Origin of the sequence: Corallococcus sp. CA047B (assembly GCF_003612065.1) — a bacterium.
GTDB lineage: Bacteria > Myxococcota > Myxococcia > Myxococcales > Myxococcaceae > Corallococcus > Corallococcus praedator.
The window spans coordinates 1-41753 of sequence record NZ_RAWD01000038.1; the positions used below are offsets into that span (position 1 = coordinate 1).

Sequence of the window (41753 nt, forward strand, 5' to 3'; positions counted from 1 at the left end):
TTAAGAGACAGGTCCCAGGAGGCCCGCTGATGGCCCGCCCCGCCGCGCCCGCCGTGAAGAACACCCTCTTCCAACGCCTGGGGGGCAAGGCCGCCCTCACGGCCGCCGTGCAGAAGCTCTACGCCCGGGTGATGACGGACGCCCTGCTCAAGCCCCTCTTCCGCCGCGCGGACGTCATCGCCCTGCAACGGCAGATGGTCGCGTACCTCACGCAGCACCTGGGAGGGCCCGCCCTCTATCGCGGCCCGTCGATGCGCGAGGTGCACGCGGAGCTGAACCTGCGCCCGCACCACTTCGAGCGCGTCGCCGAACACCTGGCCTCCGTGCTGGATGAACAGGACGTGTCCGGCCCCGTTGCCCGGGAGGTGCTGGCGGCGATGGGGACGCCGGAGGAGGCCCCCGCGCGCAAACCCGCCGGCAAGCGCGCTCCCGTGAAGGGCCGCCGGGCCGCCGTGGAAAAGCCCGCCCCCCGGCGTCGCGCGGCGTCACCCCTGTCAGGCGCGGTGGGCGAAGCCCTGCTCGACGCGGCCCGGGTCAACGTGCTCGTCCTGGATGAGCACCTGGAGGTCGTCTTCGTCAACGCGTCGTCCACGGAGGCCATCGAGCGAATCGACTCGACGGCGTCGCTCCACGATGGCGCGTCGGGGGCGGAAGGGGATGCGTTCCTGTCCCGCTTCGAGCAACAGCTCCGGCGCGAGGAGTCGCGGTTGCACACGCCTTCCGCCCTGCCGCACGAGGCTGTCTTCTCCGTGGGGGACGCCACGCTCAAGGCCCGCGTGGACGGCATCGTCGGCAAGGGCGGGGAGCTGACCGGCTACGTGGTGACGTGGGACGACATCACGGAGAAGCTGCGCGCGGACACGGAGATGGCGCGCCTCAGGGCCATGCTGGAGAACGCGCCCACCTGCGTGATGGTGGCCGACAAGGACCTGAAGATCGTCTACCTGAACCCCGCCTCCCGCCGGCTGTTGCAGCGGGTGGAGAAGCACCTGCCCGTCACCGCGGACCGGGTGCTCGGGGCGACCATCGACATCTTCCACAAGGACGCGACGTACCAGCGGAAGATCCTCTCCAACGACAAGAACCTGCCGGTGCGCGCGAACATCCCCATCGGGCCGGAGATCGCGGACCTGCTGGTGACGGCGGTGTACGACGGCCAGGGCCGCTACCTGGGCCCCATGGTGACGTGGGAGCTCATCACGGAGAAGCTGGCCGTGCAGCAGCGTGAGAAGGAATTGGATACCACCCTGCGCGGCGTCTTCCAGGAGGTGACGCAGCATTCGCAGACGCTCGCGGCGTCCTCGCAGGAACTGTCCAGCGTCAGCCAGCAGATGGTGAGCAACGCGCAGGAGACCGCGGCGCAGGCCACCCAGGTGTCCGCGGGCGCCGAACAGGTGAGCCGCAACGTGCAGAGCGTCGCGTCCGGCATGGAGGAGGTCAACGCGAACATCCGCGAGGTGGCGCGCAACGCGAGCACCGCCGCCAAGGTGGCGTCGTCCGCCGTCCTGCTGGCGGACAAGACGTCCATCATCGTCAGCAAGCTGGGCACCAGCAGCCTGGAGATTGGCAAGGTCATCAAGGTCATCACCTCCATCGCGCAGCAGACCAACCTGCTGGCGCTCAACGCGACCATCGAGGCGGCCCGCGCGGGCGAGGCGGGCCGGGGCTTCGCGGTGGTGGCCAACGAGGTGAAGGAACTGGCGCGCGAGACGGCCCGGGCCACCGAGGACATCGGGCAGAAGATTGGCGCCATCCAGGACGACACCGAGGAGGTGGTCAACGCCATCCTGGAGATTGGCGCCACCATCGGCCGCATCAATGAATTGCAGACGTCCATCGCGTCGTCGGTGGAGGAGCAGACGGCCACGGCGGGCGAAATCCTGCGCAACGTGGGCGAAGCGGCCAAGGGCAGCCAGCAGATCTCCGAGAACATGGCCGCCGTCGCGGAGGCCGCGCGCAGCACCACCGAGGGCGCGGGCAGCACGCAGCGTTCGGCGGTGGAGCTGGCCCACATGGCGCAGTCGCTGCAACGGCTGGTCGTGCAGGTGGACACCACCGACAAGACCCAGCGTTCGAAGTAGCGCACCACTCGGACCCGGGGAACCAGGCGCGTGAGGACCGGACTGAAACGATGGTGGGAGCTGGGACGCGTCGCGCGGGCCTCCACGCGGCTGCGTCGCGGCGATTGGCCCCAGGGCACGGAAGCCGCGCGGCGGGAGCTGGCGGAGCGGCTGCTCGGGCTGCGCGGGCTGCCGCAGAAGGTGGGGCAGGTGCTCACGCTCTCGGAGCTGGGGTCGGAGACGCCCGGCTTCGGATCGCTCGCGGAGGCCCCCTCCCCGCTCGCGCCAGAGGCCGCGCTGGCGGAAGTCTCCCGCCGGCTGGGCCAACCGTGGCGACAGGTGTTCCGGTCGCTCGACGGCGCGGGCATCGCGGCATCGCTGGGTCAGGTGCACCGGGGGGTGTTGCACGACGGGCGCGCGGTGGCGGTGAAGCTGCGGCACCCGGGCATCGCGGACGCGGTGCGCGACGACCTGCGCGCGCTGGGCTGGCTGGCGGCGCCGCTGGGTGGCTGGCGCGGGAAGCTGGACCTGTCCGCCTACCGGCGCGAGCTGGCGCGGATGCTCCAGCAGGAGCTGGACTACCACCACGAGGCCCGCGCGCTTCAGGAGGCGGGCGCGCGCATGGCGGACGTGCCGGGGGTGGTGGTCCCCGTGCCCGTGGACGCGCTCACCCGCGAGGACCTGCTGGTGATGACCTGGGTGGACGGGGAGCCCATCGCGGAGGCCCGGCGCTGGAGCGAGGCGGACCGGCGCGCGCTGTCCACCACGCTGGTGCGCCTGTTCCTCCAGGGCCTCTTCACCTGGGGCGCGCTGCACGCGGATCCGCATCCGGGCAACTACCGAGTCTCCCGGGGGCCGGATGGCACGCCCACGCTGGGGGTGCTCGACTTCGGCTGCGTGAAGCCGCTGCCTCCCGAAATGCCCCTGGGGCTGGGACGGCTCATCGCGCTGCTGCGGCTCCCTGGGGCCGAAGCGGATCCGCGGCGGGTCCTGGCCTCGTGGGTGACGCTGGGCTTCACGCCGGAGTTGCTGGAGCCCATGGCGGACGTGCTGCCCGCCGTCAGCCGCGTGTTGCTGGAGCCCTTCCTCCAGGACGGCCCGTTCCACGTCGCGCGCTGGCACCTGGGCGCGCGGCTCACCGAAGCGCTGGGGCCGCACCGCTGGAACTTCCGGGCCGCGGGGCCCGCGTCACTGCTCTTCGTGCTGCGGGCGTTCCACGGGCTGATGCGCCACCTGGACGTGCTGGAGGCCCCCATCGCGTGGGGACCGCTGCTGGACGAAGCGCGCGCGCCACGGTTGCCACCGCCGCCGCTCCCGCCCGAGGCGCACGTGGAAGGCACCGCGCGATACCTGCGCGTTCGCGTGATGGAAGGGGCCCGCACGCGCGTGGCGCTGACCTTCCGCGCGGACGTGACGGCGCACCTGGAGGACCTGTTGCCGGAGGGCCTGCGGCCAAGGCTGGAGGCGCGGGGCCTGGACCCGGTGGCCATCGCGGCGGCGGCGGTGGCGGCGGGACTGCGGCCGTCGGAATTGTTCCACCTGGACGAGGGCGAGCGTCACGTCCGGGTGTGGCTGGAATGAACCGGAGCGAAGGAGGCGGCGGATGGTGACCATTGGCATGAACTACGAAGTGCGCGAGGGCAAGGCGGAGGCCTTCGAGCGGAAGTTCGCCCTCGTCCTGGAGGCGATGCGCACGCTGCCCACGCATGCGCATACGGAGCTGTTCCGGAGCGTGGGAGCCCCCGGTCGCTACCTCATCGTCTCCGAATGGCACAGCCGCGAGGGCTTCGACGCCTTCATCGCGTCCGAGGCCTTCCACCGGGTGACGGACTGGGGCGCCAGCGCGATCCTCGCGAGCCGGCCCCGGCATGAGGTGTACGGCGGCGACACGGCCCCCAGCGTCCCGACGGGCCGCTGCCCGGTCGCGCACGCGGCCCGGTGAAACGACCGCTCATGAGCGCCATCCGGGTCCTGGTGGTGGACGACGCGGCGGTGGTGCGGCGACAGGTGTCGTTGCTGCTGGGAAGCGACCCCGCCCTGGAGGTCGTCGCCACCGCGGCCAACGGACGCATCGCGCTGGCGAAGGTGGAGCAGTTCCAACCGGACGTGGTGCTGCTGGACCTGGAGATGCCAGAGCTGGACGGACTGGAGACGCTGAAGCTCCTGCGGCAGCGCTCCCCGGAGCTGGCGGTGGTGATGTTCAGCGCGCTCACCGAACGCGCCGGCGTGCTCACACTGGAGGCACTGGCGCTGGGGGCTCGCGACTACGTGACGAAGCCCACGTCCTCCGGCGGGATGAACGTCACCGTGGAGGCGGTGCGCGACGAGCTGGTGCGCAAGCTCAAGGCCATCAACGTGCGCAACACCTGCGTCCCGTCGGGGCCGGCGCTCATGCCCAGGCCGCATCCGCCCCGGCCGCAGGGCCCGGCGCGGGTGGAGATCATCGTCATCGGCGCGTCCACCGGAGGCCCCGGCGCGCTGGTGCGCGTGGTGTCCGCGCTGCCCGCGGACCTGTCGGTGCCGGTGCTCATCGTGCAGCACATGCCGCCCCTGTTCACCCGGCTGCTCGCGGAGCGGCTGGAGGGCGTCAGCAAGCTGCGCGTGCGCGAGGCCGTGTCCGGCGACCTGGTGAGGCCCGGGTCGGTGTGGGTCGCGCCGGGGGACTTCCACCTGGCCCTCTCCTCGGATGCCACCGGCGTGCGGATCCTCACGCACCAGGGGCCGCCGGAGAATGCCTGCCGTCCGGCGGTGGACGTGCTCTTCCGCTCGGCGGTGGAGGTGTATGGCCCGGGTGTGCTCGCGGTGGTGCTCACGGGCATGGGACAGGACGGGCTGCGCGGCTGCCGTCTCGTGGATGAGGCGGGCGGACAGGTGGTGGTCCAGGACCAGGCCACCTGTGTCATCGGAGGGATGCCCGGCGCGGTGGAGCAGGCAGGGCTGGCGGACGGGGTGGTCGCGCTGGACGAAGTGGCCGCGGAGCTGGTGCGGCGCGTGGAAGCGCGCGGACGGAGGCTTTGAACATGCCCCTGCTTCACGACGACTTCGCCTGGCTGCGGCAGCGCGTGCTGCGGCTGTCCGGGCTGGTGCTGGAGCACGACACGCATGCGCTGGTGGAGACGCGGCTCGCCTCGCTCGTGCGCGAGGAGCGCGTGGCGGACATCACCGCCCTGGTGGCCCGGCTGCGCGCCAAGCCGGAGAACACCCCGCTCCATCAGCGCCTGGCCGAAGCCCTGGCCAACCACGAGACGGCCTTCTTCCGGGACGCGTCCGTCTTCGAGGCCCTGCGCACCACGGTGCTCCCCGCCCTGATGGCGCGGCGAGGCCGGACGCGCACGTTGCGCATCTGGTGCGCGGCGTGCGCCTACGGACAGGAGCCCTACAGCGTGGCGATGACGCTGGCGGAGACGGGGCTGCTGATCACCGGCTGGACGGTGCGCATCCTGGCCACCGACTTCTCCACCCGCGCCCTGGTGCGCGCCAGCGAGGCCCGCTACGACGCGCAGGAGATCCACCGGGGCCTGACGCCCCAGCTGCGCCAGCGCTACTTCCGCCAGGAGCGCGACGGGTGGCGGCTGAACGAACGGGTGCGCAAGCCGGTGGAGTTCCGTCCGCTCAACCTGATGGAGGACTTCCACCCGGAGGCCCCGGTGGACCTCATCTTCCTGCGCAACGTGATGATCTACTGGGACGCGCCCACCCGGCGCGCGGTGCTGGCCCGCGTGCGGCGGATGCTGCACGCGGATGGCTACTTGGTGCTGGGCGCCGCGGAGGCCGCCCCCCTGGCGGAGGACGGCTTCTCGCGGAACCTCATCGGACAGACGAGCTGGTATCGCCCCGCGCCCCTGCCCGGCACGACCGCGTCGGTGGAGGACGCGTCGCGCGCGCACCCGCGCCCCGGCGCTACACCTTGAGGCGGATGGCCCCGGGCAGGATGGTCATGGTGCAGGGCAGGCGGCCCGGCGTCTCGCCATCCACGTCGAGGAACACGTCGCCCGTCTCCGACTCGGCGTGGAGGGTGCGGCACTGGAAGCGCCGCGTGCCCTTCCAGGTGACGTGGTCGCCGTTGTAGACGCCCTTGGACTTGAGGACGAAGTCGCTCAGCTTGTAGTTGGACCAGAGCGTGATGTCGAAGAGGCCGTCGTGCGTGAGCGCGTCGGGGGCGACGAACATGCCGCTGCCGAAATAGCGGCCGTTGGCCACGGCCACGGTGGTGACGCTCACCGTCTCCGGCGGCTTGTCATCCAGTGTCAGGCGCACCTGTCGCTCGGTGTACTTCACCAGGCCCTTCACGGTGCCCCACATGAAGCTCATGTGGCCGCCCAGCGCCTTGCTGCCGGCGTTCACCTCGCGCGCCACCACCGCGCTCACGCCGAACGAGGCGATGTTGGCGAAGAAGCGCGTGGCGGGCTGGCCGTCGTTGTCGATGAAGTCCAGCCGGCCCACGTCGAAGGGCTCCGTCTTCTCCGTGCGCAGCCGCTCCAGCGCGGACGTCAGCTCCAGGTCCCACCCGAACGTGCGGCGGAAGTCGCCACCGGTGCCCCGGGGCACCAGGCCCAGCGCCGCCCGCGGGTTGATGACCTTCCCGTCGCGGAAGAAGCCGTTGGTGACCTCGTTGAGGGTGCCGTCGCCACCGACCGCGACGATGCACTCATAGCCGTCGTCGATGGCCTGCCGCGCCAGCCGCGCCGCATCCATGCCGCCGCTGGTGAAGCCGTGCCCGAACTCGCCGAGCACCCGGCCCACCTGCGCGGAGATCTCCACCCATCGCTTCCCCGTCTGCCCGTTGGCGCTGCGCGGGTTGACCACGAGGAACGTCTTCATTCAGTACCTTCTCCCTGCGAGACGCGCTTGTTTACGCGGTTGTGCGCCGGGGCTCCACTCCATGACCCACCGGAGTGCCCCCCGGCCAGGGTGTTTGTCACCCCGGCCGTGCCATGCTGGGCTTTTCCCCTCCCATCTTCCTCCCGGAACCCCGAGTGAAAGCCCCCTCCGCCACCGAGAAGCTCGGCCCGCACCGCGATGCCATGCAAGCCCTGGACTGGGCCCTGCCGGCGCTCCGGGCGGACCTGGACGCGGCGGGAAGGCAGCCCTTCCGGGAGACGGGGGCCCAGGAGGACTTCCTCCACCGGCATGACGCGCCCGCCCACGAGTCCCAGGGGCCGGAGCGGACGGCGCGCTTCGAACAGGCCCTGGCGAGGGTGCGCCAACTGGCGGACGCGGCGGAGGCGCTGACGTTTTCCCGGATGCTGGAGGTCCAGGAAACGCTGTTGGGGGTGCGTACAACCTTTCGCACCGGGGACGCCTTCGCGCACGGGGGTGCGCACCGGTATGCGCAGGTACCGGGCCTGGAGGCGACCTTCGTCGCGAAGGTGGAGGCGGAGGCGCGGGAAGAACGCCATCCAGTGGCGCACGCCACCCGGTTGTACCTGGACCTGTGTTTCTTCCACCCGTTCCCGGACGGGAACGCGAGGGCGGCGCGGCTGTGGCTGGAATACATGCTGCGGCGGGGCGGGCTGCCCACCCCACCGCTGGCGCCCGTCGTGCTGTTTCCCAAGCCTCCGGGAGACGCCGCCCGCTACATGCGCTTCGCGAGGCTGGTCGCCCGGAGCATCGCGGGGCCGGAGGCTCCGTGTCGCAACGAGGTGAAGCCATGAGCAAGACGGCCCAATTCTCCTGGCAGCTCATCCGCGACAGCATGGACGGCTATGAGTCGGAGCGGCTGGCCAAGGTGCTGCGCGCGTACCTGGAGCCCCGGGTTCCACCGGGGACGCGCAAGCTCACGGACGAGCAGCGCAAGGACATGGCGAAGCACATCCAACACCTGCTCAACGAGAACCTGCCGGCCTGGTACACGGAGACGGGAGCGTACCTGGGCAACGAGAGCATGGGGGGCTACTGCTGGTGTCACAGCTTCTTCAACCAGCGCCCCACGCCGAACATGCGCGTCCAGGACAACATCCAGCTCATGCTCAACGCCCTGGAGCAGCGGCGCGACTGGCTGTTCAAGCTGGATGCGGTGTATCAGTCCCTTCGGGAGGGGTTGCCCTCGGAGCCCGGGGACGACGACATCCGGGTGCTGGCCCTGGCGGATGGCATGGTGGAGGTGCTTCAAATCACCATGGACGCCACGGGCTGTGAGGAGTCCTGGTATGTCTTCGCGGACCGGGCGCTGGGGTGGATGTTCGACGCCCTGGCCCTGCGCCCGGGCTATCAGGCGGGCAAGCTGATGAACAAGCTGTTTGCCTTTGAGTCCTGGCACTCACCGCCCGAAGAGGAACTGCGGGAGTCGGCGGAGAAGGTGGCGATGGCGGTCGTGGAGGACGAGGGCCGCCGGGCTCACAGGAAGTGACGTGTCGCAACCTGCTGGAATCAGCAGGGTCCTACAATTGGCATCATGTCAACTCACCGGATAATCCGCCCGCGAAAGTGGGCCTCACGGTTCTGCAGTGGCTTCCGACGGCGCAGCCGAAGTTAACCGGCCAATCCACCCGCTTTTCCCTTCGGGCCCTCGTTGGGTGCTCGTTGCCAGTTAACCGGCCAATCCGCCCGGGCTCCGCCTCCGGGCTACAGGTCGCCGACGTCCTCGCGGATCCGCTTCAGCCGCTTCACCAGTTGCTCCGCGCGGCGGCGGGCTTCGGGCTCTTCCCCTGCTCGCTTCTGGACCCACCGGATGATGGCCCCCAGCGCCTGGTCCGGGTTGAGCTTCGCCGGCTCCGTGCTACGCAAGGCGAGCCGGTAGCGCGTCTCCAGCTTGGTAATTGCGGCGTGGTACTCCTCGCCGACGGTCTCCATCGTGATTTCGGTGTAGCGCAGGGTCACCCGGTAGTCCCGGTGGCCCAGCAGCTTCATCACCCCCATGAGGCTCATCCCGCCGCTCATCAGCGACGTCGCGTACGTGTGCCGCAGCCGGTGGGACGTCATCCCGTTGCGAATCTCCAGCCCATTGGCCGCCGCCTCCAGGGCCACGTTGAAATGGCTCGCCCGGGTTTTGAGCCCACGCAAGCCCGGTCTCATGCCTACAAACCGGGCTTCTTCAACAGCCTGCTAGTACTACTCGGTCACATCCGTGTGAGCCCACGAGGAGGCGCCTGAGCATTGACCGGGCGCAGGCACAGGGGGCAGTGGCCGATGCGGCGAAGGAGCAGGAGTTGGAACTGCCGCCTCATTTGGGGCAGCGTCCACCGCGTCCTGCTCCGGGGGGAAAAGCGCCCGGTGGAGGGCGAGGAAACCATGGGCCACCATGCAGAGCGTGGCGTGGTCGCCGCGTGGATTGCCCCATGAGGGGCATTCATCAGAACTCGTAACCGCTGATGGTCATGCTCGCGCTCGCGCTGTCGCCATAAGCGCCGATCTTCTCTCCCGATGCGAACCGGATTCCCCCCTGGAACGAGGTCGAGCACGGCACGGTCGCATACGTCCCGTTCAACAGCGTGCAGGCGGGGAGGACGGCTCGGGTTTCATACATCTGCGAGTTGTTGACCGTTCCGAACCGCACGGTGGTCGGGACACCGCTGGAGATGAGGACGATGTCGGTGACGATGAAGGTCTTGCCCACGGGCACGGTATAGATTGGCCAGATGTTGTTGTACGAGTTGGTGGCGGAGCCGGAGAAGAACTTGACGGAGTTTCCCCGGCCCGTGGACTCCGTCACCGCGCCCGCAGGCCCCTGCGGACCCTGGGCACCGGTATCCCCCTTGAGACCCTGGGCACCGGTATCCCCCTTGGGTCCTGCCGGGCCCTGGGCACCGGTGTCTCCCTTGGGGCCCTGAAGGCCCTGCGGTCCCGCAGGCCCGGCTACGCCCGCCATGCCAGCGGGTCCCTGGGCACCGGCCGCGCCCGGAGGCCCCGCGGCACCCGCGACGCCCGGCTCACCCTTCGGCCCCATCGGTCCAATTGCCCCAGTTGCACCAGGAAGGCCATCCGCACCTGGTACTCCAGCCTGCCCAGGAGGCCCATGGGGCCCTACGTCGCCCTTTGGCCCCGGTGGCCCGCCCGTACCAATGTTGACACCGAATCGGTCAGATCCGTATGCATCCGGGGATTGTGCTGTCACCGTCAGAATGTAGGTGCCCGGCAGGATCGCAACCGGCGCGGGGAGGTACGCCACAATAGTTGATGAGCTGTGGCTGATGATGATGAGTCCCCGGCCAGCCAGGCCGACTGCCGGTGCCTCGCTGCCGAAGTCCTGGCCGAAGATGGTGATCTGCATCTGGTCGAGATCGACCGATACACTTGTGACAAGGAGCGGAGCCTGGGCGCTGCTTGTTCGGGGAACGGCTGCGATCGCCATGGCCACGCACAGCATCACCAGTCGAATCTTCTGCATTTGAACCTCAGGGTTAAACGTGAACGCGCGTGGGACTTGGGAAGGCCCTCTCCCACCGCCATTCATGCCCACGCAGCAGGAAGCGCTCCTCACCAGGAGAGGGCGCAAGACTCTAGACGTAGTGGCCTGCGCCGCGCTCCTGAGTCACCGCCGCGCCGGGGAAGTCCCTGGGGACTCTCCGCGTCCTTTCCCTTCAGGGCTACCCGATGGGGTGAGTTTGCACTCCCCTCGCGATTGAGCACCGCGCGGGCCGGGCGCCCGGCCCACGACTGCCGAAGGCACTGCCTCTTCCCACCGTGGCGGCCCCCGACGCCGGCCCAAGCTCCCCTGCCCTCCTCCTACCCCTGGGCCTCTTCTGAGACGCCTGCGGGTGGATTGTCCGGTTAACGGTCAACTCACCGGATGATCCGCCCGCGAAAGTGCGCCCTGCGGTTCTCCCGTCCAGCGTGCGAGCAGCGCGAAGAGTCAGCGCGCGGAGGGCGCCGACGGGATGGGCTCGAGCGTCCCCATCACCTGGAGGCGCGTCGCCCTTCCGGCGTTTCGCGCAGGACCATCTGAAGCGCCATTGAGTGCAGGGGCTACCTCCGAAGGCATTAGACTCGTGGCACCCCAAGGTGGGGTTTGGTCCCCTCGCAGAAGGAGTTCCCATGAACGTGCTGAGAAAGCGCCTGCTGATCGTAATCGCTACCTTCGCCCTGGCTCCTGCGGCGGCTATCGCGCTGCCGTCCCAGTGCTCCGACATCTGTATCGACACGACGCACTGCGGCCCAAGCAGCGGCATCGGCCCGGTTGCATCCAGTTTGGGCCATGCGGGCTCTTGCGAGCAGCCAGTCCACGCGTCCTTCGCATCCTCCGCTTCCACGCAGACCTGCACCGAAGAGCAGAGGGAGGTGGAGCAGTCCACGACCGCGGCCGTGAGATGCTCAGGCTTCGTGTCCTGGTGGCTCTGCACCAAGAACGGGTGCTACTGGGATGACACAGCCGCTGTGTGCCTCGACTTCTAACTGACAGGCGGAATGGGATAGATGCTCGCTGTGCCCCGTCCGAGTACTGAGCTGACGAGCGCGGAGACGCGAGCGCTCGTCAGCCTCGACTCTTCGGGAGCGTGATGGTGTACCGCACCGGATTGATGAGACACCAGATTGGTCTGAATCAGGCCGCCTGCCTCGACTGCATCAGCTCTCGTCGGGCCTGACTCGGCGAGAGGAAATCCGCGGTGTCCGCGCGCCCGGACACCGACAGCCGGAAGCATTGCCCAGACGGGCCGTGAGTGCCTCGGGGTCGGCCCAGGCCTGCTCTTCCCTGCCCCTGGGCCCCGTCCGCACACGTCGTCAGAGACTCAGGCCTGACACATACCTTGGCGCAAGGCCCTCCTTGGTCGTCCCATCGCCGAGCTGCCCTTCACGATTCCTTCCCGTTACCCAGACGGTGCCGCCCTGTTTCAAGGCGAGCGTGTGGGTGATGCCAGCGGTGAGGGCTGTGACGCCCGTCAGGCCCGACACCTGCATCGGCGTGAAGCGGTCGGTGGCCGTCCCATCCCCAAGCTGGCCGAAGCCATTGTCTCCCCAGGCCCAGACGGTGCCGTCCTGCTTCAATGCAACCGTGTGGTAGTGGCCAGCGGCGAGGGCCGCGACGCCCGTCAGGCCCGGCACCTGCATCGGCGTGAGGCGGTGCTGGGTGGTGGTCCCGTCGCCGAGCTGGCCTCGGCTGTTGTAGCCCCAGGCCCAGACGGTGCCGTCCTGCTTCAAGGCGAGGATGTGGTAGCCGCCAGAGGCGAGGGCCGTGACGCCTGTCAAGCCTGACACCTGCACCGGCAGGAGGCGGTCGGTGGTGGTCCCGTTGCCGAGCTGGCCGTAATAGTTGCTCCCCCAGGCCCAGACGGTGCCGTCCTGCTTCAAGGCGAGCGTGTGGGCGCCACTCGCGGCGAGGGCCGTGACGCCCGTCAAGCCTGACACCTGCACCGGCAGGAGGCGGTCGGTGGTGGTCCCGTCGCCGAGCTGGCCGTTGGAGTTACTCCCCCAGGCCCAGACGGTGCCGTCCTGCTTCAAGGCGAGCGTGTGGACGTAGCCAGCGTCGAGGGCCACGACGCCCGTCAAACCCTGCACCTGCACGGGCGTGAGGCGGTTGGCGGTGGTCCCGTCGCCGAGCTGGCCATTGACGTTGTACCCCCAGGCCCAGACGGTGCCGTCCTGCTTCAAGCCGAGCGAGTGGAGGCCGCCAGCGGCGAGGGCCGTGACGCCCGCCAGGCCCTGTACCTGCACCGGCGTGAGACGGCGGGTGTCGGTTGTCCCGTCGCCGAGCTGGCCGAAGGAGCTGGTCCCCCAGGCCCAGACGGTGCCGTCCTGCTTCAAGCCGAGGCTGTGAATATCGCCCGTGGCGAGACGAGCCCCGCTGCTCGCGGCGCAGGCGGTACCCCCCTGGAGGGCGAAGGCGAAGCTGGTGGAGAGGCCGAGGGCGTTGGTGACGGTCGCCGTCACCGAGGCCGTCGTGCCCGAGGGGACGCAGGAGGGCGCCGTCCAGAGGACTTCGCTGGAGGAGGCGGTGTTGGTGGCCGTGCCCAGCGTGCCGGTGGAGGTGGCCCAGGTGAAACCAAGGGCACTGCCTTGGACATCCTGTGCCTTCACCCGGAAGGTGATGGTGCCGCCGGACGCCGGCACGCTTGCGCTCGACTGGGAGGTCTCCACCACCTCGGGCGGGAAGCGCCCTGAATTCCCCGGGCCCACGTAGATGCCCAGACTGCCCTGCCCCTGGCCGCCCCGGCCGTCCGAGGCCACCACGGTGAGCGTGCACATGCCACCGGACGGCTGCGCCGAGGGCGTGAAGCTGGCGCTGGCCGAGGTGGCATTCGTCCACGTGCCCGCACACGAGGCCGTCCACTGATAGCCGAGGCTGTCCCCATCGTTGTCGCTGGCGGCGGCCGTCACCGCTGAGGTCTGCCCCACAGCGATGGACGAGGGCAGTGCCGTCACCGTGGCCACCTGGGGCCAGGTGTTGACGGCGATATTCACCGCCGCGCTACCGGCGCCGGTGCTCACCGTCACCGTGACACTGAGGGAGGTGCTGGCGCCCTTGGAGTCCGTCACCGTCAGCGTCAGCACCACTGGGCCCGGCGTCGCCGGGGCCGTCCAGGTGCTGGTGAGGCTGGAGGCCGCGCTGAAGCTGCCCGAGGCCGCCGTCCAGGTGTACGTGAGGGTGTCGCCGACGTTGGGGTCGTCCGCGGTGGCCTGGAGGGCCACCTGGCCGCCCGGGGCCACGGTGCCAGGGCTGCCCACCACCGAGAGGATGCGAGGGGCCGCGTTGTCAAAGGGCGGCGGCGCATTCACCTCCTGCAGCAGGAGGGTGACAGCTGTCGTCTGCCCGGCCTGGACGGTGACGTTGGCCACCTGGCCGGAGTAGCGCACGGTGTTGGAGGCGTCGAAGGCCTGGGCGCTGAAGGTGCGCCCGGTGCCCGCGGGCAGTTGGCCCAGCACCCCACCCCACTGGCCGCCTGTCTTCACCAGCGCGTCCGTGCGCGTCGTCATGCCGGCGCCCGACACGGTGAGCTCCATCCGGGCCACATCGCTGGCACTCAGCGCCTGGGACATCGTCACCACCGCCTGCGCGCTGCCCTCCGCCACGTCCTGCTGCGCGCTACCGCACCCGGCCAATGCCAACACCAGGCCCAGGGCCAGCACCGCCAACCCGCTTCGACTCGCTCTTCGCATGTGCTTCTCCGGAGCGTGGGACTTGAAAGCCCTCTCCCGCTGCGGCTCCGCGCCCACGCGGACGGACGGCCTTCGGGTGGAGAGGGGCGCGGGACTCTACGAGCAGGGGCTACAGCTCAGTTGAGGGAGCCGACGAGGCGCGAATTGATGCAGAAAATCCGCGGGAAGTTCAGGGAGGAGTATCCGCACCTGGGATGCGTCCCCTGCCGTGAACCTCACCAGGGTACCCGGTGCGGGAGGGCTTCTTCCCGGAAGATCAGCAGTCCATCCAGGACCGTTGCCCAGGGGGTCGTCATCCACGAGTAATCCAGGGGACGGGCCACCCTGGCCCCGAGGTCACGTAGCTGGCTTCCATCCAGATACCGGGTGTCCGCGGTGTGATTTGAAAACGCCCAGGCCTCCAGGGAGTCGGCCCGTGCGGGCGCGAGGGTATGGGTGCGATCCGAGGGGCCAAGGGCATAGCGCCCGGAGAGCGCGGAAAAACCAAGCGCGAATGACTGCGAACCGAATTTCTCATGAACGTGGGATCCAAACGACACCATATCTCGATAGTTCGTCCCCAGGCCCTTGAGGTCCTTGGCGGCATGAATGGTGGCAAGCCAGACAATGGCTTTCCTGGGCTTGGGGGACTGGGCCAGGAGCCACTCCAGGTTCATGAACATGGAATGGTCACGCGTGTTGAAATCCGTCAAGTCCCAACCCCCTCTGCCCTGCTCCTGAGTACGGGACATCTGGGAGACCTGGCGGATGAAATTCCGCTCCAGGTTGCGGACCATCTGCAGTTGGCGCTGGGCCCGCGCTGTCGCAGCTGCTCCGGGCCTGGAGAGCACCGACTCCAGCTCCGTCCAACAGCCCAGGATGAACTTCACGTTCTCCACCGTGAGCTGCGAGGCGTCATCGTATTTCCATAACACGTGCCGCTCGGCCTTCTCCGTGCACTCGGCCTGCCTCGGGCCCTCCAGGAAGGACATGAGATCCCGCGTCATCTGGCGGGTTGCGTAAGTGCCTCGGTTGAGCTGTTCATCAATCCCACCGGCGACGAGGGTTCCCGCATTGATCCGCTCGGTCAGGAACGGAATCAGGGGCGCCATCTCCTTGTTGGCCCAGAAGCCGCCAATCGCGGCCGCGAGGACGCCGTCGCTGACGGGTTGGCCCTCCTCCACCCCCGACTGGATGTGGAGGAAGTCGTAGGTGCCTGTCTCAATGAAGAAGGCATCGTATTGGCATTCCTCCACGAGCCTGCGGGTCAATTCCGCCTTGAAGGCGTGGGCACTGCCACTTCCGTGGTGGCTCTCCTCGCCAAGCAGCGCGATCCTCTTGTCGCAAAGGTCGTGGACGAGCCGGTCCGCGTCGGAGACCGCCACGGTCTCCGGCGCGGTGGCGCCCCTGGAGGGCGAAGCACAGCTTGCAAGCAAGGGAAGCAGGAACAGGAGGCATCTCATTCGCGTCCCTTTCATGAGAGGGAGTGAGACGGAGGAGGACAGGGGCATGGGGACCTCGAAAGAAGCCCGCCCTGGAGATTCCGGAGCGTCCCCCTTCAACGTATCGGGCCCCTTTTCTCCTCACCCGGGGTGGTGCGCACGTGACTTTTCCACGGACCAGGGCCGATGGCCGCTGGCGCTCAGCGCCTGCTGCGCGCCGGCACACCCTGCTCCGCGGAAGCACCTTTTCCCGGCCCCCGCTGACAATTGAGCGCGGTACATCCAGAGGGGGAGTTCCCATGCGGTTTCGCCGTTGGCTGCCATTCAGCCTGATCGTCGTATTGTCCAGCTGTAACCCCGCGGAGGTGGAGTCCGAGTCGCCAGAGGGGGAGAAACTCCAGGCCCAGGCCCAGGCCCAGGCAGAGCAACTGGCTTCGGAGCGGGGCTTCAGCCTCCAGGAAGTGACGCTGGTCCCCGCTCTTGAAGGCGCGGGGAATCGGCACACACTTCACCTCAAGGGGGTGCCCGTCTGGGGATTGGAGGCGAAGACGGTGAACGGGCGGACCCTCTTCACCAACGCCCGCTTCGAGCCGACGTCCCCCGTCGACACGGAGTCCCGAATCACCCAGGCCCAGGCGGAAGTGGCCGTCCTCGAGGCGATGAAGGACGCGTCCGCGCGTGTGGAAGACTTGCGGTTGGTGCTGCTTCCCCAGGTAGAGCATCGGCAAAGGAAGGACGCCCTGCTCCCCGCGTCGGGCCGCGCCAATGCCGTGCACTTCGAGCGAGTCGTCACGGGGATGCGCCTCATCTACCGGCTGAGGCTCTCCACGGGCACGAGCCCCGGGTGGGCACGGAGCTGGAGCGCCCAGGTGGATGCCCACTCCGGGCAGGTGCTGCGATTGGAGCCCCTGGAGGTCAACGCGCTCGGGACGCCCCAGGCCCTGCCTCCACTCGGGACGTTCCGGAATGCGACGGGGTATGGACGGTACGCGGGCACCTTCACATTCTCCACCCGCTATGACACCGACGAGGAGCTCTACCTCCTCCAGGATGAGCGAACCAACACCTACATGGCCTACTCCAAGCCTTCGGAGTCGGGGACCACCGTCATCGAGCCCTATGAAAGCGACGATGCGAGTTTCGGCGATGGGCAGATCTTCAACACCAACAATGACATGCTCAGCGCCAATGGAGAGACGGCGGCGGTGGACGCGCTCCATGCCGTGAACCTCGCGTGGTCCGTCTACGAGACCTTCCTCTCCCGCAGCGGCCCCACCGGGTTGGGCTACGGCATGAACATCCGGGTGCACCAGCCCTCCAACAACGCGACCTACTCACCGCACCCCACCCGTCCGACCGTCATGATTGGCTATGCCGGTCTCATGTTCCCGCCCGGCAATCCCCGCTCGCCCCTGGCGACCGCCGACATCGTCGGCCATGAGCTGGGGCATGACTTCTTCATGCGGGAAGTGGCCGGCAACCCTGTCAACTTCCCCGCCGAACTCTCGGAGTTGCAAGGGATGAACGAGGGCACTGGCGACATCTTCGGCTTCATCACCGAGCTGGGTCGGGACACCGTGCGCGCCCGGCGGCCTTTGTCCGGCATCGACACCACGGCCTTGAAGCCGTCGAACCTCACCCTCGGCGAGGATTCCGGCCTGATCGTCCGGAACATCCTCTCCCCCCAGTATCCCGAGTGGTTCAAGTACATCGGACAGGAACCCGTACACAGGGCAGGGGGACCGCTGGGACGGATGTTCCTGCTCCTGGCCTATGGCTGCACGCCCATGCCCACCTCCGGAGGCCCGGGGCCCTGGAACTGCTCGCTGGTTCCCGAGGGCTTCACCGGCCTCGGGCCGGCCGAGGCCCTGCGCGTCTGGGGCCTCGCCGTGCAATCACTTCCCATGGGCGCGGACTATGTCCAGGCCCGACACTCGGCGCTCGCGGCGGCGCACACCCGGGATGTCACCTACGGAGGTCCCCGCATGAGGGCGGTGGCCCATGCGTTCGCGGCCATCAACGTCGGCTTCGCACCCGATGTCACGCCGCCCCAGACGACGCTGAGCTGTCTCCAGGTGGACCGCGACATCGAATGCTCCGGCACCATCACCGACGCGGAGATTCCCAACCAGTACAACACCCCCCCTCAGCTGGTGGTGGACGGCGGCGCGCTGACCGTCACGCTGTCGGGCTGGGACTTCACCGAGCTCCTGTCGGGCGCGACCCTGGCGAGCGGGACGCACACCCTCCAGTTGAAGGCCTGGGACTACTGGAACAACCTGACCACGCGGACGGTGTCCGTCGTGCTCGACAAGACAGGGCCCACGGCCTCCGTCACGCGCTCGGGCCCCCCCAAGGAGCCCCGGCTCTCCGTGACGGCGAGCGACGCCAGTGGGGTGCTCATGGTCGAATTCAAGAAGGGAACCCAGGACATCGTCCCCACGGTGTTCTCGCCGCCCTACGACGCCTTGTTCAACACGTCGACCTGGACGGATGGCACCCACGACATCACCCTCAACGTCTTTGACGTCTACGGCAACGTCACCGTCCTCCACCACGCCCTGAAGGTGGACAACACGCGGCCCACCGTGGCGATGACGGTGAGCGGCAGCGCGCCGCCCTTCAGCGTCAACGCCACCGTGTCGGATGCCTCGGAGGTGACCCGCGTGGACTTCAAGATGGACATGCTGGTGTTCGCCACGAGGACGAACAACGCCACGTCGTATCAGGCGCAGTACTCGCCCAGCGACGCGCTGTCCCACAACCTCCACGTGGAGGTGACGGACGCCTTCGGCAACAAGGGCGTCGCGATGGTGGCCGCCCCGCGAGACCAGACGCCCCCGCAGGTGACCGCCAGCAAGACCCAGGTGGGCTCCATCGTGAGGCTCCAGGTGAGCACCTCCGATACCTGTGACATCCAATATCCCTATTCCCTGTATGTGGATGCGAACCTCGTGGCCCAGCCCACCACGCCCAGCTACCTGCTGGAGTTCGGCGCCTCCATGGCCGGGGGCCCGCATATGTTCCAGGCGCTCGTGCGGGACAGGTGCGGGAACCTGACGAACTTCCAGACGGTGTTCGTCAAGGACGTCACGCCTCCCGTCATCACCGCCGTCCTCCGGGATGACAGCCAGCCGAAGAAGCCGAAGTTCACCGTGCAGTGCACCGACGATGAGGCAGTCCAGCACGTCGAGATGCGAGAGAACGGCGTGGTGAAGCAGATTGACACCCTTGCTCCCTACGAGTTCGTGGTCGACACCACGGGGAGGCAGGATGGCAACTACACGGTGCTGTTCCACTGCGCCGACACCGGTGGCCTCGCGAGCACCCCGGAGACCCGGACGGTGGTCGCGGACAACACCGGCCCTGCGTTCGTCCCCTCCATGTTCGGCGGTGCGCGCTCGTATCTCATCAACGCGGAGAATGTGTCGGACCCCCGGGGGATAAGCTCCGTCTGGATGAGCACGCTGTTCGGGCTGTCCTTCAGCGTCATGCTGACGCAGCCCCCCTACTCCGTGCAATGGACCATCCCACCCAACATCAACATCACCTCGGGCGCGCTGATCTCCTTCCTTGCCATCGACAGCTGGGGAAATGAGACCTTGCGCGCCTTCCAGTGTCCGGTGAACACGAATTCGACCGTGAATACGTACGCGCTCTGTACCCCCGTGCCGGCCTGGGCTCCGCCCCCGGTGGAGACAGCCTTCACGGGCCCTTGATGGCCGCGGCGTAAGCCGATACGCGAGCGAAGACGACCGCCAGTTGCTGGAGGAGCGCGGAAGAGGAGTTCATGCCGAGCCGCTCTCCGACAGGCGGCGCGGCTCTTCCTGCGACTCGGCCTGACTGCGTTCGGTGGCCCCGCGGCCCACATCGCGATGATGGAGGATGAAGTGGTGCGCCGGCGCGGCTGGCTTTCGCGGGAGGACTTCCTCGACCTGCTGGGCGCGACCCGTCTACGGCGTCAAGCCCGTCATCATCGCGGTGGTGCTCCAGGCGCTCTGGGGCCTGGGACGCTCCGCCCTCAAGACGCGGCCGCTCGCGGCCCTGGCGCTCGGCAGCACCGTGGCCAGCGCGCTGGGCGTCAGCATGGCTCCTTCATCCAAAGATGGAGAGGGGCGTGTTGCAGAAGTTCGTGAGGGATGTGGTGATTTGTTGGAACTCCACGTCCCGGATCGCGAAGGTCGGGCGCAGGTCGCGATCCAGCATTTCGGTGAACTGAGCGCCGACAGGCGCGAACAGCTCCTCGTTGGCGGACCTGCGCAGGTCGTCGCTTCCCGTGAGTGCGGTGCTCAGGAGGGTGATGAAGCCTTCCGTGGAGTGACGCAGACGCACGCCAGCGGAGATGAACCATCGCGCGAACGTATACCCTTGACCGGGCTCGGGGTTGTACCAGCCCTGCAGCAGCTCCACGGCCGCGCACGGGCCCTGTTCGAGCAGGAGCCGATGGTTCGCGCCAAAGTTGATGATGGCGATCCGCCGCTGTGAACCCCTGAGCGCCTCCCGGAGATTCTCCACCCCGCACCCGAAGGTGATTCCCGCCGCGCTGGCCACATGGTCCCGGTCCACCTGATTCTGGACCGCGTTCACCGCGACGCGCAGTGCCTCGCCGTCTCGATTCCCCAGCAAGGCCTTGGCGAGTTGGTTCGCCGTGGCGCCGCAGACCCCCACGCCCAGGTCCCAATCGAGCGGATCCGGATCGAAGTAGAGGCCACCCGCCGCCAGTTCCCGAACCCGCGCGGCGGTCCCATAGGTCAGCAGGTTGTCGAAGTGGACCGGACTCCAATGGCGTTGGGCGAGCTTCTCCCCGATGCGCGGGAGTGGGCCCGGGACCGGGGAACGCGTCATGCCACGACGCAATCCATGCCTCCTGCGTCCCATGGGCACGCACCTGACGCCGAGCAACGGCTCCAGGCACGGTTGCTGGACGGGCGCTGACCCAGTTCGGCGACGAGCAGGTGGTGGTCCTCGTCGCTCAGACTCCTCGTCGACGCGATTGGGTCGGCGAGGTCACGGCACGAGGGCCGGACGTCGCGGAACTGAAGCTGTGCGGATTGCTCTTTCAAGTCATCACTTGCCTTCAACCCTCCCCAGCGGATGAGGGCCCTCCATCAACTCGGTACACGCCGCGGGCCAGGCGGGATCTCCGGGATAGAGCGCACTGCGAAGGTAAGCCCAGGTCAGCCGCTGGACCGCCGCGACTCGCTCGGGGTTCTCGTCCGTTGTCTCCGTCACGAGATACCCGGAGATCCCACCGAGCATGTGTTCGGCTCCAAATAACATGACCAGCCACTTGGGCCCTGGGCTCAGCGTGTACGCATCCGTCAACCAGTCCGGTCCTCGAACGCTCAGCGGAGAGTCATCCTTATCGCCCGCGACCACGAGGGCCGGCGCAGCCATTTCGGCAAAGCTCGGGTTCATGTACGGAAAATGCCTGGCCGCGAACGGGCTGAGATCTTCGCCTCCTCGGCCAGCCGCGGCCAGCAAGACGCCCACCGAGATCCGGGGGTCGGACAGATCCTCGCCCACGCTTCCGTCAGGACCGATAATCCGCGCCCCCAACAACATGCCGGTCGTCTGCGCTCCGAACGAATGCCCGGCCGCGGCAATGCGGCTTCGGTCAATGCGTCCCGCCAGCCCCGGAACGGAACCTTCGATGAGGTCGAGTTGGTCGAGGACGCGCTTCATGTCCTCGACACGAAACTTCCAGATCAACGGGGTCCGTGGATCGTCTGGACGCAGGCCCAACGTCCTCGAATCGAGGAAGGTGGGCTGAATCACGACGAAACCGTGAGCCGCCCAGTAATTCGCGAGCGGGGCATAGCCATCCAATGAAGATCCAAATCCGTGCGCGAAGATGATGATCGGCAGTTGGCTCCCGGTTGCGGGCGCGGAAACCCGCACATGGAGCTCCTCGCCACGTCCCGGCGCTGACAGCACCACCGGGCTTACAGAGATGACAGGAGGAGGCACACGGACGGCCCCATCTCCGGCGACAGTGATTGGCTTGCTCATGGAACGTTCTGCTTTCCTTGATGGCGAGTCTTTCGATTCGCACCTGCCCCCATGGATAGTGCGCGTGCTATGGACGGTCCATGCCGAAAACTCCAAAAAACCTATCCGAAACGCCAGAGCGGATGGAGCTTCAAGACCCAAGGAGCGACGTCGTGGCCGACGTGCTCGGCGCCTCGCTCATCCGGCATGCCCTCTACAGACCCCTTGAGGCGCGCGCGCCGTGGGGGCTCCGCGTCCCCTCCCGCAATCGCGCCAGCTTCTACCTCGTCGCGCGCGGCAGCGCCCGGCTTGAGGTCGAGGGAGCGCGAGCGCACGTCCTATCGCCCGGAGAGATAGGGTTCATCCCGCGCGGTACCGCCCACGTGCTGCGCGACGCGCCTGACAGCGATCCGGTCCCCGTCTGCGACGGTCCCTACTCACCCAGCCTGGCGCCGCGGCGCATCGGGGGGCGCGGTGCGGTCACCGCGATCATCGCGGGCTTCTTCGAGCTGAGCCATGGACGTGAGCCGATGCTCCTCCAGGGAATGCCGCCCGTCGTCGTCTTGTCGGCGAGCGACCCCACCTCAGGTCCGTGGATCCTGGCCACGGTCCAGCTCATCCTCACCGAGAGTGCATCGCCTCGGCCGGCGACCAGCATCGTGCTTCAGCGCCTTGCCGACGTCCTGTTCGTCCTGGCACTCCGCTCGACCGCGGCCAACGGCCCGTGCAAACACAACGGCCTCGCCGCCTTCGCCGACTCACGGGTTCATGAGGCGCTGAGCCTCATGCACGCCCAGGTCGAGGAGCCTTGGACCGTTGACAAGCTCGCGCGGCGCGTGGGCATGTCGCGCTCCGGGTTCGCGGCGCGCTTCACGCAACTCGTGGGCGAGTCCCCGCTCCAATACCTCGCACGCTGGCGCGTCGCGCGGGCCGCCGAGCTTCTTCGCGATACCGACGAGAAGGTGGCGACCATCGCGGGCCGCGTAGGGTACGAGAGCATTCCTTCCTTCAGCCGTGCCTTCAAACGCTGGCAGCGCGCCAGTCCGGCGGCATTCCGACGCGCATCGGCCTCAAGAAGCCGATCACCGTGAGCCCCCGCGAAGGCGCGGACGACCTTGAACTGGAGGAAAAGATGCCGGCGACACAGAGCTCCATTTCCACCGACAAGAAATCCCAGGTCGGCGGGTGCATCCGTACTCAGGGGCTCACTCAGAGATTGCAGGTTGGTTATATTTTCCGGCGTTTTCCGTGTTGACCCGAAGGATGCTCATGGATAGGTGCGCGGTCGAGCCTGGAATACCCAGGTGGACAGCGCATCTCCGTCATCGAGTATCCAAGGGACACCCATGTTCAAGAAGGCAGCAGTTCTCGCGGTAACTTGTGGCGCATTGCTGGTCGGCTGTGGCACCGACCCGAAGGCGGAGAACGAGGAGATCATCTCCAACCTGATCGAGGCGGGCTTCCCGGCCAATGACATCATGGTCGCCGGCGGTGCCGTCTACGTGGGCCGCGACGCCCACGTGACCCTGGCGGCATCCCGCGAGATGCTCCAGGCCCCCGAGGAGAGCGCGGAGCAGTACCGCACAACCAACCTTGTCGGCACGGGCGTGACGAAGATCTGCATCAACCCCACCGCCGACTTCAACAGTTATTCCAACCTGAGCCAGGGTCTGGATCAGGCCATCACCAACTACAATGAACGGGGCCTGCGGATCACCTTCGCGCGCGGCCCGGCCACTGACTGTACGGCGACCATCACCGCGCAGACCATGGGCGGCACCGGCGGCCAGGCGGGCTTCCCGTCCGGCGGCCTGCCCTACGGGAACTTCTTCATCGGCACCGGCCTGAACAGCTTCAGCGTGGACGTGAACGAGCACGTCATCACCCACGAGGTGGGCCACGCGATCGGCTTCCGCCACTCGGACTACTACAATCGCAGCATCAGCTGCGGCGCTGGCGGCGACGAGGGGGATGCGGGCGTGGGCGCCATCCTCATCCCTGGCACGCCGACCACGGCCACCGTGGGCGGGTCAATCATGAACTCCTGCTTCCGGGCGACCGAGACTGGCGAGTGGACCAGCTCCGACATCACCGCGCTGAATTACCTCTACACGCGCGTCGCGGTTGAGGTGGCATCCGGCGGGTTCCCTGCCGGCTATTGGTCGGATGCGTCCACGCAGTTCCTCCCGGGCGACTTCAACGGCGACGGCAAGGTGGACTTCGTCGCCATCCATCCGAGCGGCGGGACCTATGCCAACACCTTCCTTTCAAACGGTGACGGCACCTTCAGGCAAGTGACGTCCGGCGGATTCTCCGCCAACTACTGGTCGGATGCGTCCACGCGCTTCCTGCCGGGCGACTTCAACGGCGACGGCAGGGTGGACTTCGTCGCCATCCATCCAAGCGGCGGAACCTATGCCAACTCCTTCCTCTCGAACGGTGATGGCACCTTCAGGCAAGTGGCGTCCGGCGGGTTCCCCGCCAACAGCTGGTCGGATGCGTCCACGCGCTTCCTGCCGGGCGATTTCAATGGCGACGGCAGGGTGGATTTCATCGCCATCCAGCCCCGCAGCGGTACCTACGCCTACACGTTCCTCTCGAACGGTGATGGCACCTTCAGGGAGGTGTCGTCCGGCGGGTTCCCCTCCAACTACTGGTCGGATGCGTCCACGCGCTTCCTGCCGGGCGACTTCAACGGCGACGGCAGGGTGGATTTCATCGCCATCCAGCCCCGCAGCGGTACCTACGCCTACACGTTCCTCTCGAACGGTGATGGCACCTTCAGGGAGGTGCCGTCCGGCGGGTTCCCCTCCAACTACTGGTCGGATGCGTCCACGCGCTTCCTGCCGGGCGACTTCAACGGCGACGGCAAGGTGGACTTCATCGCCATCCATCCAAGCGGCGGAACCTATGCCAGAACCTTCCTCTCGAATGGTGACGGCACCTTCAGGCAAGTGCTGTCCGGTGGGTTCTCCGCCAATTACTGGTCGGATGCGTCCACGCGCTTCCTGCCGGGCGACTTCAATGGCGACGGCAGGGCGGATTTCATCGCCATCCATCCCCGCAGCGGAACCTATGCCAGAAACTTCTTCTCGAACGGTGACGGCACCTTCAGGGAAGTGCTGTCCGGCGGGTTCTCTAACGGTTACGAGGCGAATGCGTCCACGCAGTTCCTTCCGGGGGACTTCAACGGCGACGGCAAGGTGGACTTCATCGCCATCCATCCACGCGCCGGTACCTACGCCTACACGTTCCTGATGCACTGACGCGTCGCCAACTGGCGCGCTGGGTAGACCGGGGAGTTCTGGTGGCACGGGCTCACGCGTGGCTTCACTGACAGCACCTGACGAAAGTCAGGGCCCACCGCGCTCCTCGGTCTGCTCTACACAATCCTTCTTCAACCTCCTGGTGGACCCCTCCAAGGCACGGGCCGTCTCCGCGGGGCCCCAGCGGCCGGGGCCGCGAGACACCGCTCGCCTGGCATCCCCTGCCTCCCGAGGCGGTGCTGGCAACGCGATGGCCGCTTCATGCGCCCGGCCCCAGGTTCCCGGGAGGACCCCTCTCCCGGAGTTGAAACCATGGACCCCTCCCCCCACACCGAAGAGCCCGCCGAGACGCCGTCCCCGGAGCCGGCGCGTCCTCCGTCCATCCTCTGGTTCGAGGCCCTGTCGCGTGAGGATGTGGCCCGGGCCGGAGGCAAGGGCGCGAATCTGGGGGAGATGACGCGCGCCGGGCTGCCCGTGCCTCCCGGCTTCGTCATCACCGCCGCCGCCTTCCATGAAGCCATGCGGCCGGTGCGCTCCCAACTGCGCGAGCTGTGGCGGCGCGTGGATCCAGACGACGCCCGCTCGCTCGCCGATGTCACGGAGGCGCTGCGCAGCGTGGTGCTCGGGGCCCCCCTGCCGGCGTGGCTGAGCATCGCCGTGCTCGCCGCGTACCACCAGCTGCGGGAATGCACCGCTGTCGCCGTGCGCTCCTCGGCCACGGCAGAGGACACCGCGGCCACTTCCTTCGCGGGCATGCACGAGTCCTTCACCAACGTGGTGGGCGACGAGGCGCTGTTCGACCGCCTGCGGGCGTGCTGGGCCTCCGCCTACGGACAGCGGGTGGTGGCCTACCGGAAGGCGCAGGGGCTCACGGAGGAGCCGGAGATCGCCGTGGTGGTTCAAGCCATGGTGGACTCGACGCGCTCGGGCGTCATGTTCACCGTGGACCCCGCCACCGGCGACACGGGCCACCTCGTCATCGAGGCGGCCTTTGGCCTGGGCGAGGTCGTCGTGGGCGGGCAGGTGGAGCCCGACACGTACCGGGTGGATCGGATGGGACCGCGCGTGCTGGAGACGCGCGTGGGGCAGAAGGCCTTCCGCCTGGTGCGCGACGGCGTGGGCCACGAGAAGCGTGAGACGCTCTCACCGGAAGACGCCCGGCGGCGCGTGCTCGACGAGGTGGAGGTCCTGGAGCTGGCGCGGCTGGGCCTGCGCGTGGAGCGGCACTACGGCGCCCCCCAGGACATCGAGTGGGCGGAGGCGGACGGCCAGTTCTACCTCGTGCAGTCCCGCCCGGTGACGACCGGCCATGTCGCCGCCCCCGAGCCACCCGCGCCCGCCGGGGCCTCGGAGCGACCGCGCGTGTCCGGCCTGGGTGCATCCCCGGGCCTCGCGACGGGCCGGGTGCGCGTGCTGCGCGACGCGAGCGAGGCAGCGAGGCTGGAGCCCGGGGAGATCCTCGTCGCGCCGATGACGTCCCCGGACTGGGTGCCCACGCTGCGGCGCGCGGCGGCGGTCGTCACCGACAGCGGCGGCATGACGTGCCACGCGGCCATCGTCAGCCGCGAACTGCGCAAGCCCTGCGTGGTGGGGACGCGCGCCGCCACCCGGGTGCTCCACGACGGCGAGGAGGTCACCGTGGACGGCGGCGCGGGCATCGTGTGGCCGGGCCGCGTCCCGGAAGCCTCCTCCGGCGTGGCGGGGGCCGGGACTCCCGCGGGGGTGGCCGCTCGCGCGAGCGAGGCGCCTTCCCTGCCCCACGAAGTGCTTGGCACGCGGCTCTACGTGAACCTGGCCCTTCCCGGCCAGGCGCGCGAGGCCGCGGCGCTCCCGGTGGACGGCGTGGGGCTGCTGCGGGCGGAGTTCATGCTCACCGAGGCGCTGGGCGGCGTGCACCCCCGCAAGCTCATCGCCGAGGGGCGCCAGCGCGAGTTCATCGAGCGGATGTCCGGCGCGCTGCTGGCCATCACCCGCGCCTTCCGCGGGCGCCCGGTGGTGTACCGCGCCACGGACTTCCGCACGAACGAGTTCCGGAATCTTCAGGGCGGAGCGGACTTCGAGTCCCCCGAGGCCAACCCGATGATCGGCTTCCGCGGCTGCTACCGCTACCTGCGCGAGCCGGAGGTGTTCCGGCTGGAGCTGGAGGTGCTCGCCCGGGTGCGGGAGCAGACGCCCAACCTCCACCTGATGCTGCCCTTCGTGCGCACGGCGTGGGAGCTGGAGGCGTGCCTGGAGGCCGTGGACACAAGCCCGCTGGGACACCAGCGCGGGATGGAGCGGTGGGTGATGGCGGAGGTGCCCTCCGTCGTCTACCGCATCCCCGAGTACGCGCGCATGGGCATCACGGGCGTGTCCATCGGCTCCAACGACCTGACGCAGCTCATGCTGGGCGTGGACCGGGACTCGGAGCAGTGCGCGGAGCTCTTCGACGAGGAGGACGCGGCGGTGCTGGACGCCATCGTGCGCATCATCCGGGCCAGCCATGAGGCGGGCATCACGTCGTCGCTATGCGGCCAGGCGCCGTCCAACCGCCCGGGCTTCGCGGAGCACCTGGTGCGCGCGGGCATCACCTCCATCTCCGTGGACCCCGGGGCCGTGGACGCCGCCCGGAGCGTCATCGCGGCGGCGGAGCGCCGGTTGCTGCTGGATGCGGCCCGGCCCCTTGCGTGACGGCCCCGGAAGGCCGGGGGGCGCGCGTGGCCGGGCGGTCCACGCGCGCGAGCGCCAGGAGCGTCAACGCGACGGCCACGCCCGCGAGGACGCGCGCCCAGTCGTGCACGTGGAGCGGATGCAGCCCCACGCGCGTCGCCAGGGGCGGCCACTGGAGGAGCAGCACCGAGCCCGCGAGCGTCAGCGCGCAGACCCAGCGCGACGTGCGCGTGCGCAGCCGGGTGAGCACGGCCGCGAAGCCGGCGCTCGAAAGCGACAGCGACGCCAGCGCCACCGCCCTGGCGTGCGCCACGTCGTGGCCGGCGCTCAGGCTCCGGTCATACGCCCAGACGAGCCCCACCGCCGTCAGCCCGCCCACCAGCAGGAGCGTGGCCCACTCGGACCGGGCGAAGAAGCGGGCGGGAACCCGGCCGCGCACGGGGGCCAGCCGCCCCGGCCGCGCGGACTCCTGGAAGGCCAGCATCGCGGTGGGATGGATGAGCAGCTCCAGCCAGACGATGTGGATGGGCAGGTACAGCAGCGGGTAGCCCGCCAGCGGCAGCAGCGCCGCGGTGCTCACCAGCGGCAGGTGGACGAGCAGCAGGTAGAGGAAGCAGTGCTGGAGGTTCTGGAAGAGCTGGCGGCCCTCCGCGATGGCGCGCACCAGCGTGCCGAAGTCGTCGTCGAGCAGCACGATGGAGGCCGCCTCGCGGGCACTGCGGGTTCCCCGCCCCCCCATGGCGATGCCCACGTCCGCGGCCTGGAGCGCCGGGACGTCGTTCACCCCGTCGCCCGTGACGGCCACCACCTCGCCCTCGCGGCGCAGCGCCTTCACCAGCGCGTACTTCTGCGCCGGCACCGCGCGGGCCACCACGTCCACGGGCGGCACACGGCCTGCGTCGTCCAGTCGCGCCACCAGCGCATCCCCCGTGAGCACCCGGGGCGCCGTGCCCCCCAGTCCCAGGCGACGGGCCACCGCCAGCGCCGTGCGAGGGTGGTCCCCCGTCACCATCACCGTGCGCAGGCCCGCGTCGCGACACTCGCGCACCGCCGCCTCCGCCCCGGCGCGCACCGGATCCTCGCACGCCACGAGCCCCAGGAAGTGGAAGCCCCGCTCCGGCTCCCCGCCGCGCCAGGCCGCGGCGTCCAGCCTCTGGCTCGCGCACGCGATGACCTTGCGCCCCTCGCTCGCGAGCGCCGTCACGCGCCGCTCCCACTCCTCGCGCTCGCCGGCCGCCAGCGCGCACAGGTCCAGCACGCGCTCCGGCGCGCCCTTCACGCTGGCCATCAAGAGGCCGGCCCCCTCGCGCACCACGGACGTCTCGCGCTGGCGCTCCTCGGTGAAGGGAAACGTGGCCTCGCGCGCGCCGCCGGTCTCCGGTGAGGGGGCGCTCGCGGCCGCCTCCAGCAGCGCCGCGTCCAGCGGATCACCCCCCTCCTCCCGCGAGGCCCGCGCCGCGGCGCGCAGCAGCTCCCCGGTGGACACCTCCGGCGCGGGCAGCAGGCGCGCCACCTGGAGGCGGCCCTCCGTCAGCGTGCCCGTCTTGTCGGAGCAGATGCAGGTGACGCGGCCGATGTTCTCCACGGAGACGGCATGCCGCACCAGGGCCTGCCGCCGGGCCAGGCGGTAGACGCCCGCGCCCAGGAAGAAGGTGAGCGCCATCGGGAACTCCTCCGGCAGGGCCGCCACGCCCAGCGTGGCTGCGCTCAGCAGCGCGTCCATCCCCCCGAAGCCCTGGCGCCACCGCACGAACGCAAGCACCGCGCACAGCAGGGCGGCCACGCCCACGAGCACCGCCACCAGGTGGGCCACCGCCTGCTGCAGCGGCGTGCGCGCGCGGGCCTCTCCCCGCGCCGACCGGACGATGCCTCCGTACAGCGTGTCCTGGCCGGTGAAGACGACGCGCATCCAGGCCGTCCCGGTGAGCAGGCGCGTCCCGGACAGGCCCCAGTGCCTGCCGTCCACGGCCGGCTCCTCTCCAGGAGGAAGGCGCTCCAGCGGACGCTTTCGCACGGGCAGCGACTCACCGGTGAGCGAGGACTCCTCCGCCTGCAGGTCCTCGCCGTGCACCAGCAGGCCGTCCGCCGGGAAGTGCTCTCCGGCCGCCACGCGCGCCAGGTCCCCCACCACCACGTCCTCCGCGGGCACATCCACCTCCCGCCCGTCGCGCAGCACAGTCGCGCGGGCGGCCAGCCGGCTGCGCAGGCCCTGCGTGGACGCCTGGGTCCGGTGGTGCAGGAAGGCGTCCATGCCCAGCAGCGGGATGACCGCCAGCAGCATCCCCCACCCTTCCGTGCGCTCGCCCAGGGCGAAGTAGAGCGTGCTGGTGCCCAGGAGGAACCAGAGCATCGGATCCCCCAGCGCCTCGCGCAGCGTGTGGAGCGCCGGGCGGCGGGCCGTGCCGCGCACGTCGTTGCGGCCGTAGCGCTCGCGCCGCGCCAGGACTTCGTCCGTGTCCAACCCCGTCAGCGCGTCGGGGGCGCCGGGCAGGCGCCGGGTGGGAACAGGGATTCGCATGGGGCACGCACCAGGGGAACGCTGGAGTCAGGTCCGGCGAAGGGCAACGGTTCGCGGAGGCCGGGGGGAGCGCTCGACCGGGAGGGCCTTGCCCGCGCCGGGCGCGCTGCCCACGCATTGTCTGGCAGTGCCATCCCACGAGGCCCGTCATGCGCGTCCTGGTCACCTATGGCTCGAAACGGGGCGGCACCGAGGAGATTGCCCGGTGGCTCGCACAGGCCCTCCGCGAAGAAGGGCTGGACGCGGAAGCGGCGGCGCCCCAGGACGTCGGTGACATCTCGGGCTACGACGCCGTCATCGTCGGCGGGTCGCTCTACGCCAACCGCTGGCACCGGGACGCCCGGCGCTTCGTGCACCGGCATGCGCGGAAGCTGCGCGAGCGGCCCACCTGGTTCTTCTCCAGCGGGCCGCTCGATGCCTCCGCGGCGGACGGCGACCTGCCGCCCACGTCCCAGGTGCGGGCCCTGATGGAGCAGGTGCGCGCGAGCGGCCACATGAGCTTCGGGGGACGGTTGGAAGCGGACGCCCGGGGCTTCCTCGCCCGGTCCATGGCGCGCGAGCACGCTGGGGACTGGCGCGACATGGCGCAGATCCGGTGCTGGGCCGCGAGCCTGGCCGAGGCGCTGGCGCTGTCGGGCGACGTCGGCCCCGCGACGCGTGAATCGGAGCCCCACCTCCCCTTCTGAAGCGGTCCGGGCCGAACTCGACGCGTCTTCTACCGCCGCGTTCCGGGGTGACCCACGCATTCAGCCCTTCGCGTCCAGTCGCTCGACCAGGCGCACGAAGTCCGTGAGGTGGCGGACGGCGGTGAAGTGGGCGCGGACATGCTCGTGGGCCTGGCGGCTCAGGCGGGCGGCGCGCTCCGGATCCTCCAGGAGCGAGCGCACCGCGCCCGCGAACTCCGCCCGGTCCCCGGGGTCGCGCACGAGCAGGCCGTTCACGCCGTGGACCACCTGGTCCTGGAGGCCGCCCACCGCGCTCGCCACCACGGGGCGGGCCTTCCACATGGCCTCCGTGATGGTGAGCCCGAAGCCCTCCTGGAGGCTCTTCTGCGTCACCACGGCCGCGTGGCGCTGGAGCGCGTTGACGATGGCGGCGTTCTCCTCCAGGTCCCCCATGGGCAGGCACGCCAGGTGGACGCGCTGGCGCACGAAGTGGGGCTGCTGCCGCCACAGGGAGATGACGTCCTGGAGCGTGGACGCCGCTTCCGGATCGTCCGCCACGGACGACACCGCCGGACCGGCGAGCACCAGTTGCGCGCGCAGGTCGGGCGACTGCCGCAGCAGCAGCGCGAAACCGTCCAGCACGCCCGCCGGGTCCTTCAGCGGATCCCACCGTGACACCTGCACCACCAGGGGCGTGTCGGGCGCTGGCCCGGCGCCCAACCGCACGATGTCCGCGCCCCGTGACACGCGCGCGGGCACCCCGTCCTCGCGGGTGAAGAGGGGCTCGGGCGCGTCCGGCGCCCCGCGCAGCAGGCCGGTGGTGGCGAGAATGGCGCGCGCGACCTCTGGCGCCAGGGGCTGGTTCTTCACCGCGAAGATGTCGATGGAGGGCCGGATGACGATCGCGCGGTCCGCGCACTGGGGCGGCACGTAGGCGGCCCGGGTGAAGACGGTGAGCCGGGAGGCGGCCAGGCCCTGGGCGAGGAACTCCCAGGCCCGTGTCACCTCGGCGTTGGGCGTGTCACAGCCCACGTGGCAGCGCCAGACCACGCGGGCGCCCGCCGCGGACAACGCGGGCGCCAGCCCCACGGTCTGCGGGTCATGCAGCAGCACCACGTCCCCCGGCTGCACCAGGACGAGCAGCTCCTCCACGTTGTCGCGGAGCACCTCGTCGTACCGGTCGTGCTCGCTGGCCCCCAAGGGTGACCCATCCCCGCGCGAGCCATGCAGCGCGTGGTGCAGCCGCTTGGTGATGTGGAAGAACGCCGGGGTCCCCGTCAGCACCAGCCAGCGTGCGTCCACGCCCACCCCGCGCGCGTAGGCGACCAGCCGGGGGATCAGCTCCGCCACGCCGCCGCCCCGCGCCGTGGAGCTCACGTTCCAGAACGTGCGGCCCGCCAGGAGGGCCCGGGCCCGCACGGCATGAGCCTTGAGCGCACTCCAGCCGGCAGCGTCCAGTTCGGGCTCGAAGCGCGCCAGGGGCTCGGCCTGGACGTGCACTTCGAAGGGTTTGAGCATCGGACCTCCCTCCGGGGCCCTACGCGCGCGGCATGCGCACCGTCATCGCGGGCCGGTCGCCGCGGGCCATCACCTGCTGCGCCACCTTGGGGTTGCCGTCCTGTTCGGCGCGGGGCACCGCGGCTCCAACCGAAGGTCCGCACCACGTTGCCCGACAGGACGTGCACCAGGCACAGCGGAGTGTTCATGCGCCGGGCGAGGTGGGCCGCCGTGGCGCCCGCCTGACGGGAGCCTCCGAGAAGTGGGTCGTACAGGCGATGGTCATACGAACCTCCAGGAGGTGACGCCTTGAAGGTAGTCACCCCCTCCCGGCGTCATCGCCCGGTGGCGGAAGGGGTCCGGCGCGCGCCGGGTCGTCTGTCCTCGCGGACCTGGAAGGCTCGTTTCCGCCCGCGGAGGGCCGTGTTCGTCTCCAGCACGTCCGCCTGGAAGCCGCCGATGCCGCCGCACTTCCTCGGGCGAGAGACGGCTCGCGGTGGCGAGCGCGATCGGACCATCCCCCAGCAGGCCCATTCCCAACGGCGATTCATCCGCTCTGCCCTCGACAGCCGAGAAGTAGGCGTAGCCGCTTCCGTTGAACGAGGTGTCCTCGGCCCCCGTCGCGGTCAGCCGCATCAGGAGCACGTAGGAGATGGCATTCAATGCCTGCGGTTGCGCTACCAGCGCCGCGACTGTTCACCCAGGCAACCGAAGGGCGATGCGTGCCCGTCGAAGGGTGACGTCCAGCGCGTCTCGGCGGAGAGTCACCCCATGCGCCATGGACTCGTGACCCCGTTGCTCGCCTCCCTCCTGCTGAGCGCCGCCCCCGAAGCGGAGGCCCAGACGCCCCGGCCGCCATCGCGCCAGGAAGGCAACCTCGCCCCGGGACGCGGGGGTGACAGTCAGCAGTCCGTGCCGCGACAGGGCGACATCCCCTCGGGCGCGCCCGTGGAGACCGCGCCCCCCAACGTCCCGGAGTTCAAGCCCGCGTTCCCGCAGCAGACGCGCGCCCCGGCGGTGAAGACGCGCACGCCCATCGTCGTGACGGAGATTGCCTCGGGCTTCAACAAGCCGTGGGCCATCGCCTTCCTGCCGGATGGGCGCTTCCTCGTCACGGAGAAGCCCACGGGCTCGCTCTTCATCGTCACCGCCGCGGGCAAGAAGTCGCCCCCGGTGACGGGCCTCCCCAAGGTGGATGGCCGGGGACAGGGCGGGCTGCTCGACGTGGAGGTCGGGCCCGACTACGCGAAGAGTGGGCTCATCTACTGGACCTATTACGAGCCGCGGGAGGGCGGCAACGGGCTCGCGGTGGCGCGCGCGCGGCTGGTGGACGGCCCGAAGCCGCGCATCGAAGGCCTCCAGGTCATCTTCCGCATGCAGCCCACGCTCGAATCCACGCTGCACGCGGGCGGACGGCTCGTCTTCACGCCGGATGGCAAGCTCTTCGTCACGCTCGGCGAGCGCTCCGTCCTCAAGGGCCGCGTCCAGGCGCAGGACCTCAAGAGCGACTTCGGGAAGATCGTCCGCATCTTCCCGGATGGCTCCATCCCCCAGGACAACCCCTTCGTGGGCAAGAAGGACGCCCGGCCGGAGATCTGGTCCTCCGGACACCGCAACATCCTCTCCGCGGCCCTGGATGCCCAGCAGCGGCTCTGGGTCGTGGAGATGGGACCGCGCGGCGGCGATGAACTCAACCGCCCCGAGCCCGGCAAGGACTACGGCTGGCCCACGATTGGCTATGGCGAGGAATACTCGGGCGAGCCCATCCACAAGACGACGCAGGCCGCCGGCATGGAGCAGCCTGTCTATTATTGGGATCCGGTCATCTCCCCCTCGGGGCTCACCCTCTACTCGGGGGCGCTCTTCCCGGAATGGAAGGGGAACTTCTTCATTGGCGGCCTGTCCAGCCAGGCGCTGGTGCGGCTCGTGCTGAAGGACGACCGCGTGGTCGGCGAGGAGCGCCTGCTCACGGAGCGCAACGAGCGGATCCGCGAGGTGGTCCAGGGGCCCGACGGTGCGCTCTACCTGCTCACGGACGATTCGAACGGCCGCCTGTGGAAGCTCACCCCGGGGGCCACCCCGTCGGGCCGCGCCCCCTGAGCCTCCGCGCCACACAAAGTGCGGGAGAGCCACGGAAGCGGGGGACTCTCACGGGTCATCGCTACAGCCCGAGGTGGTGCTCGACGCGGGCAGGCTCAACGGCCCTGAGGTAGTGCTCGGCATAGACCCAGGCCGCCGCTGCGCACCTCGCGGATGCCTCGCCCTGAGGTGGCGCTCGGGGAGGCACGATCCGCTGGGTTCTGGCCGTGGCCCTGCCTCGCCCTGGAGGATGAAGCTCTTTCCCGCAGGGGGACTTGATGAGGGTACATCGCGCTGTCGCGCTACTCCTGCTGGTTTGGCTGACAGGCTGTGCCTCAAGGGCGCGGGGTGCGCTTGGAAACGGGCCAGGGGCCGCCAGTCGTCTTCACGCCTCACAGCGGCGAGGCCGGGCCGGTGGAGGTGGAGCGGCGCGAGTTCAAAGCGGCCGTGGCGAGGCTGGCGCGGGGCGTGAGGCTCCCGGCCCATCCCGAGCAGGCCGCGCGGCGCCTGATGGGAGTGGACGCCCGAGGCGGCACGTACCTCTTCGATCCGCGCACCCGGCAGATGACGCCAATGGAGGGGGCTGCACTGGCCTCCGACATGCCGCCAGCGGAGGTGGAGCTGACGCGGGCATATCTGCGTTGGTGCGAGCGCACCGGGCGCAAGGGGGACTGTCTGCACTTGCTGGAGGACAGTCCCACCGTCACCGGAGACGGGCGGTATGCGCTGGCCATGGCCATGGCTCAAGGTGTTGTCCTGGAAGAGATGCTGGATGCCTTCAAAGGCATGGCCGACCCGCACGCGGCGCTCTCGGCGGCGCTGTGGACCAGGACCTTCTACCTGGTCCTCTGGTCAGTGCCCGAACCCGTGAGCAAGGGCCTGGCTGCCGTGATGACGGCGACAGCCATTGTCTACCTCGGGGTGGACACCTTCTGGACGCTGATAGCGGGCTTCAAACGGCTGGTGGAAGAGGCGGACCGGGCCACCACTTGACGCTCCGGGCCGCTTGAATCTCCCGATGTATCTACCCGGAACAGCGCTCGACTTCTCGCTAGCGGCCCGCTCAACGCCGGTAGTCCACGCCAAGGTGGCATCCGTCATCGCGGACCTTGCTCCCGATGACGTGCAGCTCTTTCCCGTAGAGGTCGCGGGCCAGCCTGAGCAGTTCTGCATTCTCGTGGCAACCAAGCTGATTCGCTGCATTGACGACAAGGCCACCGAGGAGATCCTGATGTGGACGCCGGAGGACGGGCGCCCTGAGAAGGTTGGGGAGTACCGAGACGTTTGGGGAATGCGGATTGACGCTTCGCAAGCAGGTGACACGAAGGTGTTCCGCACCTGGGGCTGGCCCATCGCGTTGATCGTCCGAGAGGAAATCCGCGACGCACTTGAGCGCATAGGCGCCACGGGAACGAAGTTTGAAGAGGTTTAGGGGCATGTTCCTCGGCTCCCCCCAGTGTCAGCATGGTTGTCGCCTCGGCGTGCTTCATGATGACGTCGTGGGCCTGGACCGTGAGCGACGGGGCGCGCTCATCCTGCATCAGCACGGGGTCGAGCGCCGGGGTTTATTGCTGTCACTCCGCCAGACGTGGCGCTATGAGCGCCACGTCGAGAACTTCCTCGGCTTCCATTACCTCGCCTGCATCTACATTTCGTTGACTACTCGACGAAGGAACGAGCAGCGTGTTCCGTTCTTCCGCAGCCTCAACCTCATCAAAGGAACGTCCATATGTCAGCGATCTCAAAGCTTCCCGCTCCGACGACCCCGCCCCCCAATCTGCCTTCCAACACCGTAACGCTTTACAAAGCCGACAGCTGGACGAGTGAGAGCTACGCATTCAATATTCATGATTACACTAGAGATAAACGCCACGCCATGACCGGGATGAGCATTCAGGACACCGCGACCTGGATTGCGTTCAACCTCCCCGTAGGAACGGTCGTGACCATGACGGACGCCTATGTCGCTCCGGCCGACGGCAATGTCTATAACCTCAAAGGCTGCGGCAAAGTGATCGACCTCGTGGGAACAGGAAAGACCGAGGCTGTGGATCTAGTTGCATACACCATGAACGATATGATTTCGGCGTGGTATTGGCACACACCCGATCTGAACCTGGGCGCCATCGAACTCTACGCAGCAGGCGACTTCCAGTGGAACCGCACAGTCCTGTTTCTCTCGGAGTGGAACGCGGGACAGCTCCACTCACTGACGGGCTGGCACGTCGAGGATTCCGCGAGTTCCGCGCGCTGGCAGTCGATGCATGATGCACAGACGGCCTCGTTATACGCAGCCGATGACGGCTCGGGGGCTGCCTATGAGAATATCAAGGGCTGGGGCAGTTTCATGGAGTTGCGAGATTTCGGGCAGGTGGGATTCAATGACACTCTGTCCAGCTTCCGCTGGAACAATCTCACGCCGAGAAAGGAAATTGTCGCCCCGGTGCGCATTGCGGTCCCGAGCGGTGGGGGGGAGGGCTTGTCGTCATACTTGACTGGGACGAACGACAGCTCCGAGGTACAACCTTTTACCATCACGCTCACCAACACGAACAAACAGACGACAACGGTGTCGGTCACCAACCAGTACACGGCGGGCACGAACATGCAGTATACGCTCACGCACGCAAAGGAAGGCTTGGGGAGTGACCTGACCAACGAATGGACAGTTGGCCTCGGCTTTGAGTATACGAACACTGAGACTTCGGAGATGAGCAGGTCGCAAACCACGGCGCTCTCAGTCTCGCAGACGTTCAATGTTCCCCCCTACACCGTCTTCAATGCGACGCTGTTGGTGATGTTGGGTCAGCTGCCCCCAAGCTCTTTCTACACAACCACGGCCGAGCGCTGGTATGACCAGAACCTCAAGGGCAGTACATTCGATCCGTCGAACGGCTGGTGGAAGCGGACGGAGTCTATCTCCTTGCACCTGGGCGGAACTCTGGCTGCTGGGTCGAACTTGACCGTTACGACGACGAAGCTCCCCGTCCCTTAGCGATAGGTTTTCACCTCCTTGCGTTGTCTGCTTGTCCGGCGCCTTGAGGCTGAACATTCCCGTCGAGCTCTGGTGGGCGGATTTGAGGCGCCAGCTTCTAAAGTTGGCGCCTCAAGTGGCGACCTAGCCCAGACGGTGCTTGGGTTTTCGCAACGCTGGCCGTGGGTTCGATTCTCGCCGCCTCCACGCTGCCTGGACGCCCCGATAATCTTCCCGGCAGGCTTACCGACATTAGCTCCCTGGACAAGCGGTGGTACTTCACCCGGGAGCTGCGCAAGCGTCGGTGGGAAGACGCGGGGCAGGGGGACGGTGTCGTGCGCTGCGACGCTTGTTCCCGCCCCTTCGCTTACCCCGCCGAGCTGTGGCGGCACCAGCGTGAGGAGGGGCACCAGCATCTGGCGGCGAACGAGGAAGGACAGGGCGCATGAGTGCACCCTTCTTCCTCACGACGCCGGAGCTGCGCAGGGAGGCCGTGGCGCACCTCATGGCCCAAACGCCCCTCCAGCGTGCCTGCCTCCTCCGGTTGCGGCTCTACCAGGACGCCCAGCGCATTCTCCCCGGGGCCTGTCCCCTCTGCTGGGCTCCGTGCTCCCAGGGGGCGCGCACCACGGAGCGGCAGGAGCGCCTGGTGGCCACCTGCGAAGACACGCAGTGCCAGAGCCTCTGTGACGACAGGCAGCCCCTCTCCGCCATCCACGGCCTGTTCGCCACCCTGAATCTGCCGCTGGACCTCTGGAATCTCCGGGGGCCGACGCCCGAAGCCATCGCGCTCTCCCGTGACGAAGGCCCGCCTGCGAAGGACGCGGCCGCTCGCCTTCAACACACCGCCCGCCGGGAAAGCTCATCCCGGTCCTGCGCGTCGGCGGTTGTCACCCAGGCCATTGGCACCTGCCCCCCCCAGGAACAGCGCCATCTGCTAGTCGGACGCACTCACGTCCCGAGCGGACGGAGTGGATGGGCAAAGGCGGAAGCGGCCCTCATCTACGAGGACCTGGGCGTGGCCACGGTACTTCCCGAGACCACGCCCTCCCAGACGCGTGTCTGCTTTCGCCCGGAGTTACTCGGCCCTACCCCGTCCCTCAGTAGAAGGTGATGGTGAACTGCTCCCATGGACCCCGGGCAGTGCGGTCAGCGTACACCCTGCTGCCGCCGCCGCCGCCGTTCTCGACCCCCACGTAGCGGGGGTTGAGGAGATCGGGCGTCGTCAGGGCCACGGTGTCTCCGGTGCCGATGGTGAGCAAGCCCGTGCCGGCAATCTTCAAGATGCGGAAGGTTTCATAGCTGCCAGGCGCCGTGGGGGTGGCTGTCACCCACGAGCCGCCACCGTTCACGGCCATGACATAGTTGCCTTCGTGCGTCTGCAGGTGGACGAGGTCGCCGGATTGCAGCTCGAAGCCGTTGCGGTCCACCAGTCGGAACCTCGCCACGGAATAATGGTCTTCGGTGAAGGTGGAATACAAATCGCCGCCGCCGCCGTCCTCGGCCCACAGGTAGTAGCCGCCCGAGGTACGCAGGGAGATGGTTTTCGAGTAGAGACGCGCCACGGTTGCCGCGTCCCTGATGCTCAGCGCGTCGCGCTGCCCGATGGCCTGCCCTCCCAGGGTCTCGACGGTGGCCTGCCCGTTCCTCGAGAACGCCGTCCGGGGGTAGTGCATGATGGAGCCGTAGTCATAGGCGAAGAGGTCGTCGCCGTCGGCGATCTGCTGGTCGAAGTTGTGCTCCTTGCCCACGAGGATGTTCTCGTACCGTATGCGCACGTAGGTATTGCGGTCCTCGCGCGACTGTTCGTGCCAGAGGCCCACCGCATGCCCGATTTCATGGATGGCACTGCCCTTGTCGCACGCGGCCTCCAGCACCACCACCTGCTTGCCACCAATTCGTCCGACGTTGGAGCTGCACCCGGTGCCGGTCTGGAAGTTGACGTAGTTCGGGTACAGCGCCGCATTGAGCACGGTGCGTTGCACGAAGCGCAGGTGCGTACGCTGTTGCCAGTGAGTGATGGCGTCCGTGATTCGCGCCTGGTTTGGCACAGCCGCATCGATGGCGTAGGGCACCTCGAAGTTGGGCCAGCGATAGTTTGCTCCGGTGATGGCCACGCCCTGGGCGTGGACTCCCGGGGCGTCGAGACCTCCCCGGGCCTTCACCTCGCGCACGCGCGCCTCCATCTCCTCCACCGTGCCGAGAATCATGTCTCCATCGAGGATGGCCAGTCCATCCACCTCGGCGTACTTCACTGGAACCAGCTTCCCTCTCGCGGCGTTCCAGGCGTAGCCCTCGCGAACCGGGGCGCCAGCCGGCACTCGGGCCATCTCCGGGTCCAGGGCGGGACGCGACTCCAGTCCCTCACCACAGGCGGTGAGCAGCAGGCTGGGGATGAACAGTGCAACCAGCGCGGACTTCAATGTGCTTCGAAGCATGATGCCTCCTTTCCGGAAGGCATTCCGGGGAACAGGAGACAACCACACCACTCTGACATTTGTCGTTAGAAATTGAGAACCCTCATCAATTCGTGACATGCCCCGGCGCCTTCGCCGAACGAAGGAGATGCACTGCATCTGCATTCATGAGCGCCAAGGCGAATGGGCACCTGTGGATTCCCCGTATATATTATAGTGCCAGGACTCGGATTCCAGGCGTAACGGCGGTTCATGACAAGCCCAGACGCAAGGGCTCCAGCAGAAGGCGTGGGAGGCATTTCAGCGCCTTTGGGGCTCCAAGTATCCGCGCTCCTGGGACCTACCGGCGCTGTCGGCGGTGCGCTGCCCTCCCTCACGGCCCGTCGATTGCCGTGAGGGGCAAATGCATCTCGTGGGCATTTTGTCTATGGCCTTCAAATGTTTGTCGGCTGGTCGCCGGAGAATGTCGCGCATTCGTCTGTTGCGCGCCGAGCAATCGGGAGTAAGGAATGGTGTCGTTCATTCCATGGGGGGACGGTCCATTCCGGGCTTCAGCCTGCTCCGCGGAGAGAGACTCTCGATGCAAAGCCGTCCTGGTGCGCTGTGGTCGTGGGGGCTGGGCGTGACACTGGCCTTGTCGCTGGGGGCGTGTGGTGTGGATTCCAGTCCTCCGGCGGATGAGGTGTGGCAAGAAGACCACGGGGCGTTGACGAGTGAGCCGCTGTATGCCTCGTTGACGTGGGACCCGTATGCGGACGCTGTGGCCTCGGGCACCACGGCGACAGTGCTCAACGCGAGCGCGGCGCTGGGCGCTCCGGACGGGCAGGCCGCGACCCTGGTGGGCTTGCTCAACGCGGCGCTGGTGCTGGACCTGGGCCAGGGTGAGGAAGGCACCGGCGACCTGCGTGTCTATTACAAGGGCTTGTCCTTGGCGCTGGTGGCCCAGGTGGACTTCCTGAAGGCGGATGGGACGTTCATCGGCTCCAGCTCGCTGCACCTGGTGGAGCTGGGCCTGGGGACGCATGTGGCGGTGGCGCTCTACCCGGGAAGCAAGCCCTATCGCTACGTGCGCCTGAAGGGCGCGGTCGCGATCTACCTGGTGGACGCGGTGGAGACGTCGCTGCGGGCCGTCTGTGGTGATGGGGTGCTGGGAGGATTCGAAGTCTGTGACGACGGCAATCAACTCTCTGGCGACGGCTGCAACAGCGTCTGCGAAGTGGAGCCGGGCTACACCTGCACGGGAGCGCCGACAGTGTGCACCGACATCGACGAGTGCGCCGCCGGTACCGACAACTGCAACGAGAGCGCCACCTGCACCAACATCGGGGGCTCCTTCACCTGCGCCTGCAATGCGGGGTACGAGGGCGACGGCGTGACCTGCACCGACATCGACGAGTGCGCCGCCGGTACCGATAACTGCAACGACAACGCCTCCTGCACCAACATCGGAGGCTCCTTCACCTGCGCCTGCACGGCGGGGTACGAGGGCGACGGCGTGACCTGCACCGACATCGACGAGTGCGCCGCCGGTACCGACAACTGCAACGAAAACGCCTCCTGCACCAACATCGGGGGCTCCTTCACCTGCGCCTGCAATGCGGGGTACGAGGGCGACGGCGTGACCTGCACCAACATCGACGAGTGCGCCGCAAACCCCTGCCTCAACGGTGGCACCTGCATCGACGGCGTGGGGAGCTACACCTGCAAGTGCGCGCCCACCTACGAGGGGAACATCTGCCAGTCTTGCTCAGGCACACTCGCGGACTGCAACGCGAACTCGTCCGACGGCTGCGAGGTGAACCTCCAGAGCGACGCCAACAGTTGCGGCGCCTGCGGCATCGTGTGCTCGACGGGCCAGATCTGCTCGAACGCCACCTGCCAGACCGCCCCCACCGGCCAGCTCCCAGGCACGCCGGTCAGCTCCCCCGCGAACCACAGCCCGCTGGCCCCTGCGGTCGCCGATGTGAATGGCGACGGCAAGCTCGACATCCTGGTGGCCAATGCCGAATCCGGGTCGACCGAGACTCCCTCTGGCTCGCTCTCCGTCTTCCTGGGGAATGGCGACGCCAGCGTCCAGTCGGAGGTCAACTACGGGAGCGCCTCGCTCTCCAGCAACGCGGTCGTGGCCGTGGACGTGGACGGCGACGGGTGGCTCGACGCCGTCACCGTCAACGGCCAGACCAACC

Annotated in this window: 28 protein-coding genes; 17 read left to right on the plus strand and 11 right to left on the minus strand. The window is 68.5% G+C overall.

Annotated features, from left to right (window positions below):
* Positions 1–29: 29 nt before the first annotated feature.
* The 5 genes from D7X74_RS09275 to D7X74_RS09295 are packed head-to-tail and all read left to right on the plus strand — an operon-like array spanning position 30 to position 5971.
* Complete coding sequence (locus tag D7X74_RS09275) at positions 30–2081, plus strand: methyl-accepting chemotaxis protein (protein ID WP_120532568.1); 2052 nt, start codon at positions 30–32, stop codon at positions 2079–2081.
* 30 nt (positions 2082–2111) lie between these two features.
* On the plus strand, positions 2112–3641 hold the full coding sequence (locus D7X74_RS09280; RefSeq protein ID WP_120532569.1) for an AarF/ABC1/UbiB kinase family protein: 1530 nt from the start codon (positions 2112–2114) through the stop codon (positions 3639–3641).
* Positions 3642–3663: 22 nt separating this feature from the next.
* The gene (locus tag D7X74_RS09285; RefSeq protein WP_120532570.1) at positions 3664–4002 is read left to right on the plus strand and encodes an antibiotic biosynthesis monooxygenase; all 339 of its coding nucleotides are present in this window, start codon (positions 3664–3666) and stop codon (positions 4000–4002) included.
* A gap of 11 nt (positions 4003–4013) precedes the next feature.
* Complete coding sequence (locus D7X74_RS09290; protein WP_120532571.1) at positions 4014–5078, plus strand: chemotaxis response regulator protein-glutamate methylesterase; 1065 nt, start codon at positions 4014–4016, stop codon at positions 5076–5078.
* 2 nt (positions 5079–5080) lie between these two features.
* Entirely contained in the window at positions 5081–5971 is an 891-nt protein-coding gene (locus D7X74_RS09295; RefSeq protein WP_120532572.1) for a protein-glutamate O-methyltransferase CheR, read from the plus strand.
* Here the strand turns inward: D7X74_RS09295 and D7X74_RS09300 are convergent.
* On the minus strand, positions 5961–6881 hold the full coding sequence (locus tag D7X74_RS09300) for a diacylglycerol kinase family protein (RefSeq protein ID WP_120532573.1): 921 nt from the start codon (positions 6879–6881) through the stop codon (positions 5961–5963). The two genes, D7X74_RS09295 and D7X74_RS09300, sit on opposite strands and share 11 nt — an antisense overlap.
* Positions 6882–7036: 155 nt before the next feature.
* On the opposite strand from D7X74_RS09300, the gene D7X74_RS09305 reads away from it, so the two are divergent.
* Together D7X74_RS09305 and D7X74_RS09310 are read left to right on the plus strand one after the other, a co-directional pair.
* Entirely contained in the window at positions 7037–7714 is a 678-nt protein-coding gene (locus D7X74_RS09305) for a Fic family protein (RefSeq protein ID WP_147446517.1), read from the plus strand.
* Positions 7711–8409: a hypothetical protein gene (locus tag D7X74_RS09310; RefSeq protein ID WP_120532575.1), complete on the plus strand. Its 699-nt coding sequence runs from the start codon at positions 7711–7713 to the stop codon at positions 8407–8409. Before D7X74_RS09305 ends, D7X74_RS09310 begins: the two co-directional genes overlap by 4 nt.
* Positions 8410–8624: 215 nt before the next feature.
* On the opposite strand, the gene D7X74_RS09315 is transcribed toward D7X74_RS09310, so the two are convergent.
* From D7X74_RS09315 to D7X74_RS09335, 4 genes are all read right to left on the minus strand, one after another.
* On the minus strand, positions 8625–9062 hold the full coding sequence (locus tag D7X74_RS09315) for a tyrosine-type recombinase/integrase (RefSeq protein ID WP_158622200.1): 438 nt from the start codon (positions 9060–9062) through the stop codon (positions 8625–8627).
* Positions 9063–9351: 289 nt separating this feature from the next.
* A complete protein-coding gene (locus D7X74_RS42955; RefSeq protein ID WP_158622201.1) occupies positions 9352–10386 on the minus strand; it encodes a collagen-like protein in 1035 nt (344 codons plus the stop codon).
* 1331 nt (positions 10387–11717) lie between these two features.
* On the minus strand, positions 11718–14090 hold the full coding sequence (locus tag D7X74_RS09330; RefSeq protein WP_120532593.1) for an Ig-like domain-containing protein: 2373 nt from the start codon (positions 14088–14090) through the stop codon (positions 11718–11720).
* 215 nt (positions 14091–14305) lie between these two features.
* Positions 14306–15454: an erythromycin esterase family protein gene (locus D7X74_RS09335; RefSeq protein ID WP_233602035.1), complete on the minus strand. Its 1149-nt coding sequence runs from the start codon at positions 15452–15454 to the stop codon at positions 14306–14308.
* Between the two features lie 356 nt (positions 15455–15810).
* Here D7X74_RS09335 and D7X74_RS09340 point away from each other — a divergent pair, with 356 nt between their 5' ends.
* Positions 15811–19230 (plus strand): Ig-like domain-containing protein, encoded by a 3420-nt coding sequence (locus D7X74_RS09340; RefSeq protein WP_120532579.1) that lies wholly within the window; start codon positions 15811–15813, stop codon positions 19228–19230.
* Between the two features lie 234 nt (positions 19231–19464).
* On the opposite strand, the gene D7X74_RS44990 is transcribed toward D7X74_RS09340, so the two are convergent.
* The 3 genes from D7X74_RS44990 to D7X74_RS09355 form a co-directional block, all read right to left on the minus strand.
* Positions 19465–19599 (minus strand): hypothetical protein, encoded by a 135-nt coding sequence (locus tag D7X74_RS44990; RefSeq protein WP_304984912.1) that lies wholly within the window; start codon positions 19597–19599, stop codon positions 19465–19467.
* A 7-nt stretch (positions 19600–19606) separates the two neighbouring features.
* On the minus strand, positions 19607–20356 hold the full coding sequence (locus tag D7X74_RS44090) for a hypothetical protein (RefSeq protein ID WP_233602036.1): 750 nt from the start codon (positions 20354–20356) through the stop codon (positions 19607–19609).
* Between the two features lie 222 nt (positions 20357–20578).
* Positions 20579–21523: an alpha/beta fold hydrolase gene (locus D7X74_RS09355; RefSeq protein ID WP_120532581.1), complete on the minus strand. Its 945-nt coding sequence runs from the start codon at positions 21521–21523 to the stop codon at positions 20579–20581.
* A gap of 152 nt (positions 21524–21675) precedes the next feature.
* Between D7X74_RS09355 and D7X74_RS09360 the strand changes: the two genes are divergently transcribed.
* From D7X74_RS09360 to ppsA, 3 genes are all read left to right on the plus strand, one after another.
* Complete coding sequence (locus D7X74_RS09360; protein ID WP_233595707.1) at positions 21676–22593, plus strand: AraC family transcriptional regulator; 918 nt, start codon at positions 21676–21678, stop codon at positions 22591–22593.
* A gap of 255 nt (positions 22594–22848) precedes the next feature.
* Positions 22849–24768, plus strand: coding sequence for a M57 family metalloprotease (locus D7X74_RS44995; protein WP_158622202.1), 1920 nt, complete (start codon positions 22849–22851; stop codon positions 24766–24768).
* Positions 24769–25080: 312 nt separating this feature from the next.
* Positions 25081–27438, plus strand: coding sequence for a phosphoenolpyruvate synthase (ppsA, locus tag D7X74_RS09370; protein WP_120532583.1), 2358 nt, complete (start codon positions 25081–25083; stop codon positions 27436–27438).
* Here ppsA and D7X74_RS09375 read toward each other — a convergent pair.
* Entirely contained in the window at positions 27383–29935 is a 2553-nt protein-coding gene (locus D7X74_RS09375; protein ID WP_120532584.1) for a cation-transporting P-type ATPase, read from the minus strand. The two genes, ppsA and D7X74_RS09375, sit on opposite strands and share 56 nt — an antisense overlap.
* 149 nt (positions 29936–30084) lie before the next feature.
* On the opposite strand from D7X74_RS09375, the gene D7X74_RS09380 reads away from it, so the two are divergent.
* Positions 30085–30621: a flavodoxin domain-containing protein gene (locus D7X74_RS09380; protein WP_120532585.1), complete on the plus strand. Its 537-nt coding sequence runs from the start codon at positions 30085–30087 to the stop codon at positions 30619–30621.
* 60 nt (positions 30622–30681) lie between these two features.
* Here the strand turns inward: D7X74_RS09380 and D7X74_RS09385 are convergent, their stop codons facing one another.
* The gene (locus D7X74_RS09385; protein ID WP_120532586.1) at positions 30682–32118 is read right to left on the minus strand and encodes a glycosyltransferase; all 1437 of its coding nucleotides are present in this window, start codon (positions 32116–32118) and stop codon (positions 30682–30684) included.
* A 750-nt stretch (positions 32119–32868) separates the two neighbouring features.
* Here D7X74_RS09385 and D7X74_RS09390 point away from each other — a divergent pair.
* The 4 genes from D7X74_RS09390 to D7X74_RS09405 all read left to right on the plus strand — a co-directional run bounded on the left by D7X74_RS09390 (position 32869) and on the right by D7X74_RS09405 (position 37171).
* Positions 32869–34197, plus strand: coding sequence for a PQQ-dependent sugar dehydrogenase (locus D7X74_RS09390; RefSeq protein WP_120532587.1), 1329 nt, complete (start codon positions 32869–32871; stop codon positions 34195–34197).
* A 333-nt stretch (positions 34198–34530) separates the two neighbouring features.
* Complete coding sequence (locus D7X74_RS09395; protein WP_147446519.1) at positions 34531–35169, plus strand: hypothetical protein; 639 nt, start codon at positions 34531–34533, stop codon at positions 35167–35169.
* A gap of 25 nt (positions 35170–35194) precedes the next feature.
* Entirely contained in the window at positions 35195–35608 is a 414-nt protein-coding gene (locus D7X74_RS09400; RefSeq protein WP_120532589.1) for a hypothetical protein, read from the plus strand.
* 297 nt (positions 35609–35905) lie between these two features.
* Entirely contained in the window at positions 35906–37171 is a 1266-nt protein-coding gene (locus tag D7X74_RS09405; protein WP_147444476.1) for a hypothetical protein, read from the plus strand.
* Between the two features lie 1079 nt (positions 37172–38250).
* On the opposite strand, the gene D7X74_RS09415 is transcribed toward D7X74_RS09405, so the two are convergent.
* Positions 38251–39588: a M12 family metallopeptidase gene (locus D7X74_RS09415; RefSeq protein WP_199732919.1), complete on the minus strand. Its 1338-nt coding sequence runs from the start codon at positions 39586–39588 to the stop codon at positions 38251–38253.
* Positions 39589–40147: 559 nt separating this feature from the next.
* On the opposite strand from D7X74_RS09415, the gene D7X74_RS09420 reads away from it, so the two are divergent.
* The coding region (locus D7X74_RS09420; RefSeq protein ID WP_233602037.1) for an EGF domain-containing protein at positions 40148–41753 on the plus strand (1606 nt) is incomplete at its 3' end.

Bases quoted from the DNA above. Each gene is read 5' to 3' on its own strand.
- D7X74_RS09275 (WP_120532568.1), top strand. From the start codon at position 30: ATGGCCCGCCCCGCCGCGCCCGCCGTGAAGAACACCCTCTTCCAACGC.
- D7X74_RS09285 (WP_120532570.1), top strand. From the start codon at position 3,664: ATGGTGACCATTGGCATGAACTACGAAGTGCGCGAGGGCAAGGCGGAG.
- D7X74_RS09290 (WP_120532571.1), top strand. From the start codon at position 4,014: ATGAGCGCCATCCGGGTCCTGGTGGTGGACGACGCGGCGGTGGTGCGG.
- D7X74_RS09295 (WP_120532572.1), top strand. From the start codon at position 5,081: ATGCCCCTGCTTCACGACGACTTCGCCTGGCTGCGGCAGCGCGTGCTG.
- D7X74_RS09300 (WP_120532573.1), bottom strand. From the start codon at position 6,881: ATGAAGACGTTCCTCGTGGTCAACCCGCGCAGCGCCAACGGGCAGACG.
- D7X74_RS09310 (WP_120532575.1), top strand. From the start codon at position 7,711: ATGAGCAAGACGGCCCAATTCTCCTGGCAGCTCATCCGCGACAGCATG.
- D7X74_RS42955 (WP_158622201.1), bottom strand. From the start codon at position 10,386: ATGCAGAAGATTCGACTGGTGATGCTGTGCGTGGCCATGGCGATCGCA.
- D7X74_RS09330 (WP_120532593.1), bottom strand. From the start codon at position 14,090: ATGCGAAGAGCGAGTCGAAGCGGGTTGGCGGTGCTGGCCCTGGGCCTG.
- D7X74_RS09340 (WP_120532579.1), top strand. From the start codon at position 15,811: ATGCGGTTTCGCCGTTGGCTGCCATTCAGCCTGATCGTCGTATTGTCC.
- D7X74_RS44990 (WP_304984912.1), bottom strand. From the start codon at position 19,599: ATGCTGACGCCCAGCGCGCTGGCCACGGTGCTGCCGAGCGCCAGGGCC.
- D7X74_RS44090 (WP_233602036.1), bottom strand. From the start codon at position 20,356: ATGACGCGTTCCCCGGTCCCGGGCCCACTCCCGCGCATCGGGGAGAAG.
- D7X74_RS09355 (WP_120532581.1), bottom strand. From the start codon at position 21,523: ATGAGCAAGCCAATCACTGTCGCCGGAGATGGGGCCGTCCGTGTGCCT.
- D7X74_RS44995 (WP_158622202.1), top strand. From the start codon at position 22,849: ATGTTCAAGAAGGCAGCAGTTCTCGCGGTAACTTGTGGCGCATTGCTG.
- ppsA (WP_120532583.1), top strand. From the start codon at position 25,081: ATGGACCCCTCCCCCCACACCGAAGAGCCCGCCGAGACGCCGTCCCCG.
- D7X74_RS09375 (WP_120532584.1), bottom strand. From the start codon at position 29,935: ATGCGAATCCCTGTTCCCACCCGGCGCCTGCCCGGCGCCCCCGACGCG.
- D7X74_RS09380 (WP_120532585.1), top strand. From the start codon at position 30,085: ATGCGCGTCCTGGTCACCTATGGCTCGAAACGGGGCGGCACCGAGGAG.
- D7X74_RS09385 (WP_120532586.1), bottom strand. From the start codon at position 32,118: ATGCTCAAACCCTTCGAAGTGCACGTCCAGGCCGAGCCCCTGGCGCGC.
- D7X74_RS09390 (WP_120532587.1), top strand. From the start codon at position 32,869: ATGCGCCATGGACTCGTGACCCCGTTGCTCGCCTCCCTCCTGCTGAGC.
- D7X74_RS09400 (WP_120532589.1), top strand. From the start codon at position 35,195: ATGTATCTACCCGGAACAGCGCTCGACTTCTCGCTAGCGGCCCGCTCA.
- D7X74_RS09405 (WP_147444476.1), top strand. From the start codon at position 35,906: ATGTCAGCGATCTCAAAGCTTCCCGCTCCGACGACCCCGCCCCCCAAT.
- D7X74_RS09415 (WP_199732919.1), bottom strand. From the start codon at position 39,588: ATGCTTCGAAGCACATTGAAGTCCGCGCTGGTTGCACTGTTCATCCCC.